Raw genomic sequence first — 47,709 nt, 5'->3', positions numbered from 1 at the left:
TAGCGTGTACATTTAAGTCTTTTTTGGCCTTGGCATCCATTATGGTGTGGCTTGCTTGAGTTTGAAGACACGCCCTAGTTGGATCTTTTTAAATTTGATTGGAGTTATCATGGCAGTATTTACACTCGGTATGGGGTTGTTTCATGGCATGAAGCAAATAGAAAACATCGTAAAACGAATATCTTTCAAGTGCTGTTGCATCATTTTCGGTATCGGCTTGATATTACTTTTTGCTCCTAAGACAGTGTCGGGTATCCAGGATATAGGTCCTTATCTCTCCCAAGATTACGAAACAGTAACAGGTAAACCGAACTACATAGGATCCATGGGCAAGAAATGGAGGGAACAAACCATCGAAATAAATCAAATGGAATTGATTAACACTCGGGATATCGCCTGGGAAAATCGAGATAAAACACTGGAAATAAAGTATCTGCCCAGAACCAAATATGTTATGAGTATTAGAGCAGTTGAGTAATCGATATATTTTCAAATATCTCTGAGTCTAATCTGAACGATCAATATCTTCTCCGATACAATAGTTCAAACTTCGTATATAATTAACAATGACATATGATGCTGTATGACTACATAACTATCGCGAGGTGCACTAGACTTATGCCAACCATCTACGACTTTACCGTAACCAGAACCAGTGGAGAGCGTTTCCCGCTCTATCAATATGAAGGAAAACCTGTGCTCATCGTAAACACGGCAAGCAAATGTAAATATACGCACCAGTTCGATGACATGCAGAAGCTGTATGACCAGTATAAGGATCAAGGACTTCAGATTATTGGTTTCCCGTGTAACCAGTTTGCAGAGCAAGAGCCTGGAAGCAGTTCGGAAGCGGAATCGTTTTGCCAGATTAACTATGGTGTGAAATTTCCGATGTTCTCCAAACTGGATGTGAATGGAGAAGCGGCGCACCCACTCTACGACTTTTTGAAAAGATCAGGGCCTTTTGCTGGCTTTGATGAAACAGATATACAGGCAAAACTATTGAAATTAATGGTGGCCGATAAAGCACCAGAATGGTTACATGGAGATGCAATCAAATGGAATTTCACGAAATTCCTGATTGATGCAGAGGGGCGTGTGGTTAGACGCTTCGAACCGATCGACTCCATCGACGAGATTCAAGAAAGTATTAAACAGCTTCTATAATTTCACTTTCATATATCCTATAGGGGCATGACCGGAGTCGTCTACCTCTCCCGAACAGGAGGTGCATGAATGTGCCGAGTATGATGCAATTTAGTGCTCCACTGGAGTATAGTTACCGTTCCACCAGTACGTTTAACCCGGGCAAGTCAGATGGATTCCATTCACATCCACACTATGAAATTTATTATTTTCATGCTGGAGAATGTACCTATATTATAGGAGACCGGGTATACAATCTGGAGCCGGGTGATCTGGTGCTGATGCATGGCTTGACTCTTCATCGACCGCATCCGAAACTTGGCAGTGCTTATGAGCGAAGTACACTGCATTTTGATCCGTCTGCCATTCGCAGCAGCCTGCATCCAGACCGCATGGTTGAGGTGCTGAAGCCATTTGAAGAACTTAGAAATTGCCGAGTCAATCTGACAGGAGAAACCCGCTCTGAATTCGAAGCGCTATTGCATGATCTTCATCGACTGTCTCAAAGTCAGACCAGTTACAGGCAGGAGCGCATGAATGTGCGACTGTGTGATCTGTTGTATTTTGTAGCAGAGATCTGCCAGGGCAATGTGGAAGAACACCTTCCTTCATCGGAGAGGGAGCGTCATGTGCAACATATTATCCGTTATGTGGATACGCATTATATGAAGGATATTGGTCTGGATGATTTGGCGCTGGAATTACATCTGTCCAAGCCATATCTGGCAGGTATGTTCAAGGAAATGACAGGACTGACGATATTCAAATACCTGTATGACCGTCGCATCAATCAGGCGAAGCTGTTGTTTCAATTCCAGCCGGAGATCACCGTGACAGAAGCAAGTCGATTGTCCGGTTTCAAACGCCTTTCGCATTTTAGCCGGATGTTCAAACAAAGTGTGGGATGTTCGCCTGATCTGTACCGTACCCAATTGCATCGCCAAACATAGAAGCCTTCTGTGAGCTGTCCAGCTTGTCTGGTTGGCTTTTTTGTTGATTTTCTTTCGGAAAATGCACATCAACTTGTTTAGAGGACAGGCAGAACAGGTAAAGAAAGGGTAATGAAACCAGAGGAGGCGATCATGAATGAAAGAGCGCACACCGGATCAGAATAACAGCGATACTCGTCAGGACCAATCTCGAGACAATCCCGAACAATATAAGACGGAGCATGAAAGTTTGCTTGACCGACATGAGGAAGAACAGACTGTAGATCCAATTCCGATGGAAGATCTGAATATGGAGGCTCAGGAAGAGAAGAATAAAGATCAGACGAAAAGCAACTCGTCTACCGAAGAGAAATACCGGGCGGATTATCGTAAAAAGACGGGCGAAAAATAATTTCAATTGCTGTTTTAGGCAAACTTGTTGAAATGTTTTCGGTGAATGTATATTTAGTGAAAATAAATTAGCTTGTTGACTAATGTATGTTACTATATTATAGTTACTATGTTGGCAATGAAAAACACCATTTTGGGAGGCGAATAAGAATGACTACTTTTTTTGATGCATTGAAAAACAGAAGATCTTATTATGGAATCAGCAAGGAATCTACAATTTCGGATGCTAAAATCCAGGAAATCGTAGAAGAAGCGGTGAAATATACACCAACTTCCTTTAACTCACAAACATCCCGTGCCGTTGTATTGCTGGGTGAACAACATGATAAATTGTGGAATCAAACAGAAGAAATTTTGCGTGAAGTGGTAGGTAATGAAGAAGCTTTCAAATCCACTGCTGAGAAAATGACTGGATTCCGCAGCGGATATGGTACGGTTCTCTTCTTCGAAGACAACAATGCGATCGCACAGCTTCAACAGAATTTTGCAGCTTATGCAGATAACTTCCCGATCTGGGCGAACCAATCCAACGGTATGTTGCAACTGGTAATCTGGACTGCTTTGGAACAAGAAGGTCTGGGTGCATCTTTGCAGCACTACAATCCGCTGATTGACGAGAAAGTGAAGCAAGAATGGAACATTCCTGAGAACTGGAGATTGATCGCTCAGATGCCATTTGGTAAACCAACGGCAGCACCAGGCGAGAAAGAGTTCCAACCGATCGAAGAGCGCGTAAAAGTACACAAATAAATCAATTTCATAATACCTTTAGCTGCTTCAATCAAGGCTAGATATAGATCAAAACGTTTCAATTTGTCTATATCTAGTTACATAAATTCATTTTAATGAGTTATGAAATTGATTCAAGTAAGCTTCGCATTTCCCAACATTTAACCACATACGGCCTCGCTTCAATTTGATACGATGATACTTGATCGTAATTCAATGAAGCGAGGCTTTTTAATGTGAATAATAGATTAAAAGACATAACGAACCAACGTCTATGGAAAATGGCTTTATGCGGGATATTAGTACTTGGATCGGTGGCTGGATATAGCAATATTGTTCAAGCTGCAACAGTCCAGAAACAGTTTCAGGATACGCGTACCAGTTATGCCAAGGATGCCATTACACATTTGGTGGACAAAGGCATTGCTGCCGGTACTTCAGAGACTACGTTTGAACCGAAGAAAGCCGTTACTCGTGCAGAATTTGCGACATTTGCGGTGAGATTGCTAGGTTTGAAGCCCGTTAAAAATAACATTAATCCTTATCAGGATATAAGCATGAATGCTTGGTATTACGGCAACGTTGCCGCCATGACGAATCTTTTTATTCTGGAGGGCAAGGGTCAGGGAACGTTCCAGCCTAACGCTTCCATTACGCGCGAAGAAGCGGCAGCCCTGCTAGTTCGAATGTTAAAACAACAACCCGTAGAGACATCACTCTTATCTTCAACCTATTTTGATGCAGATGATATCTCGGACTGGGCACGCCCTTATGTGCAGACGGTATACCAGCTTGGGCTGATGCGAGGAAGCGGAGGCGTGTTCCGACCGCATGACCAGGTAACGCGAGAAGAAGCAGCCGTTATGCTCGATGCCATTTTACAAAAGAAAACATGGTCTGAGCAGTTACAACGTGGGGATGAGCTGGGCGTTCAGTTGGGGTGGCAATATAACTCCACTACAGCTGAATTCAAGAAGCAAGTGGAACAATCTGAGGTCAATACGCTCGTCCCGCGCTGGTTTTTCTTGAACAGCAGTATGAAAGTAACAGATCACGCAGACCCGGCATTGATCTCCTGGGCATCTTCCACAGACAGGCAGCTATGGCCATTGCTTGGTAATCGTTCGGATTCGGCACTTACCCATCAGATGTTATCCAGTTCGGTCAACCGAGCTGCGGTGATCTCACAGGTAGCCTCCTATGTCAAAACCTATAAGCTGGACGGGATTAATGTGGACTTCGAGAATGTCGATCCTGCGGATCGTGAAGGGTTAACCGCATTTGTCACTTCCTTGACGGCTACGTTGCACGCACTGGGTGCAGTAGTGTCTGTGGATGTATCACCAGACCTTGGTACAGATTGGACGGATGCATTTGATTATGCCAAACTGGGTGCTGTATCGGATTACATGGTGCTGATGGGATACGAGGAACACTGGAACGGTGATCCGAAAGCAGGATCAGTGGCGTCTCTTCCATGGGTGGAAAAGGCATTGGATACTATGCTCTCCGAGGTGGTACGCGCCAAAACAATTTTGGCTCTTCCGCTATATACACGGGACTGGTCTTCAGTGAATCCGGCAGCTAGTTCTTGGGACATTACACTGGCAGAACAGGGAACGCGTGCGCATACCACGGGATCTGTAAGACGATGGGATGCAAGTCTGGTTCAATATATTATCGGGTACAACAGTAACGGTATGCCAAGATATATATGGGCAGAGGATAGTCGTTCGTTATCTGCCAAAGTGTTGTTGAGTGAGCAACGGCAAATTGCTGGACTGGCTTACTGGTATATGGGCGGCGAAACAGCCGATGTATGGAATGCTATATCGAATGCATCGCGATTTGAATCTTATAATTTTTAAGCAATCATAAATCTTATAGGCCCAAACTCACCGTGATTCCGACGGATGGTTTGGGTCTGTTTATTTTGGTATAAGATAAGCAATAAGAGGACGCGTTAAGTTTGACTGAACGGTTTAATGTATAGAAGGACAAAATATATGTTCAGGAGGAGAAGGAGCATGCGAGAGGTTGATTGCATAATCGTAGGTGGAGGGCTCGCAGGGCTTCAGGCAGCCATTCAGCTTGGGCGTTATTCGGCCCATCAGGTGTTGGTGATCGATGCGGGAGAGGGCAGATCGACGTTGTGTCGGACTTATCATAATATTCTCGGTTTCCCCGATGGGGTGTCTGGCGAAGAACTCCGTGCCCGAGGCAGGATTCAGGCAGAGCGGACAGGCATATCTTTTGAGAAAGACCGTATCGTAAAAGCGGGACGTCAGGGTGACAAGATTCAATTATTCGGTACTTCCGGATCTGAATATAGGAGCAAAACCGTACTACTGGCAACAGGGCTCTCGGATAGAGTTCCCGACATTCCGGGATTAACCCCTACGCTGGGGCGTACAGTCTACGTCTGCCCTGATTGCGACGGCTATGAGATTCAGGATCAACGTACAGTCCTGTTGGGATCTGGTGAAGCGGGTGCCAATATGGCGATGATTTTAATTCAGCGTACGAATGATCTGTTATATATCAATCATGAGCAGGCCCCTATATCTGCTGAGCTTCATCGCAGCATGAAAGAGGCGGGCGTTCGCTATCTGGAAGCGGCGGTCCAGGAAGTGCAGCAGATCGAGGACGGCCATATCACTGGTGTTCTTACCGAAGATGGACAGATTTTTGAGTCCGAACGAGGTTTCATCGCTTTTGGAGGCAATCGGGTACACTATGAATTGGCGGAGCAGCTTGGAGCTGTAATCGCAGATAATAAACATGTAGAAGCTGATCCGCGCAGCTTGCAGGCAGCGACGAATGTATGGATTGCCGGAGATCTGGGTTTACATGCAGAGCAAGCAACGGTTGCGATGGGTGAAGGTTCCATTGCCGCGATCTGGATTCATAAGGCGCTGCAGCAGATGACAAAGGATTCACTTTGAAATGCACCTCCTGATATGAGGTTGATTGTTCAATTTTGCATTACCAAAAAGTCCTCCCAAGCCATGCATGTGGCAGGAGGACTTTTTGAGCTATCTTTTGCTAGGTAGAAAAGAATCACGCTTATTTACTCGATGAATCCGTTGACTTGGAAGAAGACTTCTCGTCCTTTGAGTCATGGGAGAAATCCTTCCGGATGTTCTCCACGATGTCGCCAACTACGCCTTCAATCATATCCGTTGGCCCGGGATTCTGCTTGTCTGGGTGTATAACCGTGTTCACGCCTGGTTCAAGTTCATCATTTGTTTTCTCATGTTTGGTTTTGTCGCTCATGGGAAATCCCTCCTTGTTCCGTAATGTACAGGTGTTTCTTAACATAACCAAACACCATTACGTATATGTAAACGATTAACCGCTGGAGTTCATTTGAAACGTGATGCTCGAAGATCAGGACGTTTACAGGATAGAAATGGACTGATTAATCTTGGACAAGCAGTTTATATTATAGATAACCGGTTAATGTTACGCGTGTTGCATGAATCCAATGAACGACTACTTTCAAGGAGGTTATTCAGATGAATGAACAAAATCATGTCATCCATAAAGATGGCCAAGTTTCCACTGACAAGGTGGACAATGCAATCGAGAAGATTGCACCGGAAGAAAGAGAACAGATCTTACAGAACTTTGATGCATTCAAAGAATACCTGGGTAAGCGAATTGCGATGGGAGAATCCATTGGACTAAGCGAGGAGCAGATGGCCAAAATCGCCGAGAAAGTAGCAGATTATCTGGCAGATCGGGAAGAACCTCGTAATCGTGAAGAAAAACTGCTTCAGGAGCTGTGGAATGTCGGTAAGGAAGATGAACGCCACATGCTGGCTCATATGCTCGTTCGTTTGGCGCAAAGCTCCAAACCCAATCATTAAGAGGAGCAAGTAAAGAACCCCTGAATGGCGATGCCTTCAAGGGTTCTTTGCCGTTTACGAAGACGATAGACAGAAGAGATGACGCGCGTTGTAACTATTTTTAATCTGGCTGATACTTTTATAATCTCTGTTCCAAGTATGATAGGAAAAGAAAGAACGTTGGAATGGATAGTTCACATGAGCGTTTGAGAAGAAAGACTTCCGGTTAAGGAATAGTAACGTTCATATTAAGGAGAGATGTTACCTATGAAGAACGCGACAAAACAATGGAAACTACGAATGATCGGTGCAGTTGTTGCTTTACTTGGTATGATTGTGCTGACTACATATTTGCTTACCCCTGCGAATGCTCAAGGTAGTACGGACGCTCAACAACCTTCTGCGAAAGAAGCTCAGGTTGCAAACTCCGAGATGTTTACTGCCTACGTGGAAGGTTTGCACCAAGAGAATGGCAAGTTGTATATGACAGTGGACAAGATTGGCTGGTATCAAGGTGAAGAAGCCGATGCGGTTTTTGCACAGCGTAACCCGGAAGCCGGTATAGATGGTGCTCCAGATGGTTACTATATTGTTAATGACAGCAAAGAGCAGGAACAGGTTGAAGTTAGCGCCAATGCTGAAGTATTGATGCAGTTGTACGATCGGGATGGTACGATGCAGGGCGCAGACATTCAGTGGAATGAACCTGTGACATTATCCAAGTTCGAATCGTTGTATGAGAATACCCGTATTCTTGATCTGTCTGTATTCCCGTATCATCTGACGGTGCAGGACGGAAAAGTTACTAAAATTGTGCAACAATACATCCCATAAAAATGAGATGAAATTGATCAGTCAAGCATTCCTCCGGTTCTTTGGAACGGTGAGGGATGCTTTTTGGTTATGACAAATTCATGAAAGCGATTGTAATTAATGGTAGGTACATGTATCATTATTGGAATGGCGTTTTTACATAGTTCAGGAGGAGCCTCATGCTTAAAGACATGATTGCATTAACCAAACCCGGACTTCTAAGGCTGAATGTGTTTGCGGTGGCGGTAGGATTCTGGGTAGCTTCAAAATGGGATATCAACTGGTTATCTCTGTTCATGGTCGTGATTGGATCAACTTTGGTTATTGCTTCAGCTTGTGTGATTAACAATTATTGGGATCGTGAATTGGACCAAAAGATGGAGCGCACCAAAAAAAGGATGGATTACATCAACCATCTGAAGCCAGGGTTTGTACTTGGTTATGGTATTATCCTTGGTGTTGTGGGACTAGCAGTACTCTATCTCCTGGTGAATCCGTTATCAGGTTGGATGGCCCTGCTCGGATGGTTCGCTTATATCGTGATTTACACGATGTGGTTGAAACGCAGTTCGACGTGGAGCACGTCACTGGGTGGAATTGCAGGAGCGATGCCGCCTGTCATCGGTTATACAGCTGTAACGAATGAAATTGATGCAGGTGCCTGGTTGCTGTTCGCGCTTTTGTTCCTGTGGCAACCACCACACTTCTGGTCATTGGGGATTCGCCGGGTGGAGGAGTATCGCGCTGCCGGTTTCCCGTTGTTGCCTGTTGTTAAAGGGGTGAAACGCACCAAGCTTCAGATGATCCCTTATGTTTTTCTGCTGCTTCCTGCCGTATTTCTGTTGTATTACTACGACTATGTTGGTCTGGTATTCCTGATTGTATCCCTGATGGGTGGGCTCATCTGGTTCGTGCATACACTTAGCGGACTGAAGACACAGGATGATGAGAAATGGGCAAAAGTGAACTTTCTGATCTCGGTGAACTATCTCATGCTCGTATTTATTGTCATGGTCGCGAACACGGTATGGTCTAACTAAGGTGATGAACAGATCATTTTTAGAGAGAGATTTCACCTTAGCTAGCTGCCTTCACGGAATGAAAAAGCACACTATGGAATAGCGTTTGGACAACCTAGGTTGTTAAAACATATTCTCTGGGGTGCTTTTTTGGTATAATAAAACAATTGAATCATATATGTGGGAATTATAATGCAAGATGGGAAGTGACAGCATGAGTAATTTGGAACAGGCCGTGCGATGGAGAAAAGAAGGCAAGGTGCAGGAAGCGATTGAACTATTGCAAGAGATGACAGGGCAGGAACCCGAGAATGCGAATGTCTGGTATCAGCTGGCTTGGGCACATGATTCGCTTGGATTGGAGCGGGAGGCTGTCCCGCATTATGAGAAGGCACTAAGTCTTGGGCTTTCTGCTGAGGACAGAGCAGGCGCAATACTCGGGCTGGGCAGCACATATCGAACGCTTGGACAGTATGAGCAGGCAAAGGATTGGTTTGAAAAGGGGATGAAAGAATTCCCGGCGTACCGGGAATTTGAGGTATTCTATGCCATGGTGCTCTATAATCTGGGTGAACATGTAGAAGCGATGCAACGACTGCTCGTGCAACTCGCAGATACATCAAGTGACAAGAGAATAAACGACTATAACCGAGCGATACGTTTCTACGCAGATCAGCTGGATCGGGTGTGGGAATAGATCGAAGACACAGAAAAGGGAGATGGATGTATGAACTCCAATCAAGATCTGAAACAGGTAAATGAAAGATTGGATCAAATTGAGCGGAAATTGGATAACCTGGGAGGCAGCCAGCAGAACAAACGCTCACCTGGCGTGCGTTTCCTAATTGGTTTTGGCATCACGATTGCGGTTATATTTGTACTGATATTGACCCTCGGCGTTATCCAATTTGTGAGTGACGGATAGGAGAAATCGATCTTAACGACAGAGGTGTGAGTTCTCCAAATTTACATTGTCTGGCCGAGCCACTGTTGTACCTCTTCAATGAAACGCCGCGTAGCGGGCGATAGATTGCCTAAAGACGGACAGGCCATGCCAATCGTACGATAAGGATCTCCAGAGAGTGGCACCAGTGCGAGCGAATCGGTATGATTTTGAAGAACCATCTCCGGAAGCAGGCTGATGCCGAGGCCGTTACGGACCATCGCCATGATGGCCTGATCTTCTGCGACTTCATAGACGACATTGAGCTTGGCTGCATGCTGCCGGATCAGTCGTTCAATCTCGTTATCTCCGCCCCATTTGGGTAGAATAAAAGGTTGCTCCAGCAGAATATCAAACGATAATGACTCCTCTGAGGCGAGAGGATGATCCAGAGGCAGGATGCACATCATCCTGTCTTTTTGTAATGGAATGGTCTCAAATGGTGATGAATCGCCGAGGGACAGAAATCCGAGATCGATGGCACCTCCAGCCAGCCAGCCCTCAATCTCAGCATAATCGCCTTCCCACAGCTTGATCTCAATTCCGGGATGACGCAGACGAAACTGTTTCAGAATGCCTGGCAACCATTGCGTGGAGACACTGGCGAATGTACCAATACGCACAGTACCAATCTCGGCGCCGCGAATGAGGGAGATCTCCTGGTTCATCAGTTCCGTCCAGCGTAGAATCTCACGAGTATATCCTAGAATGCGTTCCCCTTCAGCGGTAACACGCACACCGGAGCGGCCGCGATGGAGCAGTGAAAAACCACATTCTGTCTCCAGACTGGCGATGGCATGGCTGACTGCGGATTGGGTGATATTCAATGCTTCTGCTGCTTTGGTGAGACTGCCATATTCCACAACGGTATTCAATATTTCGTATTTGATCAGTGACATGAATGGTCCCGTTCCTTCCCAGTTTTGATACATGAATTTATTTCATATAATCTATTATAAATATTCATTTTTATAATGCAAAGAGATCGTTTATACTTGCCAAGGCGAGTTAGTTTGACGCACGATCACAGAGATCAGAATACATAGAATGAAGGTTGAAGCAAGATGAATGGTGTACAGGTTAATCAAGGTCAGGCAACGAGAAGAGCGGACATACAGATGCTGCTCGCAACGGTCATATGGGGATCATCCTATCTGTTTATGAAATCGGGCCTAGAGTCCATGCAAGAATTGAATCTGGTCGCATTTCGTTTCGGAATTGCCTTTATAGCGGCAGGACTTCTTTTTCATCGGCGGTTGTTTAAGATGGACCGCAGAACACTTGTGGCAGGCGTCATTATGGGGACAGCTTTATTCGCTGCATTTGTATTCATCACCTACGGTGTGCAACGAACAACCACATCCCAAGCGGGATTCCTGATAAGTTTGGCCGTTATTTTTGTACCGATCCTGACGACGATCCAGCATCGTCGTATGCCGGATAAACGATTGACGCTCAGTATCCTGGTTGCAGTTACCGGGCTTGGCTTGCTGACGCTTCAACATGAGCTGAGTCTGCACACGGGAGATATTCTGTGCATTCTTGCAGCACTCGTGTATGCGATCTATATAATGATTGCTGGCAAGTACACACCGAAGCATGATCCGTTAACATTGGGAACGGTTCAATTAGGTGTTGCGGCGATGTGGGGAATTGCGGCTACATTTTTGCTGGAAACGCCACGTATGCCCGATACGGCTGAATCTTGGGCAGCAATTCTCGGGTTAGGTGTGTTGTGTAGCGGATTGGGATATATTTTGCAAACACTCGCGCAGCGTCATGCTTCTCCCACGAGAACGAGTCTGATCTTCTCACTCGAACCACTGTTTGCAGCAGCCTTTGCATTTACCTTTCAAGGGGAGTCGCTAACGTTGCAAGGATATGTCGGAGCAACGCTAATGTTAGTCGGTGTTCTGATCACAGAGATCAAACTTCCACAGCCTATCTTCTGGCGCAGAAAACGTCCGGCTTTACAGTCGGAACTCGGCGATCAGGGAGCACCAGGCGTATAAGTAAGGGACAAAGGTCCTTTCGTCATCTTCTATGGAAGGTGAGGAGAGGGGCTTTTTTTGTTATGTCGAACACCTTGTGTAACAGATAAATGACTACCTAACAAAAATAGAATAACATAACCTTGTTTTGTTGATTTTTGTTTTTTATGCTAAACTGAATGGAAAATAAGAAAAAACGGGTGAGTAGGATGGCCAAAAGAGTAACGATGCAGCAAATTGCAGATGCTGCGGGGGTATCCAAATTCGCAGTCTCTCGTGCGCTGACGGGCAAGCCTGGTGTGAGCGAGCATACACGCGAGATGATTGTCAGAACGGCGGGGCAGCTCGGGTATTTCAGAACCGAACCGAAGCGTTATCCGGGGGAGACACCGGCGTCTGCCGAGATGAAGCCAGTAGCGGAGCGACAAGGCACTATATTGATTTTGTTTCCTAACATTCGTTCTCAGAATCGATCATCCTTGTACTGGGGACCAGTGTTCGATGGCATTTCGGAGAGGCTGAATGAGAAGGGCATGGATATTTTAACGCTGACGGAACCCTCTTCAGATCGGATGTTCTCGGTCCTTAATCCGGAAGCGATTAGCGGAGTTATTACCGTGGGCACCATTTCAACATCAGTATTGCTGGAGATTTACAGGTTGCGCATTCCGCTTGTTATGGTGGATCATGAAGACCCCGCCATATACGCAGACTCGGTTTTTACGGACAATATAAAGTGTATGAAAGAACTTGTTCTCATACTCGTTGGAAAAGGGTACAGAAGATTCCAGTTTGCTGGGCAACTGCCTGATGCTGCAAGCTTTCGAGAGCGTTGGCTTGGATATCGTACGGTGCTGGAAGAGAAGCAGTTGGAGGTGGAGCAGCAAGCAGACTTACTCGGAGCAGAGTACGAGCAGATCCGGAAATCCATTGCTGAAATGAAGCCGGAGGACATCCCGGAAGTCATCGTATGTGCGAATGACCATACAGCTGTCATTGTTATTCAGGCACTACAAAGTCGAGGTATTCAGGTGCCTGAACGCTGTGCCGTAACAGGGTTTGACAATACGCAGACGGATGAGCCCATTCTCGCTTCGGTGCATATTAACAAAGAGAATCTGGGCACGAGAGCGGTAGATCAGCTGTTGTGGCGGATCAAACATCTGGATGAACCTTATGAACGCAAGCTGATATATTCGGAATTGATTATTCGAGATGAATATAACGCCAGTATACAGTAATGTGGTATGCACTTATTGGATCATTTTAACGACGACATACGAATAAATAAACTCAGGTGAGAGACATGGAGAGGTCAGAGCTTCATGTCTTTTTGCTATGCAGAAATCATTTAACAAATTAAATTACAAAACAGATTGACTACGAGAAGCATATCGTGTTAATTTTGTTTTGTAAGTTATTTATGTTTATGCTAACAAAACCTAACAAAATAATGTTTACCAACTCTAACAACAATGGAGGCTGTCATGAGCACAATACAATCACATGTTTTTCAGAATTGGACGTTCAAGGCTTGCGAAGATCAAGAGTGGATGCCGGCTCAGGTGCCAGGCTGTGTGCATACAGATTTGCTGAAACTGGGCAAGATTCCAGATCCTTTTTATGGAACGAACGAGAAGGAAGTACAATGGATTGATAAAATAGATTGGGAATATCAGACGGAATTTGACGTTGCCGAAACGTTGTTCTCCCAAGAACATCTGGAACTGGTGTTTGATGGTCTGGATACATATGCGGATGTGTATGTGAATGATGTGCATGTGTTATCAGCAGATAATATGTTCCGGGTATGGAAGGCGGATGTGAAGTCCGTATTAAAGGGGAGCGGGAACATTCTCCGAATACGTTTTCGGTCTCCAATTCAGGAAGACCTGCCGAAGCTGGAGAAGCTCGGATATGCATTACCTGCATCCAATGATCAGTCCGAAGTTGGCGGACTTGGCGATAAGAGAGTAAGTATCTTTGCCCGTAAAGCTCCATATCACTATGGCTGGGACTGGGGTCCGCGTTTTGTAACCAGTGGTATCTGGCGTGAAGCACGTCTTGAAGGTTGGACACAGGTGCGAATCAATGATGTGTACATCCAGCAAAATGAAGTAAGCGCTACCTTAGCTTCACTAACGGCTGTTGTGGAAGTCGAGACATCACAAGCGGTAGATACGGTCATTCGTATTGGGGCAGATGGTCAGAGATGGGAAAGATCCGTATCGCTACAGCCCGGAGCTCAGACGGTGGAGATTCCAATCTCCATGAATGAACCGAAACTGTGGTGGAGCCGTGGACTTGGTGATCCGCATCTGTACACCTTCCTTGCGGAAGTGCTTCAAGGTGAGCGAGCTGTGGCTGAATCTACAGTGAAGACTGGGCTTCGTTCCATTCGGCTAGTACGTGACAAAGATGAAGCGGGAGCATCCTTTTACTTTGAACTAAATGGTGTTGCGGTCTTTGCCAAAGGGGCTAATCACATTCCGAATGATAGCTTCATCACCGAAATTACACGTGAACGTTATCGACATGAGATTGTATCTGCTGCCGAGTCCAATATGAACATGCTTCGTGTGTGGGGCGGCGGGATCTATGAGCAAGATGACTTCTATGAACTGTGCGACGAATACGGTATCCTGGTATGGCAAGACTTCATGTTTGCATGCAGCATGTACCCGGGAGATGAAGCGTTCCTGAACAGTGTGAGACATGAAGCCATCGATAATGTGAAACGTCTGCGCAATCATCCAAGTATTGCACTCTGGTGTGGAAACAACGAGATTGATTCGGCTTGGGCTCACTATGTCGAGAATGGTGGCTGGGGTTGGAAGAAGGAATTTACTGCCGAGCAGCGTGAAAGCATCTGGGCCGATTACGAAGCCATCTTCCATGATCTGCTGCCAGAAGTGGTTGAAGCGTATGCTCCAGGTGTGGATTACTGGCCTTCGTCACCACTTGTATCACTGTCAGGGGATGAGAAGCAACATGCGCACCCGTCCACAGCCGAAGGCGATATTCACTACTGGGGCGTGTGGCACAATGTAGAACCGTTTGAAAACTATAACGTGCATGTGGGTCGTTTCATGAGTGAATACGGATTCCAGTCTTTCCCGGAGTACAAGTCAGTTCGCACTTACGCGGAAGAAGAGGATCTGGCTCTGGAATCGGAAGTGATGCTTGCGCATCAGAAGAATGGCGCAGGTAACCGTCTGATCAAACAGTACATGGATATGTACATGCATGAATCGAAGGATTTCCCATCGTTCCTGTATATGAGCCAAGTGCTTCAGGCGGAAGCGATGAAGACAGCGATTGAAGCGCACCGTCGCCGCAAACCATTCTGTATGGGCACGCTTTACTGGCAAATGAATGACTGCTGGCCGGTGGCTTCATGGGCCGGTATGGACTACCTTGGTCGTTGGAAAGCATTGCAGTATTATGCGAAACGCAGCTTCAGCGATGTGCTCGTATCCGTAGACGGAACCAAGGAAGATACAACAGATATTTATGTCATCTCCGATCAACTTGAGCCGGTGAAGGGTCAATTGCAGGTTCGACTGATTGGATTCGATGGCACGGTGTACCGTGAAGAAGAGCATGAAGTAAGATTGGCTTCCAACTCGGGTCAACAGGTGTTGTCACTCAGCCAGGCTGAATGGCTCGAAGGACATGATGCAGCATCTACGCTGCTGCGGATTGATCTGAAGCAGAATGGAGTAGCGGACATTGTGCAGGAGCATTATTTTGCACCATCCAAAGATCTCGCATTGCAGCCTTCACAAATTAAAGTAACTGAAGTTACTGAAAATGATGGCAAATATCTTCAACTGGAAAGTGATGTGCTTGCCAAACAAGTATGGATTTCCTCTGAAGCGGAAGGCGTATTCTCGGACAACTTCTTCGATCTCATTCCAGGCATTCCGGTGAAGGTGCAGTTCACTTCCAGAGATGGGCTGCAATCTGTCGATGCGGTTTCCAATACAGGACTTATTCAGGTTCGTTCCATGGTTGACTTTATCAAACTATAATAAGGGTTACCATTAGAACGGTTGAGATCTCTCTATGAGAGATTTCGACCGTTTTTATTTTGGAGTACCCAAACAAACTAACTACAAGTGAAGAGGACTTCAAAGATAGCTTCAACATTGCTATAATTGATAATCATTATCAATTATAAATGGGTTTTTAATCACAATGCCAGGGTATTGTACATGTTAAATTGCTTAGGAAAGGGAGTCTATATGGGAATTCAGAATGACATCAAGCTGTGGGATCAGGTTCAGGTTCGCGTGCTTGATGTCCGTCTTATATCATTGGCAACAAACGAGTTCATACGCAATTATGTGTTACCGACCAGTGCGTTTGTGTATGTTCAAGGCAGGGGGCAGGTCTGGCTGGATGAAGAGGTGTGGTCTACGAGCCAGTTCTTGCTGCTGCACGGGGGAAAAGGAACGCGCCTGACACTTGAAGCGACCGGTGCTTCGGAGGTACATCTGATTTTATACAAATCAACGTTACCCTCCAATGTGTTGGTAGAGTACCGAATGATGCTGAACCAGCGTAATCCGTTTGAAGAGTCCTGGGCGACAGCGCCGGATCATGCACTTGAGCTACGTGAGCTTGTGCTGAATATACATGAATGCTGGTCAGGGCAGGAGCAAGTGGGTAAAATTCAGGTCAAAGTGTACTTCTTTCAACTGGTACAGCTTGTATTGTTACAGCGGAATCGCATGCTTAACGAAGTTCAGCAGCCTTCGCTTACCGATCAGGTTTTGCGATACATCAAAGCTCATTACCGTGAATCGATCTCGCTTGATTCGCTTGCCGAGTCCTTGAGTTACAGTCCACAATATCTATCACGCAAATTCAAGGAACAGACGGGATGTACACCGACAGAATATGTGATTCGGTTACGAATGGGTGAGGCAAGGAGTCTACTTACATCCACGAAAGCTTCATTACAGGAGATTGCTGCGTATGTGGGTTATATGGACCCGTTCTATTTCAATCGTATATTCAAAAAAGAGACCGGCATCACACCGGGACAATATCGGATGAAGCAGCAGGCAAGCTCGAAATCAGTTTCGAAAAGTACATTAAATGCAACAAATGAATCCATTGTAACAGAGGAAGAGGAACGTTATCCTTTAATTGATGATGATAATCATTATCAATATACGGGAGATGAGGAAATCAACATGTTTAACCATTTCAAATCAGCGATCATGTCGCTTGCGCTTGTACTCACATTGAGTGCTTGTGGAACAGCCCAGCAGGGGGCAGAAACATCCGAAGTTGCGGCTGAACCCGAACAACCGGCAGTCGTGGAAACCCAAATGGTAAATACGACCTTTGGTGAGGTAGAAATTCCTGCACACCCGGAGCGAATTGCTGCCATAGATTATCTGGGAACGGTGCTTGCTCTTGGTGTCAAACCGATTGGTGGAGGCCAATTTCTAATGAACAGTCCTTATCTGGAAGGTCACATGGATGGTCTTGAAACGATAGGCGATTCCGTTGAACAATTGATGGAGCTGGAGCCGGATCTCATTATTACATTGAATCCGGACAAGGCCGCTTATGAGAAATACAGCAAGATTGCTCCAACCGTTTCGATCGCATCCATCACTTTCCCAGCACTGAAGGACGAAGTAAACTATTTCGGTAAAGTCCTTGGCAAAGAAGCGGAAGCAGAGAAGTGGCTGTCTGATTTCGATGAGGAGATTGCCAAAATCAAGCAGGAGGTGCAGAGTGTTGTTCCAGCTGACGCTACATTCTCCGTTATGCAGGAATATGATCGCCAAGTCTTCATTTTTGGTAATCAGTCGGGCCGGGGAGGGCGTAACATCTACGAATTGCTTGGATTGCAAGCACCAAAGAACATTCCAGCCGAGTTGATGCAGGGCGCCTATCATGAATTCTCCATAGAACTGCTCTCAAAATATGCCGGAGATTACATTGTGCTGACCAGTAACTCTCAGCTGAAAGAGCTTCAGGCAGATCCGATCTGGGGTTCATTGCCTGCTATCAAAAATGGAAAAGTGTACATATGGACGGAAGAGCAATCCTGGTTCCGTGACCCTATCGCCTTGTTGAAACAGACACAGGATCTGGCTGAATGGATTATTGGACTTAATACACTGTCTAAGTAAGAAACTTCAAAAAACCGTGCCGCCCAGTTTGCTGAGCAGCACGGTTTTCATATTTCTATGTAGGACTGAACAGTAGAAGGGGACTAGCTGTCTGTACGGAGAAGAAATAGTGGTGTGATTGCCGTATAAAAGATATCGGTTATTGTTTCTTTTGTTCGTTCTGAATTTCTTGCAGATCCTTCAGTTGCAGTGTGAGGTCATTCTCGGGGTTTGCGCTCACAATGACTTCTGACTGTGATTGTTGCTGACCTGGCTGGTTCGACTTGGCGGCAGGTTTGATTACGTAGAGACTTTGAACGGAGTTGAGCAAGCTGGCAGGGGTGTCTTCATACGTTTCCAGGAAAAGCACATAGTCTTTGGTAGGGATCAGCTTGAGGTTATCATCATTTATAATCTCGGTGTTGCCTAGTTGTCCGCCAAGTTGCTTCACTTCAATGTGTTCCCCGGCAGTGTAACCGCCCTTATAGGATTCAGCGACCTGAATCGTGTGGATCGTATAGATTTTATCAAAAGAAGACGGCTCTCCGCCCGGATCGGACGCTGGGTTTAACTCGTTCTCATTCGCAGCATCGGTAGCTTGTACGATATCGTTTAAAGCTTCCACACGAGTCTCAACCACACTGCCTTTCACAATGGTATTTGCTCTCTCGGACAGGTCGCCAATGCTGGTATAACTCGGGTAATCTTCAGAAGCAATGATGGTCAAGGGTGCATCGGACGGGGACGCGGTAGGTGTAACAGAAGAGCAACCAACAGCAGATAGAATGAAAATGGAAGAGAGAAGAAGCGTTAATACTCGTTTTTTGTTCATGGACAGGAATCCTCCTTGGATTTTGGAATGAGTTCGTAGCGGATTAGTACTTGGATCTTACGTTGTTTATATCAAAAGTTTGGGGTTGGGTCATGGAATTGCGGTTGCGGGAGTAAGACATAATGGAAGGACTGCTTGTTGTCGGGTTGTCACCGAGCCATACGGAGTGTCCGAGTTCATGGACGAATACGCTTTGAATGAAGTTGGATAAGTTGGTCGCGTCAGGAGTAATCGTGGATGCATTGAGTTCGATGCGGAAGCTTACAACTTGACTGCCGGATACGGAGGCGTAGTTGACACCATATGCTGTGTTATTGAAGTTTCCTGCGGTGATGGTGTTCGGAGAGTTACTTGTTTTGGTGAATTGAACTTTGGCACCTGCATTGTTCCAGTTGGCAAGGGAAGCGTCCATAGGGGTCTGCCAGGCGGAGGCGTAATTATACGTGCGAATGGGGATGGTGGTGCTGGGATAACCGTAGGTTAGAAAGGTTGCCGCATAGATGGTACTGCCGAACATGGCAATCGCCGAGAACAACATGATGCTCATCAAAAACTTCCTTTTCATACTTAAAACCTCCAATAAATGTATTTTTTATTCTCTATTATAGTAACAATTAATAGTTAGATTAAAATGAGTCCGAGGTCGTTGTTTTTGTCGTGAAAAACATGAAATATATCTTGATCCTAACCTAATGGTGTCAAAATAAGTCATTTTCTGTTCGATGTGCATGCATAATTTCCCTAAAGTTACAAACAATACATCCAACTTACACAGGGAAAGGTAGTGCTTGAGCATGTGCAACCGTTTTTCATTGGCAGCCGATCTGGATGAAGTCAGAGATCATTTCAAAGTTCAGCGAGTGATGTATTATTACAAAAACCGATACAATATCAGTCCAACCCAGCATACGCCGATTATTTTGCATCAGGATGGTGAGCGTGTATTGGATGAGTTCCGGTGGGGGTTCATTCCATTCTGGGGTCGTGATGCCGTTAACGCGAATCTCATGACCGTGCATGAGAATCCTTCCTATTACAAACTGGTAGAGACCAAGCGCTGCGTTATTCCGTGCAACGGATTGTATTACTGGCGGCAAGAGGGCAAGAAAAGTTATGCGGTTCGTGTTGTCATGCCGGATCGTGGCCTGTTTGGCATTGCTGGTTTATACGAAGTATGGAAAGACACACGAAAAGAGCCGCTTCGGACCTGCACGATGCTTATGACAGGGGCGAACATGGTTACCCGCGAGTTTGGTAGCAAAATGCCAGCCATTCTCTCCGAAGAAGAGATCAACACCTGGCTTGATCCTGCCAATACACGAGTGTCTCAGTTGCTTCCGCTGATCAAATCCTATAACAGTACAGAGATGAATCTGTATCCGGTAACACCAATGGTTGCTAATGACGAACACGACTGTTTCGAATGCGTGGAAGAGATGGATCAGAAGCTGGCCTACGTTCGGAGTTTCTGAAAATCTTTTGAGTAGAGTGAAGATGAGGGGGCCGAGAGTCTGAAGACACTCTGCTCTTTTTTTCCTTTCTGAAAATGAAGAGTTGCAATTGCGGTGAAACGTAACTATAATCATTACAGTAAGCGAACGCATATATTCATATATCTATTAAAAGAGATATTTATAATCAGGAGGGAACCACGAATGAATCCAAAGTTTAACCAGATGTTCGAACAAGTTTCACTACCGACTGGCATTACACTGAAAAACCGTATCGTGCTTGCTCCGATGACTCATATGTCCTCTAATGCAGATGGTACGATATCCGATGCTGAACTTGCTTATTATGCACGTCGCACCGGTGGTGCTGGCATGTCGATTACGGCTGTAGGGCATGTAACAGAGACTGGGATTGGTTTCCCGGCTCAGTTTGGCGTCTATGATGATCGCTTCATTCCCGGCCTGAAGAAACTGGCTGATACCATTAAACAACAGGGTTCTGTAGCCGTATTGCAAATTTTCCATGCGGGCCGTCTTACTCCTGAACAAGCCGTACCTGCGGGTCAAGTGGTTGCTCCTAGTGCAGTTGCGAGTGAGCGTCCGGGATCTCCTGAACCAAGAGAATTGACAGATACCGAGATTACTTCCATTATCAAAGACTTTGGTGAAGCGACACGTCGTGCAATCGAAGCCGGATTTGATGGTGTTGAGATTCACGGTGCGAACGGTTATCTGATCCAACAATTCTTCTCCCCGCATTCCAACCGACGTGAAGATCGTTGGGGCGGAAGTGCCGAGAAACGTCTGACATTCCCACTTGCTGTAGTGGACGAGATTCAGAAAGTTGTTGCCGAACATACGAAACTGCCGTTCATCATTGGTTATCGCTTCTCCCCGGAAGAACCGGAAACACCGGGACTCACGATGGAAGAAACGTACCTACTAGTGGATGCGCTGAAAGATAAAAACCTGGATTACCTTCATGTCTCTGTGAACGAGTTCTGGTCCAAACCAAGACGTGGCGAAGCAGATACGCGTTCAAGAATGGAATTCATTCTGGATCGTGTGAACGGCAAATTGCCTGTGATCGGTGTGGGTGCGATTCATACGGCTGCTGAGGCTGCTGAAGCGCTTCAAACAGGAGTACCATTGCTTGCAATTGGACGTGAGCTGATTATCGAACCGGATTGGGTTGAGAAAATCGAGAGTGGACGGGAAGAAGACATCGAAACGATTCTGACCAAATCGGATCAGGAGCGCTTGGTTATTCCTGACGGATTGTGGAATGCAATCATCCACACGCCGGGCTGGTTCCCTATGGCAGAAGATAAATAAGATACACTTCAGAACTGGAATGGAGGGGGCGAAAGCTCCCTCTTTTTGCACGTGGACCAAATTCTCCTTGTGATCGCACTGTGGTATGATGGAGGAACAGGATCAACTGGATAATCAACGGTTTGGAGTGAAGGAATATGCTCGTAGCTGAACGGTATGAGAAAATAGTGGAATGGGTGGATACGCAAGGCAGCATGCGTGTGACCGAACTTAGTGAGCGCTGCGGGGTGACGGAAGAGACGATTCGTCGTGATCTGGACAAGCTCGAACAGGCGGGCAGGCTCAGGCGGTCCCATGGCGGGGCGGTCAGCGTGAAATACAAGGAAGAGTTACAGTCGGAGATTCCGTATCCGGAACGGGCTGTAGCCCATGCAGAAGAAAAGCGCAGAATTGCAAGCGAAGCGGTAAAAATGGTGGAATCCGGCGACCGGATCGCCCTGGATGCAAGTACAACGGCGTGGTATATGGCGGCAGGATTGCCGAACATCCCACTGACGGTATTAACCAACTCGATTAAGGTCGCCGCAGAGCTGAGTAACAAGGAGCAGATTCGTGTGATTGCCACAGGTGGGCAACTGGCTTCGAAGTCACTGTCTTTTGTAGGACCGCTGGCGGAACGTTCGCTGGATGCTTACCATGTGGATAAAGTGTTTCTGTCTTGTAAAGGTGTGCATCTGACCAAAGGTATCAGTGAATCCAATGAATTGCAGGCCTTGGTGAAGCAAAAGATGATCCATATTGCGGATGAGGTCATTTTACTTGCAGATTCCAGCAAGTTTAACATCCAGGCGTTTACCAGAGTCGCTGAGATGAGCATTGTGGGGAAAGTGATTACAGATCAGGGTGTAGACGAAGAGCAGGTTAGCGCATTGATCGAACAAAATATTACGTGTATACGTGTGTAAATCAGAAAGGAATGAATGTCATGAAACATCCTTTTCATCTGAAAGCGGTATGGAATGGTGGACGTAACAGTGAGGGGACCATTGATGCAGGTGGATTAAAAACGGTCATATCGATTCCGCAGGAGATGGGCGGACCCGGTACAGGAACCAACCCGGACGAGATGCTGCTGGGTGCAGCCTCGACCTGTTACCTGATCACGCTGGCAGCGATGCTGGAGCGTTCGGATATTACGCCGGATGAGTTGACGCTGGAGTCAGAAGCAACGGTAGATGTTACAAATAACGTGTTTACGTACGAACGGATCGTACATAGACCCCGAATCGTGCTCAGCGCAGATGCCTCTGAGGCGGATCTGACCAAAGCCGAGCGCTTGGCGCACAAGGCTGAATCATCCTGTATGATCTCCCGAGCGGTGGCAGGTAATGTCGAGATGCAGACACAGCCAGTCATTGTTACCACTGGAGCTAACGCGGTGTGATATACTAAAGAATAGACGATTCAAGTCGTCATTTGTGCAAAATAAGGAGAAGTTCGGTATGACCACACAGAAGCGCAAGACTAACCGCTGGGTACGTTTAACACGTGCGATGAAGCTGAATTTTCTCAAATTGTTACGTGCTCCCGGAGGTGCCCATAAAGTATCCACCGGATTTGCCATAGGGTTCGGACTGGAACTGATCGTGATCTCGACCGCATCCCTGATATATCTCGTATTCTATCCCATTGTGCGACTGTCTGGAGGTTCGATGCCAGCAGCGATTGTTGGTAATGTGATCGGAAAACTTACGTTTTTGCCTATCATTCTGATGCCGATCGCGAAGCAGATTGGTTCCTGGATTCTACCTGCTCACAGCATGGGACAAGGACCGGTACACGAGAGTGCATTCATGGAACTGTTTCGTGGAAACTGGTCGGCCGTGAGTGAACTGTTACTTGGTGGATTGGATATCCTGGCAGGCATGTCTGTGTTCGGTGTCATTTTGGGTGTGATTTCGTACTTTGTCGTGAAATTCTTCTACGTCAGAGCACTCAACCGGCGTTATGAACGCCGGCTGGAGAAACGCCGACAAGCGGATCTAGCGTCGGTATCGCCTCCGGTATTAATCAGGAAGCCATCACAATCATAATCGGCAGCATCAACATGGATGCAGCGGTTGTCCACAGGATGCAACGGGATACAAACTGAGGAGAAGCATTGAACTGTTCAGCCAAAATAACGGCGTTCACTGCGGTCGGCATCGATGCGAGGATCAGCAGCACACTGAACAACGTACCCTCGACCTGAAGCGCGGTCAGAATCACCCAGGAGAGGATGGGCGCAGCTGCGAGACGGACCACAAGTCCGGTCCAGAAGGCTCGGCGTACATTGGGCAGCCAGGGCACTGTAGCACCTTTTGGTCTGAGCATCTGTGCTCCCAGAATGGCGAGAACGACAGGAGAGTAACCCGCGGCCATCATGGAGATGCCTCCATCGAGTGCGTCAGGCAGGCTCAGATTGGACGCACGTAGCATAATGGCGATGCCAGCAGCATAGATGGATGGCATGCGGAAAACGGACAGAATCGCATCTTTTACCGTGAATTGGGATCTTGCGGCAAAAAAGATACCTACTGTATTGACAATGATCATCTGTCCAATGACATAGACGGAAGCCTTGTCCAGTCCAAGTTGACCAAAGGCAAGCAGTACAAGCGGGAGCCCGTAATTCACGCAGTTCGTAAACGTGGAGACGAGGGTGAGACCCGCTTTTTCGCTTGCACCCAGACGGAAAACCCGGCTTAACAGCTCGGCGAGTGCCCACAGGGCAATCAGATTAATGATGGAGAACCAGAACGTGCTGGTGACGTCCGTCCAGGTAATCTCCGCATGCAGTAATGTATTGAAGATGAGCGCAGGGCTCAAAATATAAAGGGAAAAGGTCGAGAGTGACCGGGTATCCCAGTTCTTGAAGTGTTTTAACAGAATTCCTCCAATCACGGGAAGTGATATCGGCAGGAATACATGGTATAACGTGAGTAAAAATGAGTGAAGCAATGCAATTCAGTCCCTTCTGGATGAAAAACCTATCTTATCATAGCAGAAGATGCACCTCATATGAATGGATTTCAGTATGATCGTGTGCTTTCCACGCGTTGTTTAACCGATAATTTTACGGATGTGCAGCGACAGCGGATTGCTATTTTGATATGGCAGATTTATTATAGAAGAGGTGCAACAAGATTACATACACATAGAGGAGGAAACTGTAATGAGTGAATCAAAACGCTTGCTCGTACTTGCTGGCTCTTATGCCGAAACGGAAAATGAGGGCATTTATGCATATGAATTGAATGAGGATACAGGAAGCTTGTCCAAGCTTGACGGCATCGCTGGCGTGAAAAACCCAACGTTTGTCAACGTGGATGCTGAGGGTAACAAACTGTATGCGATTGGTGAAACAGCGTCAGCAGAAGGCAATAAAATGTCTGAAGCTGTAGCTCTGAGCATTGATCCTTCTACAGGAAAATTAACGTTGCTGAACCGGAATGACTCCATTTCAGCTCCACCATGTCATATCCAGCGCGATCCTTCCGGAAAATACTTGATCCTCTCCAGCTACCACGGTGGTCTGGTAGGTCTGCAAGCCTTGACGGATAACGGTGAAGTTGGAGCGCTTCTGGACGAGAAGAAACATGAAGGCCAAGGTGCGCATCCTGAACGTCAGGACAAGCCACATGTGCACTCCGCATTCTTCAGCCCGGATGGCAAATACATGCTGGTACAGGATCTGGGTGCGGATAAAATCGCGATCTATTCCATTGATGCAGACAAGAATGAACTTGTACTGCACAGTGAAACTAAAACACATGCGGGTGCAGGTCCACGTCACTTGGCGTTCCACCCGAATGGTCAATTCGCTTATGTGATCAACGAAGTGGATTCTTCGATTACTTCGTTCCAATATGATGCAGCAGCGGGTACGTTGACTGAATTGTCTACCGTATCCACATTGCCTGATGGATATGATGGCAAAGAGAATACAACAGCGGAAATCACAGTTTCCAATGATGGACGTTATGTATATGGTTCTAACCGAGGACATGACAGCATCGTTGTATTTGCAGTAGATGCAGACAAAGGTCACCTGACACTGGTTGAGCATGTATCTGCAGAAGGTGAGCACCCGCGTCACTTTGCGCTGACGCCTAACGGCAAACTGCTGATCGCAGCTAACCGCGATACCAACAACCTCGTGACATTCACGGTGGATCAGGAAAGCGGACGTCTGAAATACACAGGTCACAGCACAGGTGTATCCAAGCCGGTATGCGTGAAACCTGTATATCTGTGAATCAATTTCATAATACCTTTTAGTGAGTTATGAAATTGATTCGTGTAAAATGTTGAATTTTTAAAACCAGCTCTGCTGGGATTGGAAATGATAAGGACCCTGCCATGTGGCGGGGTCTTTTATATTGAAGACATAATGGGATGATTAGGTTTCTTTTCTGCTGTGAACGGGTTGGAATAGAGGATTAATCGCATTGTTTAATTCGGATAACAACGATTGATTATCAATAGTATCGTGCAAGTAACTACCCCACTTCAAAGTGCGTACTTCCTGAATGGATAGTCAGGGTCTACAATGAATGAGTAGCTAAAACAAACACTGCATGCATCTGAACAGACAAATTGGTGCAGGCTAAATATCTGATTATTATTTTTACAGGAACGACTCATACTTGAACAACAAAGGAGAAATAAATGATGAAATTGCAATTGGCACTCGACTTGGTAAACATCCCTGAAGGTATCGCACTGGTTAAAGAGGTTGAACAATATATTGATATCGTTGAGATTGGTACACCAATCGTTATTAATGAAGGTTTGCACGCGGTAAAAGCGATGAAAGAAGCATTCCCTAATCTCCAAGTTCTTGCAGACCTTAAAATCATGGACGCTGGTGGTTATGAAATCATGAAAGCAGCTGAAGCTGGTGCGGATCTGATCACTGTGCTTGGGGCAACCAATGACAGTACGATCAAAGGTGCAGTAGCAGAAGCGAAGAAACAAAACAAACAAGTTCTTGTGGACATGATCAACGTGCCTAACCTTGAACAACGTGCTCGTGAAATTGATGCGCTTGGCGTAGATTACATCTGTGTACACACAGGTTATGACCTGCAAGCTGAAGGGCAAAGCCCGTTCGAAGATCTGCAAACGATCAAAGCTGCTGTGAAAAATGCTAAAACGGCTGTCGCTGGTGGAATCAAGCTGGAAACATTGCCAGAAGTAATCAAAGCACAACCGGATCTGGTTATTGTAGGCGGCGGTATCACAGGACAAGCAGACAAAGCCGCAGTTGCAGCTGAAATGCAACGTCTCGTTAAACAAGGGTAAGCAGATGAGCAAAACACAGTACGCAGCTGACATCTTGAAGGAGCTGGAACGTACGCTTAGCCAGATCGATGATGCAGAGATGCAAGCGATGGCTGAACACATTCTGGCTGCAGAACAGATTTTTGTGGCTGGAGCAGGTCGGTCAGGTCTTATGGGAAAGGCTTTTGCCATGAGATTGATGCAGATGGGGCTTCGTGTATATGTGGTAGGTGAGACCGTTACACCTGGGATCAGTTCAAAGGACTTTCTCTTGTTATGCTCAGGCTCAGGAGAAACAGGCAGTCTCGTAGCGATGGCTCAGAAAGCTAGTTCGGCAGGTGCACCTGTCGGTCTGATTACAATCAAGCCAGAGTCCACGATTGGGCAATTGGCGACTACGGTCGTGCGTCTTCCAGCTTCAGCCAAAGAGGACACGGCAACTTCCGGAGCGGATGTAACCATTCAGCCGATGGGCTCGTTGTTCGAACAGGGACTGTTGATTGGCATGGATGCACTCATCCTCACGATGATGGAAATGAAGGGAATGACCGGAGCGGATATGTTTGGCCGCCACGCGAACCTGGAATAGAGTGAATAAATGAAAGACTGGAATCCTTTGATTGTGAAGGGTTCTGGTCTTTTTTGCGATACACAGTCATTCATGTCTATAGGTTTTATCCGTAATTTTCACTTAAACTTTGCATCCCGACCAGGCTGTAGTAGAATTAATAGAAAGCTGTATCGAATGAATGTACTTATTACATCATGCATGGAGCGGAAAGCTTACTTCGAGTGAAGTGTCCCGTGATATGCGTAATATACGCGATATAAGATTGAAGATGAGGGGGCTCGGAGCCATGGCGTCTGAAGTGAAGGAACGGATTAATCTGAAAGAAATCAACTGTGAGAAGGAATTGACCCTTGCGGTGATCGGTGGCAAATGGAAACTGATTATTTTGTGGCATTTGGGTCTGGAAGGCACCAAACGTTTCAGTGAGCTGAAACGCCTAATCCCTCATATCACCCAGAAGATGCTGACCAACCAGCTACGTGAGCTGGAGGAAGACAAGCTGATTGAGCGCAAGGTGTATGCAGAAGTCCCTCCTCGGGTGGAATATACGTTGACAGATCACGGTCAAAGCCTGATGCCCGTCCTGCACGCAATGTATAACTGGGGTAAAAATTACGGTGAAAATGTAATCTGGAAAGAAAGCTAAATAAGTAAGATCTATAATGAACCGCAGGGCAAATGGATTCTTCCATTACCCTGCGGTTTTTTATTTACTTTTAAATTTTGGTCAGATGAGCAAAAGTTTATACAAAACGTAGAGGACAGAAATAGCTTGAAGAAGCGAAGTTAAAAGCTTTCTGAAAGAAAGCTACATCGGAAGCATATACTGGCCTTTATCCTAGATACCCCTTTTCTATAGATGGAACTAAACATTCACACGAGAACGTAGAGGACAGAAAGAACCTGAAGAAGCGGAGCGTTCGCCTTTATCACCGGATTTTCACCTTTGAAAAAGGGAATCAAAAAATCCGGGGATAACAGCGATCGGAAGGTTGTTCTGTCATCGGAGTGGTAAGTGTGAATAATCTTTAGTCCAATCTATACTCCCCTGAACCATTTTAGTAGATGTCATGTATAGATGCGCGGAATATGATACGATGAGAGATATTGGAAAATGCAAGGAGGATGACAACTAAAGATGGAAAAAATACGTACACGTGCTGAGGTAAATCAGGAAACGACTTGGGATCTGAAAGACTTGTTTGTAACCGATGTAGAGTGGGAGCAGGAGCTTCGATCACTTCCTGAGGCTGCGGCTCAGATCGAAACGTTCAAAGGACGTCTAGGCGAAGGCGCTGAACAATTGCTGGCTTGTCTGGATGCTCGTGAAGCTTTGCAGGAGCGGATCGGCAAGACGGCTTCTTATGCCCGCTTGAAGCAATCAGAGGACAGCACCAATCCGGTGAATATTGAGAATTCAGCCAAGGCAGGAGATATCCTATCAAATCTGTCGTCGTCCTTGTCTTTTGTCAGTTCGGAGATCGTCGATCTGCCGGATGGAACTGTAGAGCGTTATATTCAAGAGCTTCCGGGATTGGAACCGTATGCGCGCAGTTTGGAGCGTTTGATTCGAGAAAAAGCACATCGGCTCACGCCGGAGACTGAGAAGGTACTCGCCTCTCTCGGAGAGGTACTGGATTCACCATACCGTATCTATCTGCGCGGTAAACTGGCAGACATGACGTTTGACGATGCTCTCGATGGAGAGGACAATAATCGTCCACTGTCCTGGTCATTCTATGAAAATAATTATGAGATGTCGTCTGATACGAAGCTGCGCCGTTCTGCATATGCTGCGTTCAGCTCGACATTGAATGAGTACAAAAATACGTTCGCAGAAGGTTATGCAACCGAAGTGAAGAAGCAGGTTGTTTTATCCAGACTGCGTGGTTACGACGATGTTACAGATATGCTTCTCAGCCCACAGCAAGTGAGCAAAGAGATGTACAATAATGTGCTCGATATTATCCAGCAGGAACTCGCACCTCATATGCGCAGACTGGCGGCTCTCAAGAAACGTGAGCTGGGTCTGGACAAGCTGATGTTCTGTGATCTGAAGGCCCCGCTTGATCCTGAATTTAGCCCTGCCATTACATATGATGAGGCGTGCACACTCATTCGTGAAGCACTTGCTGTGCTTGGGCCAGAGTATGGCGAGATCGTAGAGCGCGCATTCAGTGATCGTTGGGTGGATTACGCAGATAATGCAGGCAAATCCACAGGGGCATTTTGCTCCTCTATATATGGTTCGCACTCCTATATTCTAATTTCATGGGCGAACAATATGCGTGGGGCATTTACGCTTGCGCATGAAGTAGGACATGCAGGCCACTTTATGCTCGCGGGACGTTACCAAAAGCTCACGAATACACGGCCATCTCTTTATTTTATTGAGGCACCGTCGACCATGAATGAAATGCTGCTGGCAGATCATCTATTGAAGCGTTCCGATAATCCGAGAATGCGTCGTTGGGTCATTTTGCAACTGTTGAATACGTATTACCATAACTTCGTTACGCATCTGCTGGAAGGGGAATTACAGCGCAGGGTGTATGCACTCGCAACCAATGATGAGCCCATTACGGCGAAGACGTTAAGTCAGCTCAAAGGAGACATCCTCTCCGAATTCTGGGGACCTGATCTGGTTATTGATGAAGGGGCCAAGCTCACGTGGATGAGACAACCTCATTATTATATGGGACTATATCCGTATACCTATGCTGCAGGTTTGACGGCTTCCACAGCGGCTGCACAGCAGATTCGGGAAGAAGGACAGCCTGCGGTAGATCGCTGGCTTGATGCACTCAAAGCCGGTGGAAGTCTCACACCGCAGGAGTTAATGAAGCTCGCCGGTGTGGATATGTCCGGACCTGAGCCAATTCGTTCTGCAGTTGCGTATGTCGGCAGTCTGGTCGACGAACTTGAACGTCTGTATTCATGATCTGGTTCATATAGTATACGGACAAGGCAGAACGGGTTGTCTGCATGCACCGCCTTCCTTGCGTGGGGGCGGTGCATCTTATTTTGCATGGGGAAAGGAACGATGATGAATGGCGTTAACAAGCGTGTCCTCATCGATCGGCCGATTAAGCGTGGATGGTTTCGGTGTGTTTGATGACATGAATGGAGTACCAGGTTTTGAGGGCAATCAGGGTGGATTTTTTTCGGGATTCAATGAGTTTGCTGCAATGAATGCATTTGCTTCGATTTTTATTGGCGCCATTTTTCTCATCATTGCGGGAGTTATTGTTTTTGTTATTATTTCAGGAATACGCTCAGGGGCGTCAAATAACGCGGCAGCCTTGTTAACCCTGCATTCTACGGTGGTGGCCAAACGAACGGAAGTCTCAGGTGGAAGCGGGGATAGCAGTGCGACGACCCGGTATTATGCTACATTTGAATTCGACAATGGGGAGCGCACTGAACTAATTGTTGGCGGAAACCATTATGGCATGATGGTGGAAAATGATCGAGGGATGCTGACGTATCAGGGTACGCGGTTCAAGCATTTTGAGAGAGATGTACAGCCCCAGTCGGGGGTAAGCAAAGGTCAATTTTATACGTGAAAAAAGAACTGCGGCTCCTCCCAGCTGGGAGAGAGTCGTTTTTGGTATGCCCAAAAGAAAGAAAAACCGAAGGGTATTCAAACGCTTACAATGGTGATATACTCGTAAAATACAGTAAAACAGTATTAAACAAAAACAAACAAACAATAAATACAGAATAAAGTACAGGGTTACGGACTGAATCAAGGGATACCGTTTGGAAAATAGGATGGGTTCGAAAGGTTGGTGAAGCGCGGTGAGTGTGCTGGCTTATGATTTGGGCGCTGGGAGCGGGAGAGCACTACTGGGACATCTGAATGATCGAGGGATCGAAACAAGCGAAATTCATCGGTTCAAGAATGAACCGGTGAAGGTTGGCGAGCGGATGCACTGGGATATTCTACGATTGCATCATGAATTGTTGCAAGGGCTTACGCTTGTGAAGCAGCAAGGGGAACAGCCGGAGAGCCTGGGAATCGATTCTTGGGGCGTTGATTTTGGTCTGCTCGGTAATAATGGGGAGTTGTTGGGTAATCCGTATCATTATCGTGATACACAGTTCAACGGCATGATGGATCAGGTACGGCAAGAGCTGACCTCTCAGCGAATCTTTGAACGTACAGGGATTCAGTTTCTTAGCTTTAATACCCTGTATCAATTGGCAACGCTTCAACGTAGCGGTTCTCCGTTACTTCACGAAGCAGAGCGTTTTCTCATGATTCCGGATTTGCTTCGTTATTTCCTGACCGGAGAAGCGGTGAATGAGTTCACCAATGCAACGACAACGCAATTATACAATCCATCGGCTGGTCAATGGGATAGTGAGTTGTTGGCGAATATTCGTATTTCGGAAAAACTGTTCGGTGAAGCCGTACTGCCAGGCACCCGTGTTGGACAGTTACGCAGCAGTATCTGTAACGATCTGGGTCTTACCCCGACTCCCGTGATCGCGGTTGCAGAGCATGATACGGGTTCAGCCGTTGTGGCTGTTCCTGCAACGGAACGTTCATTTGCTTATCTGAGCTGTGGGACCTGGTCCCTGATGGGTACGGAGATAGATCATCCGGCAATTAGTGCCGAGAGTCTGGCTTTGAACTTCACGAATGAAGGCGGGGCGGGCGGAACATTCCGTCTGCTCAAGAACATCATGGGACTGTGGATTTTGCAGGAAAGTATGAGCGAGTGGGATCGTCAAGGGCAGGGAATTAGCTACGATGCGTTACTGGCGAAGGCGAAACATGCACCTCCATTTGCCAGTTTGTTTGATCCGGATGATGAACTGTTCATGCCAGCAGGAGATATGACGACCCGTATACGTCAGTATTGTCGTGATACAGGGCAAGTGGTTCCAGAGGATCAGGGAGCTATTGCCCGGGCAATTCTGGAGAGTCTGGCATTGAAGTATAGGAGAGTCTTGGAATGGACGGAACAATTGTCGGGACAGACGTTCAACGGATTGCATATGGTCGGTGGAGGCATCCAGAACCGCCTGTTATGTCAGTGGACAGCGAATTCCATTGGCAAGCCGGTATGGGCAGGTCCGGCAGAGGGAAGTGCCATCGGGAATATGGCTGTGCAATGGATGGCGAGCGGAGCTTTTAAGGATATCTGGGAAGCCCGTAAGGCCATCCGCGATTCATTTCCGGTAACTGTGTATGAGCCGCAGGACGGGTCAATCTGGGAAGATGCTTACGGCAGATTTCTGCGTGTGACGGCTCCATCTAATTCACAAGCGGGGAGTGAGGTGTAACATGCTGGCAGCCGAGCGGTATGACCGGATTGTGGAGATGGTGAATGTAAAAGGCAGTATGCGTGTATCTGAGCTTAGTGAGCGCTGTCGAGTGACGGAGGAAACCATCCGGCGGGATCTGGATCGGCTGGAACAGGCAGGTCGACTGCGTCGGTCTCACGGTGGTGCAGTGAGTGTGAAGGAAGATCAACCGGAGATCCCTTACCGGATCAGGGAGACAACCCATGCGGAAGAGAAAAAACGGATTGCACAAGCGGCTCTGGCAATGATTAATCCGGGTGATCGTATTCTGTTGGATGCGAGCACAACGGCAGGTTACATGGCAGCGAACATGCCGGATTTCCCGCTGACGGTCTTAACCAATTCCATTCAGGTAGCCACGGAACTGAGCAGTCGTGACAAGGTTGAGGTCATCTCAACGGGGGGCCAGCTGGCATCTCGCTCATTGTCTTTTGTCGGACCGCTCGCGGAGCGTTCTCTGGAGACGTATCATGTGGATAAATTGTTCTTGTCCTGTAAAGGTGTACATCTTGAAGGCGGCGGAATCAGTGAGTCCAATGAACTTCAAGCAAGGCTGAAGCAGAAGATGGTTGGCATAGCCGATCAGGTTATCTTACTTGCAGATGCCAGTAAATTTGGTGTTCGTGCCTTTGCCCGGGTATCCGGGTTAAATGCAGTCCATACGATCGTTACCGATCAGCCATTGGAGGCTGAACAGACAGATCGTTTGAGCGGATACGACATAGGGATTATTACGGTTTAAGCTTTTACTTAAATTAAAAAATCTGGGGATAACAGCGATCGGAAGGTTATACTGTCATCGGAGTGTTCATTGTAAATATTCTTAGTCAATTCATCTACTAATCAGTTAATAGGAGCGTGTAATTATGAAGGTCTCCTTATTCATTACCTGCCTCAGCGATGCCATCTATCCCCGAGTAGGGGAGGCCATGGTCAGACTGCTCGCCGCTCATGGCGTTCGGCTGGATTTCCCGCCGGTTCAGACCTGCTGCGGTCAGCCTTCCTACAATAGCGGGTACTGGGATGAGACTCGGGTAGCGGCCAAGACCATTCTTGAAGCGTTTGACGACAGTGATTTTGTAGTCTGTCCATCCGGATCGTGTACGTATATGATTCATCATTATCCCGAACTGTTCGCGGACGAACCGGTATGGTTGGAGAAGGCAAAACGATTGGAAGCCAAAGCTTATGAGTTTACTCAATTTCTCGTTCAGGTACTCGGGATAACCGATCTGGGCGCACATTTTCCGCACAAAGTAACCTATCATCCATCCTGCCACGGCAGCCGTCTGCTTGGTGTGAAGGATGAGCCGATGGCGCTGCTCTCTCAAGTAAAAGGTCTGGAATTGGTTCCGCTCCCATTTGCTGAGGATTGCTGCGGGTTCGGGGGTACGTTTGCTATTAAAATGTCCGATATTTCAGGAGCGATGGTGACGGAGAAGGTCGATCATGTCAAAGAGACACAAGCCGAAGTATTGGTGGGGCTGGACATGGCCTGTCTGATGAATATCGCAGGTAATCTGCGTTATCGGAATGAACCGGTGCGTGTGATGCATTTGGCGGAACTACTGTATGAGGGGGTGCGAACAGGATGAGCCAACCGGGAGTTATGGATACTACGGTCAAAGAACGTGCCGGACTGGCCTTGAATGATGATTTTCTGCGTAAAGCGGTCAAATTCACGACAGAACGATTGCGTAACGGGAAGAAGTCTGCCTCAGAAGAACATGGAAACTGGGATGAATGGCGGGAACGTGGCCGTCAGATTCGTTTGCACACGATTGCGTATCTTGATTATTATCTGAATGAATTTGTAAACAACGCCCGTGCGAATGGGGTTCATATTCATTTTGCAGATACATCGGTGGAAGCAGCGGCAATTGCGCTGGATATTGCGGCGCATAAGCAAGCTTCTACGGTGGTAAAGTCCAAATCAATGGTGTCGGAGGAAGTACATCTGAATCATGTGTTGGAGTCGGCGGGGATTGAAGCCATCGAGACCGATCTGGGTGAATACATCATTCAACTGGCAGGCGAAGCCCCTTCTCATATTGTCATTCCAGCTATCCATAAGAACCGCTATCAGATCGCAGAGTTGTTATCGAAGGAAGCGGGTGAAATTCTGGAGCCGGACACAACGGTACTTGCTGGATTTGTTCGCAAAAAGCTGCGCGAGAAATTCCTCGAAGCAGATATCGGCATGACCGGCTGCAATTTTGCGATTGCAGAGACGGGTTCCATGGTTTTGTTCGAAAATGAAGGCAATGCCCGTATGGTATCCACTGTTCCAAAAACGCAGATTACACTGATGGGCATGGAGCGGATCATCCCGTCGTGGACGGATCTGGAGGTCATGGCAACCTTGTTGCCACGCTCTGCAACAGGTCAGAAATTAACGATGTACATGTCAGGCATCACAGGTCCTCGCCGTACAGCGGATGCGGATGGGCCGGATGAAATGCACATTATTATCGTGGATAACGGTCGATCCCTTCAGCTCGGTGATCCCGAATTCCAAGAACTGCTGAATTGTATTCGCTGCGGTGCGTGTCTGAATGCTTGCCCGGTATATCGCCATATTGGAGGTCATGCCTACGGTGGAACATACAGTGGTCCGATTGGCGCGGTACTGACACCTGCACTCAATGGCAACATTGATGAATGGAATGATATTGCCGGTGCCTCTAGTCTTTGCGGAGCCTGCTATGAAGCATGTCCGGTCAAAATTCCATTGCATGATATGCTCGTATATCTACGTAGGCGTAAAGTGGAAGACGGCCATGGAAACAAAATGGAGAGCATGGGCATGAAGGGTTTTGCCGCTGTGGTTTCCAATTCCAAACGCTTCAGTGCGGCCATACGTCTGGGACAGATCGGGCAGAAGGCAATTGTACGTAACAACGGCATTTCTCTCAAGCTGGGTCCACTCAAAGGCTGGAACAATTATCGGGTTGCGCCAAGTCTCGCCAAGAAATCCTTCCGGCAGCAATGGAACAAGCTGGATCAGGAACTAAAGCAGGAGCAACCAGCTATGGATTCTTCCATTCGCAGTCGCATGGAGCAGATTATTCGTGAACGAGAGGAAGGGGAGGGCAAGCATGGTCACTGAACATCAGCAATGGCTCGCACAGTTGGAGAAGAAGTCTATTGAGAAACAGGAGCAGTTCATGAATGACATTGCTTCGAAATTGAGAAGACCAAGGCAACAACATGCGCCGATCCAACCCTTTCGGGGAGCACCCGACTTTTGGACTGAGCTGAAATGGGATGAAGAGAAGCGTATTCAAGCATTTACCGATAACTTTGTGAGTGTAGGCGCCCATATTGCCCGGGTTCAGAACATGGAAGAAGTGTCTCAATTTATTGCCAACAAATCTCATGAGCTGAGCGCGAAATATATCATTCGCCAAAATGAAGAGGCGCTAAAGGATCTCGGATTGGAAGAACAGTTACCGGATGTGCAGATCTCAGTCTGGAATAGTCAAGCGGATGAGAATTGGAGGGCGCGTGCAGCTGAGGCTGATATCGGTGTGGTCATGGCGGATTATGCAACAGCATACACTGGCTCGGTCACTGTGCTTTCTTCACCGGAAAAAGGTCGTTCGGTCAGTCTCTTGCCTACGGTACTCATCATCATTATTCCAGTAGATCGACTGTACACCAGACTGGGTGAGACGCTGGATCGATTTGACGAAGCGGGAAGAGAGAATCTTCCGGCAGGCATCCACTTTATTTCAGGGCCAAGCCGATCTTCCGATATTGAAAATGATTTAACCATTGGCGTACACGGACCAGGCATTGTATATGGTTTGATTATAGGTTAACAGTGTGTTGAACGTGATGGCCAATCATGATTTTCATAACTGTCCTAGATGCAGAATTCGTCTGCTGAGGGCAGTTTTTTGTTTATTTTTATAGTTAAAAACTATTAATATTATATTTGTTATATATTTCACCTATTAATAATGGAGGTGTATAATCCATTTCAAGAGCGAATTTATATGAGGTACGAAAGAGAAAGAGGAGGATGAGTAGACATGAGTATATTTTCTTACCAGGTTCCGTTCATGGACGGCCACGAGGGTGATTTTTCTGCTTTGAAAGGCAAAGTACTGCTTATTGCGAACACAGCAAGCCAGTGTAGCTACTCCCGCCAGTTCAGTGAACTTCAGCAAATGTATGAGAACTATCGTGATCAAGGGCTGGAAATTCTGGCATTCCCTTGCAACCAATTTAACGACAAAGAACCTGGCAGTAGCGCTGAGGTAGCCGAGTATTGCAGAAGTCAGTTTCAGATATCCTTTCCGATTTTGGAGAAGGTTGATGTCGTTGGGCAATCGGCGCATCCAGTGTTCCGTTATCTGATTGAAGAAGCGCCATTTCAAGGTTATGATCTGGACACGAAGGAAGGAAAGTGGATGGACACCTTTGTGAAGGAGAAGTATCCAGAGTTGTATCAAGGAGACGGGATCAAATGGAATTTCACCAAATTTCTGATTGACCGTAATGGGGACATCCATGGCCGTTATGAAACGACAGTAGCTCCGTTAGAGATGGAGTCGGCTATTCAGTTTCTGTTGAAGAAATCATAACAATAACTTAATCCCTGTCCTGAGGTCCTATGACTTTGGGACTGTTGAAGATTAGAACTGGAAATGTTAGGGTAAAAGAAGATAACCAATGCATACATTTTTTTTAATCAAAAATGACCAATATACCATTTCGGTCAGTTAGTTCTATCGTTGTTTTATCGTTATCTGGATGAAATATGAAAATGTGCAAAAAATAACTTGAATGTGTTGTTCTGAAGAGGAAGTGCAATCGAGTCTGTAGTCACGTCATTATTTTTTAGTTGTAGAACTCTTAACTTGGAAAGAAGGAGTGAGTGTCATGCCACCAATTTCAGTGCCTCAACCGAAAACATTTGGCCCACTGGGCAACTTGCCGCAATTGAACTTTGATGAGCCGGTGCAATCCCTGGTGAAGCTGGCTGAAGAATATGGACCGATCTTTCGTATGGAGTACCCTGGACGAAGCGAATTGTATATTTCCGGTCACGAGCTGGTCGCCGAGGTAACGGATGAATCCAAATTCGACAAACGGGTCTGGGCACCCCTTGCGAAGGTTCGTGCTTTTGCAGGAGATGGACTGTTTACGAGTTGGACCGAAGAACCGAATTGGAAAAAAGCCCATAACGTGCTGCTGCCAAGCTTCAGTCAACGTGCCATGCAGGGATACCACAACAAAATGATTGACCTGGCTGTGCAGCTGGTTCAGAAATGGTCGCGATTGAACCCGGATGAGACGGTTAACGTTCCGGATGATATGACACGGCTAACGCTCGATACGATTGGACTGTGTGGTTTCAACTATCGGTTTAACAGCTTCTATCGGGAAGAACCACACCCATTCATTACGAGTATGGTTCGTGCGTTGGATGAATCCATGAGTTCATTGCAGCGACTGCGTCTGCAAGACAAGCTGATGATCACCAAAAAGAAACAGTTTGAACAGGATATCCGTTCGATGTTCTCGTTGGTGGATCACATTATTGCCGAGCGCAAAGAGCAACCGCAGGAAGGGGCAGACGATCTATTGTCCCACATGCTCAGCGGTAAGGACCCGGAGACGGGAGAAACACTGGATGATGAGAACATCCGTTATCAGATTATTACCTTCCTGATTGCTGGACATGAGACCACAAGTGGACTGTTATCCTTCGCCGTCTATTATCTGATGAAGAATCCGGAGACGCTGGCTAAAGCTCAAGCTGAAGTGGATCAGATTCTGAAAGATCCAGTTCCAACGTACAACCAGGTTCGCAATCTGAAGTACGTTCGTATGGTTTTGAACGAAGCATTGCGATTATGGCCTACAGCTCCTGCATTTTCCCTGTATGCAAAAGAGGACACGATACTTGCAGGTCAATATCCTTTGCAAAAAGGCGACAGCGTCAGTGTACTTATTCCCAAGCTGCATCGCGACCGTGAAGCATGGGGAGACGATGTTGAGGAATTCCGTCCGGAACGATTTGAAGATCCGAGCAAAGTGCCGCATGATGCCTACAAACCTTTCGGTAATGGTCAACGGGCCTGCATTGGTCAGCAGTTTGCACTTCAGGAAGCAACGCTCGTACTGGGCATGGTGCTCAAGCATTTTGACTTCATAGATCATTCCGATTATCAGTTAAAGGTGAAAGAAACCCTGACGCTCAAACCGGATAACTTCACAATTCGTGTACGTGCTCGTGGGGGGCAGCCAGTCATGGCCGTTCCGGGTGTAGCGGTCGAAGAACCGACTCCGGTTGCCAAAAGAACAGAGCCGGATGCGGCGAATGCCCATCACACACCGATGCTTGTTCTATACGGTTCCAATCTGGGGACCGCGGAAGGTATTGCACGTGAAATTGCGGATACCGCCAGATATCAAGGTTTCCGCAGTGAGGTCGCTGCGCTGGATGATCGCGTTGGCAAACTGCCGAAAGATGGTGCCGTTATTATTGTCAGTGCATCCTATAATGGTCAGCCGCCAAGTAATGCCAAGATGTTTGTCGAGTGGATCGAACATGCGGATGCCAATGAATTCAAAGGTGTGCGTTTCGCCGTTCTTGGATGCGGTGACCACAACTGGGCCAGCACCTATCAGCGTATTCCGCGTTTAATAGATGAACAGTTATCTTCCAGAGGAGCAGAGCGATTATCGCCGCTGGGTGAGTCAGATGCAAGCGGCGATTTTGAGAAACAGGTGGGGGATTGGACAGAGCAATTATGGCCGGATCTCGCACGAATGATGGGACTGAAATTAAACACAAGCTCCAATAGCGAACGCAGCTCACTGTCTGTACAATTTGTCAGCGGACTCGCCGTAACCCCGCTTGCGGATACGTATGATGCACATGTGGCAGAAGTACTGGAGAACAGGGAGCTTCATGACGCGGGCAGTGAACGAAGCACACGTCACCTGGAGATCAAATTGCCTGAAGGCATAACCTACAAGGAAGGGGATCATCTGGGCATTCTGCCACAGAATCCACCGGAACTTGTGGAACGTGTACTTCGTCGATACGGGTTTACCGGTACGGAGCATTTGGTTCTGGATGCATCCGGTCGGAGTGCCGCGCATCTACCACTGCATCAACCGGTTAACCTGTATGATCTGCTCAGTCATAGCGTTGAGCTTCAGGAGGCGGCAACTCGTGCGCAACTGAGAGAAATGGCAGCATACACAGTATGTCCACCGCATAAGAAAGAGCTTGAAGCGCTGCTTGATGAATCCATGTATATGGATGAAGTGCGGAATAAACGGATATCCATGCTGGATTATCTGGTGAAATATGAGGCTTGTGAACTGCCGTTCGAGCGCTTCCTGGAATTACTGCCTTCATTAAAAGCCAGATATTATTCGATCTCCAGTTCACCGCGTGTTCAGCCCGATCAAGCGAGTATTACGGTGAGCGTAGTGCGAGCTCCGGCATGGAGTGGACAGGGAGAATACAAAGGCATTGCGTCCAACTATCTGGCTAACCTGAAGTCGGGTGATGAGATTGTCATGTTTACCCGGACACCGGAATCCGGGTTCCAATTGCCGGAAGATGCACAGGTTCCCGTCATCATGGTAGGTCCGGGTACAGGTGTTGCTCCATTCCGAGGTTTCTTGCAGGCAAGGCATGTATTGAAGGAACAAGGTCAAGAGGTTGGCGAAGCTCATCTGTATTTTGGATGCCGGAATCCCGAACATGATTATCTGTACAAAAATGAACTGGAAGCGGCCCAGCAAGAAGGGCTTGTAGAGCTTCACACGGCCTTCTCCCGAGTGGATGGGGAAGAAAAATGTTATGTACAGCATCTGATGAGAGACGATGCCCGTCATCTGATTCCTCTGCTTGAAGCGGGTGCGCATCTGTATATTTGTGGTGATGGTAGCAAAATGGCACCTGATGTAGAAGCTACTCTCCAGCAGGCATACACTGATATTCACGGCAAGTCCGCGAAGGAAGCAGAAGATTGGCTTAATCAGCTTCAGCAGGAAGGTCGTTATGCCAAGGACGTATGGACAGGCATCTGAACTAAACATGTGAAGGATCAGCTTGATCCGTAATTGGCTGAGCGGTGAGATACAGAAGCAGTTCTGTTCTCACCGCTTTTTGACATAAACTGATTCTTCAGCAGAAGAGTGGGCGCATGGGTTATAATTATATATTGGAAGGGAGCAACCGTATGCAGACATTCGGGAACCAGTATAAGGTTTGCGAAAAGAATCAGCTTTACTTCCGGCTACAAGGCCGTTTCAGGCTCTTTCTTCCGGCGGTTGGCCGATAGATCGACTCAACGCTGGAGAGAGGAAATAGAATACGGGAAGGGACTCTGCCTTTTCCCTGGAGTTCAAGATAATCCAGTCCCACGCCTACAAGTCTGATATTGTTAAATGCATTCCAGGAAGGGAACGTCGTACGGATTCCGACTCTGATGCCTCGCCGTGTTCGAGGAATATCGAATACCCGAATGGAATTCAGGCTGAGTGGAATGAATAATTGACGGTTTACTTTGATAAACTGCTTTGAATAGACACGACGAATACGTCCCGGTTCCAACCCGGAGAGTGGAGTATTCAGTTCGGCAAGGTGCCCCTGGAGTTCTGCCAGACGCTGCTGAAGTGTTTTTCCAGTATGGAGATGCTGCCAGCTCATAAGTATTCCTCCGTTCGCCATTTGTACCTAGTATATGAAGGAACGGGGTCGGAAGGTGTACGTTTGATAGCCCATGTTCTTTAAGGCTAACGGGGTTTCTTTTATAATAGAGGAGTGATTCACATGATCGTAGAAATGTATAAAGACCTCATTAAGGATGAGCGTGGCAATTATTATATGGCAGTGCAGATCGAGGACAATGAGCTTACGCTCGTTAATGCATTCGTCGAAGCGGCATTCACGCCTGAACTGATCTACAATGAAGAGTTTCGTACCAAGCATAAAGAGATGGAAGGCGGGTTTGTAGGCAAAATAGCGATGGACCTGCTTCGCCATGATGTGGTCATGGGTATGAAGCAAATCGACCGCAAACTGTTGAACCTGTCAGATGTGGAGCAGCAGTTCACGGTAAATTATATTGATACGATTGAATTTTATCGTCATCCGGCGTGGCAACGGAAGGTGTAGAAATAAAGAAATGCAAAAGCGCAAGTGCAGGGGCAGTGAGCCTCCGCAACTTGCGCTTTTTGCGTACAAACAATTAACGATACGTAGGATGGATGATGCCAATATCGCGCTCAGTTTTCAAATTTCCATCAGCATAACGCTGCATTTCATTTCCTTTGATCCGGATCGGTATGCACTCGCCTTGATAGAAAAGCTCCCCCTCGACGGTGCGAACGCTCATTCCAATAACGTCTTCCAGATGTCCGCTATGATCCGTCACCAGCCGGATCCCTGACGGGCCGTCCAGATGAACCTTGCCTTCCAGATATACCGTCATGCGATCAGAGGTGTTGACCAATTCATATCTTAATCCATGGACCTTCCGGCTATAAGCCGTGTTGCCAGATACGATCTCACCATGATCCATATCGATAGGAAGCAGACCGGTAAACCAGAGCTGATTCGATCCAACAGGCATAATTCCGCATAACCGCTCCACATAATCGAGAAGACAAAGGATAGTAGGTGAGTACGTCTCGGTAAAACCTTGTTCTCCGGTCCACGGGCTTAGTACCTGACCAAATCGCTTATCTTTGGATAGAGCGGACAAGATAGTCTGCATTACCCAAGTCAGTTCTACATATCGATGATGATACTCGAATGCGTGTGGTGCCCGAATCAGACTCAGGAAATTGGATGCCCCTCCCCAGCTGTTATAGGAGGAAAAGGGATCGAATCTGGGATCATCCATTGAAATCGATGTAAACGGGTATTTAGCGAAAAACTTGCTTGTATTCAACAGGTACCGACGTAGTAGGTTATCGAACAATTCACGGTCGCCCACCTCGCAGGCCATCACGCGAAGCAGTACATCGGATTTGACTTTGACCAATTCGTCATTACGGTCCCGATCATAGAAGAACATATCCTGTTCGTCGTAACAATAACGGAAGAGACTTTCCAGGCTGGATTCGGCTTTTGCTTTCCAATCCGTTCCCGATTCTCCAAGCTCCTCTGCCATACGGGACAGATATATGCGCTGACAATAGATATTGGCGGTCAGATCTGGTGCCAGAAACGGCAGAATCGGAGAATCCGGGTGATAGGCAGAAGCATCATTCATGTAAGGTGTATCCGGAACATGCCAGAATCGGGGAGATAAGTCATGTCCGGTGTCAAACGTACTGAAGGCTTCTACACAGCCGGTTCCTCGAGTATTACGGTTGCGTGCAATCCACTCATCGTAACGAACCATGGCCTTATACATCGTATTGAGGAAAGACGAGTGCTTGCCATGAAGCTGATAGTGGTTCCACACACTGCGTGCCAGTGGAGTGACCAACTGGATTTGCCGGAAAGAGGGTCCGTTTGCCGTGAGTTTATACGGAAGCAATCCATCATCTCTTTGCTGCTCGGCAAATGCGAGGTACGTTGTTTCGGACACGGAAGGCAGCAGGCGAGACAGCAGCTCCGCATTGATGGTACCTGTGCTCTCTAACCAACATCCCAGATAGATGCCACCTTCTTGTAAAATGGGATCGTTGTTTCCCATGGGCAGAATGCAAGCAAGCAATTTCTCTACTGCTGTATAATACGTAGCTTCCATTTGTCCGCCCGATGCCGCAAACCGGATACCCGACGCATGCCATTCCTGTAATAACTGCTGATCTTCCGGTTTAACTGGCTGAACTTGATCCATAATCGAGATGTTGCGTAGCCGATTCAGTATCTCTTCTGTCATATGTTCCTCCTCACAGCGTCTGCTTATTGATTCGATTCAAAGATACGAACGGTCCCGTTATAGAAGTCGGAGACAGCTTGCTCCACACTTTTTCGTCCAAATCCGATCTCCTGATTCGTCGTCTGAGCTAACTTGGAGAACTCTGCAAATCCAGGAGGGTTGTAGCTCACGTCAAAAGGTTCAGTCTTCGTAGCCTCGGAGACGAGGCTCGTGTAGTTATAGACAATTTCCTCCACAGGGCCTGCACCTTCCTGAAGAAGATTACGATTGGCTTCCGTAACAGGCACGCCGCGGTCATTACCGAGGATTTTGGCTGCTTCCGTATCATGAATCCAGAAATCCATTAACGTTGCCACTTCCTTCGGATGTTTGGTATTGGCATAACCTGATAATCCCTGACTGGATTCAAATACAACACCCGTTCCCTTAGGGCCACGTGGTACGGGGAGAAGGACTAACGGGTCTTCCGTCAAGCTCTGGAATGCAGCCAGCTGGTTGGATGGCAGGAGGGTCATGGCTGCTTTACCTGTGATCAACAGGGACTTACTGGTGTCATCATGCGGGTTGGATACCTGCAATTCCGGTGTAACTACACCGCCGGATGCCGAAGTCTTTTCCCAATACTGGAACCATTCCAGAATATCTTCCTTGGCGAATCCGAGTGTGCCGTTTTTCATGTCATACAGCTGTTTACCCCGTTGTTTTAGATAAATATCCATTCCGTCGACGGTAAAATTGTACGTTGCATAAAAGCCGTCTCCGAGCTTGTCGGACAACTCCTTGCTAATGGCGGCATAGTCCGCCCAGTCCCAATCCGAAGCTGGCAAAGGCACGCCGGCTTTCTCAAAGAGTGCCTGATTTACAACAATTCCCCGTGCGTTCGCACCGGCAGAGATATGTTGCAGCTTCCCGTCGAGACGTCCGTATTCGATCATGGTTTCATCCATACCGTCCAGATTCAGTTCGTTGCCTACATACGGGTCCAGATTAAGTAGGACATCTTTTTTGGCATAGTCCACGACATTTCCCCCAAGGAAAAAGATATCTGGTGCTGTGCCGGATGCCAACTGGGTATTCAACTTGTCAAAATATCCGGAGGAGGGTGCAAATTCACCTACAATTTTAATATCCGGATGTTTTGCCTGAAAGATCTTCAAGGCTTCATTCGTAATATCTGCCCGTTTCTGGTCACCCCACCACATGATGCGCAGTTCGACCTGTCCGCCCTCGGTAGTTCCATTATCATTACCATTGCTTGCATCATTAGCACCCGTGTGGTCTGTTCCGGAGCAAGCGGTTACGAATAACAAGAGTGAAGTGATCATACCGATCATGAAGCGTTTGAACATGGTAAATCCCCCTGTCTATGGATAATAAGAAACGTGTTGTTACTTCAGACCTGTGGTCGCAATGCCCTCAAGGAAATATCGTTGAAACAGTAAAAAGATGATGGTCACGGGAAGCAGTGACAGGGTGGACATGGCGAGCAAAGCGCCCCAATCGGATTGTCCTGATGGATCGAAGAGAGACCGAATGCCCAGCTGCACGGTGAACAGATCAATTTTGCTCAGATAGATCATCTGGCTGAAAAAATCATCCCAGCTCCACAGGAAGGTGAAGATCGCGGTTGTAATCAGTGCTGGAACGAGCAGTGGCACTACGATTCGGAAAAAGATCTGTGATTGCCCGCAACCGTCAATGGTTGCACTCTCGTCCAGCTCTCGCGGAATACCGCGTATGAATTGAACCATGAGCAAGATGAAGAAGGAATCCTGCGCGAGCCATTTGGGCAGAATCAGCGGGAAATACGTATTAATCCATTGAAGCTCATTGTAGAGAATGTACTGGGGCACCAGAGTAACATGGTAAGGCAACATAATTGTGACCAACATCATGCTGAACCACAGGCCTTTGAATCTGAACTTCAATCTGGAGAAGGCGAAGGCTGCAAGGGAACAGGAGATCACATTGCCCAGCACACTCATGACCGAGATCAGCACGGAGTTGCCGAAGAAACGGCCGAAGGAGATGCCCTGGAGACCTTTCCAGCCATTAATATAGTGCTCCAGCGTGAAGCTGGTTGGGAAAAGACTGCCACTGGTGAAGATGAGATGGTTCGGTTTAAACGAACTGAGAATCAACCATAGTACTGGATATAACATCAGCAGACCGAGGAGTATAATGGCGGCATGCCTCCCGGCCTGAACCAGTTGTCGTTTGATTGGCACATGCATTACCTCCCCTCCTGATTGTCCCCGTAGAACACCCAAAATCGGGATGTAACAAAGACGATTGCGGTGAATACCCCGATAATGACCAACATGATCCATGCCAGAGCCGAAGCATAACCCATATCAAAGAACGAGAAACCTTTCAGATACAGATACAAGGTATAGAACATCGTTGCATCGAGTGGACCCCCGCGGCCATCCCCGATCACATAAGCTGGTGTAAACGCCTGGAATGAATTGATCATGCTCATGATCAGGTTAAAAAAGATAACGGGGGAGAGCATGGGCAGGGTAATTCCAAAAAATTGACGTATCTTGCCCGCTCCATCGACATCGGAAGCTTCATATAAGTCTGCCGGGATCTGTTTCAGACCAGCAAGAAAGATGACCATGGCAGACCCGAATTGCCACACGGATAGCGTGATGATGGTATAGACCACATAATCCGGATGCGCAATCCAGGATGGTCCCGAGATACCAAACCAGCTTAAAAACTGATTGACCAATCCATTCCCCTCAAAAAGTTGCCGCCAGACGATTGCAATCGCGACGCTGCCACCCAAGAGGGAAGGGATGTAATATACGGTCCGGTAGATGCCGAGGGCTCGAATTCCCTTGTTCAGCGCCATTGCCACCAATAGGGCGAAGGCGAGCCTTAGTGGAACGGATAGAAAGACATAATAAAACGTCAGCCCAAGGGACCTGCGAAAGGTATCGTCCTCGGTAAAAATGTGAACATAGTTGCTAAGTCCGGTCCAAGTCGGTGATGACAGCAGGTTGAATTTGGTCATGGATAAGTATAGGGACGCAACCATCGGTCCCAGTGTCAGACAGAAGAGTCCGATCAGCCAGGGCAGAAGAAACAAGTAGGCTGTGGTATTGTGCTGACCGTATAAGGGCTTGGTCTGCTTTTTCATCATGTGCCTCCCTTCTGAATGGGTAAGAATAATGGTCACCAGTTATGAATCCGCTTACAACATACGGCGTTCTCTTGGTAACCACATCATACCGGGGAAGGGGATCAGCTTGAATCTCATTTCTTCGGATCATGACTATCGATTTTTTCGGAATGCAGCAAGCGATAATCTGAAGGACTCATGTTGAACATTCTTTTGAATTTCGAGCTGAAATAACTTGGCGAACTGAAGCCGGTCAGTTCTGTAATATCCCACACGGTTAATTGGGTTTCCTTCAGCAGTTGCAAGGCGTGTTTCATCCGAACGCCCGTCACATACTGAATAAAAGAGGTACCTGCCCCTTCCTTAAACAGTTCGGAGAAATAGGTAGGATAATAGTTAAATCGTTCAGCGAGCAACGTCAACGTTAGCTCCTGCATGTAGTTCTCCTCGATATATCGTTTGGCTAACTCTATAATCGTCCCATCCCCATCTTCTGAAGGAAGTTGTCTACTCAGGAAATCTTGAGCCCATTGCATTAATAAGCGTTCTGCTTGATCTGGCGTCTTGAGCCACAGTATCCATTCCGGGGTCATCGGAAAATCCATCAACAGTGAAATTTGAAAAATACCTCGTGTCATTCGGGATGGAGAGAGCTGGAATGCTTCGTGAAGTTCCTTGCGGATCAGGCTGCGGAAGGAGTCCAGTTCCCCTCGGATGAGGCAACGATGTAGCGTTCGGGTAGTTTCCTCAGGCAGTAATGGACTATAATCTGTTCCTGCCTGAGGATTCGGAGTGTTGCCAGCCCGTTCAGCTGAATTCCAAGCCAGAAGGGAATGGATGTAACCTTCTTTCCAATGCTCAAGTCCAGAACCAGAAAGTCCCACCCCAATCTTGAGTTTCATGGAAAAAACAGATGCCGTATGTCCCGTGAGCTGTTGGATGAATTCGTACTGCATACCGTCTTGT

46 protein-coding genes (1 of these 46 cut by a window edge) are annotated in these 47,709 nt (G+C 47.1%); 35 read left to right on the top strand and 11 right to left on the bottom strand.

The genetic code is table 11. The annotated features are described in order from the left end of the window. The first annotated feature begins 109 nt into the window (after positions 1 to 109). From HF638_RS25970 to HF638_RS25940, 7 genes are all read left to right on the top strand, one after another. The gene (locus HF638_RS25970; RefSeq protein WP_169482870.1) at positions 110 to 478 is read left to right on the top strand and encodes a hypothetical protein; all 369 of its coding nucleotides are present in this window, start codon (positions 110 to 112) and stop codon (positions 476 to 478) included. A 140-nt stretch (positions 479 to 618) separates the two neighbouring features. After that, positions 619 to 1,167, top strand: coding sequence for a glutathione peroxidase (locus tag HF638_RS25965; RefSeq protein WP_062833964.1), 549 nt, complete (start codon positions 619 to 621; stop codon positions 1,165 to 1,167). A gap of 80 nt (positions 1,168 to 1,247) precedes the next feature. Then, entirely contained in the window at positions 1,248 to 2,096 is an 849-nt protein-coding gene (locus HF638_RS25960; RefSeq protein WP_248278277.1) for an AraC family transcriptional regulator, read from the top strand. 136 nt (positions 2,097 to 2,232) lie between these two features. Further along, the gene (locus tag HF638_RS25955; RefSeq protein ID WP_169482868.1) at positions 2,233 to 2,487 is read left to right on the top strand and encodes a hypothetical protein; all 255 of its coding nucleotides are present in this window, start codon (positions 2,233 to 2,235) and stop codon (positions 2,485 to 2,487) included. Between the two features lie 149 nt (positions 2,488 to 2,636). Further along, complete coding sequence (locus HF638_RS25950) at positions 2,637 to 3,236, top strand: nitroreductase family protein (RefSeq protein WP_169482867.1); 600 nt, start codon at positions 2,637 to 2,639, stop codon at positions 3,234 to 3,236. Positions 3,237 to 3,451: 215 nt separating this feature from the next. After that, positions 3,452 to 5,083: an S-layer homology domain-containing protein gene (locus HF638_RS25945; RefSeq protein ID WP_348982155.1), complete on the top strand. Its 1,632-nt coding sequence runs from the start codon at positions 3,452 to 3,454 to the stop codon at positions 5,081 to 5,083. Positions 5,084 to 5,242: 159 nt separating this feature from the next. Beyond that, positions 5,243 to 6,160: an NAD(P)/FAD-dependent oxidoreductase gene (locus HF638_RS25940; RefSeq protein ID WP_169482866.1), complete on the top strand. Its 918-nt coding sequence runs from the start codon at positions 5,243 to 5,245 to the stop codon at positions 6,158 to 6,160. Positions 6,161 to 6,281: 121 nt separating this feature from the next. On the opposite strand, the gene HF638_RS25935 is transcribed toward HF638_RS25940, so the two are convergent. Further along, positions 6,282 to 6,491 carry a hypothetical protein gene (locus HF638_RS25935; RefSeq protein ID WP_169482865.1) on the bottom strand — a complete coding sequence of 70 codons (210 nt, stop codon included), beginning with the start codon at positions 6,489 to 6,491 and terminating at the stop codon, positions 6,282 to 6,284. 242 nt (positions 6,492 to 6,733) lie between these two features. Here HF638_RS25935 and HF638_RS25930 point away from each other — a divergent pair, with 242 nt between their 5' ends. From HF638_RS25930 to HF638_RS25910, 5 genes are all read left to right on the top strand, one after another. Beyond that, positions 6,734 to 7,087, top strand: coding sequence for a DUF3243 domain-containing protein (locus tag HF638_RS25930; protein WP_169482864.1), 354 nt, complete (start codon positions 6,734 to 6,736; stop codon positions 7,085 to 7,087). A 246-nt stretch (positions 7,088 to 7,333) separates the two neighbouring features. Next, the gene (locus HF638_RS25925; RefSeq protein ID WP_169482863.1) at positions 7,334 to 7,900 is read left to right on the top strand and encodes a hypothetical protein; all 567 of its coding nucleotides are present in this window, start codon (positions 7,334 to 7,336) and stop codon (positions 7,898 to 7,900) included. Positions 7,901 to 8,058: 158 nt separating this feature from the next. Next, positions 8,059 to 8,919, top strand: coding sequence for a heme o synthase (cyoE, locus tag HF638_RS25920; RefSeq protein WP_169482862.1), 861 nt, complete (start codon positions 8,059 to 8,061; stop codon positions 8,917 to 8,919). A 193-nt stretch (positions 8,920 to 9,112) separates the two neighbouring features. Then, complete coding sequence (locus tag HF638_RS25915) at positions 9,113 to 9,595, top strand: tetratricopeptide repeat protein (protein ID WP_169482861.1); 483 nt, start codon at positions 9,113 to 9,115, stop codon at positions 9,593 to 9,595. A gap of 30 nt (positions 9,596 to 9,625) precedes the next feature. Then, entirely contained in the window at positions 9,626 to 9,823 is a 198-nt protein-coding gene (locus HF638_RS25910; protein ID WP_169482860.1) for a hypothetical protein, read from the top strand. 41 nt (positions 9,824 to 9,864) lie between these two features. Here the strand turns inward: HF638_RS25910 and HF638_RS25905 are convergent, their stop codons facing one another. After that, positions 9,865 to 10,740, bottom strand: coding sequence for a LysR family transcriptional regulator (locus HF638_RS25905; protein ID WP_169482859.1), 876 nt, complete (start codon positions 10,738 to 10,740; stop codon positions 9,865 to 9,867). 165 nt (positions 10,741 to 10,905) lie between these two features. Between HF638_RS25905 and HF638_RS25900 the strand changes: the two genes are divergently transcribed. The 4 genes from HF638_RS25900 to HF638_RS25885 all read left to right on the top strand — a co-directional run bounded on the left by HF638_RS25900 (position 10,906) and on the right by HF638_RS25885 (position 17,990). After that, positions 10,906 to 11,853: a DMT family transporter gene (locus HF638_RS25900; RefSeq protein ID WP_169482858.1), complete on the top strand. Its 948-nt coding sequence runs from the start codon at positions 10,906 to 10,908 to the stop codon at positions 11,851 to 11,853. A 188-nt stretch (positions 11,854 to 12,041) separates the two neighbouring features. Further along, a complete protein-coding gene (locus HF638_RS25895; protein ID WP_169482857.1) occupies positions 12,042 to 13,073 on the top strand; it encodes a LacI family DNA-binding transcriptional regulator in 1,032 nt (343 codons plus the stop codon). 246 nt (positions 13,074 to 13,319) lie between these two features. Beyond that, positions 13,320 to 15,866 (top strand): beta-mannosidase, encoded by a 2,547-nt coding sequence (locus HF638_RS25890; protein WP_169482856.1) that lies wholly within the window; start codon positions 13,320 to 13,322, stop codon positions 15,864 to 15,866. A gap of 213 nt (positions 15,867 to 16,079) precedes the next feature. After that, on the top strand, positions 16,080 to 17,990 hold the full coding sequence (locus HF638_RS25885) for an AraC family transcriptional regulator (RefSeq protein WP_169482855.1): 1,911 nt from the start codon (positions 16,080 to 16,082) through the stop codon (positions 17,988 to 17,990). A gap of 139 nt (positions 17,991 to 18,129) precedes the next feature. Here HF638_RS25885 and HF638_RS25880 read toward each other — a convergent pair whose 3' ends face one another. Both HF638_RS25880 and HF638_RS25875 read right to left on the bottom strand, forming a co-directional pair. Next, complete coding sequence (locus HF638_RS25880) at positions 18,130 to 18,801, bottom strand: hypothetical protein (protein WP_169482854.1); 672 nt, start codon at positions 18,799 to 18,801, stop codon at positions 18,130 to 18,132. Between the two features lie 43 nt (positions 18,802 to 18,844). Further along, a complete protein-coding gene (locus HF638_RS25875) occupies positions 18,845 to 19,366 on the bottom strand; it encodes a zinc metalloprotease (RefSeq protein ID WP_169482853.1) in 522 nt (173 codons plus the stop codon). Between the two features lie 229 nt (positions 19,367 to 19,595). Between HF638_RS25875 and HF638_RS25870 the strand changes: the two genes are divergently transcribed. From HF638_RS25870 to HF638_RS25850, 5 genes are all read left to right on the top strand, one after another. Continuing rightward, the gene (locus HF638_RS25870; protein ID WP_169482852.1) at positions 19,596 to 20,273 is read left to right on the top strand and encodes an SOS response-associated peptidase; all 678 of its coding nucleotides are present in this window, start codon (positions 19,596 to 19,598) and stop codon (positions 20,271 to 20,273) included. 183 nt (positions 20,274 to 20,456) lie between these two features. Further along, positions 20,457 to 21,587, top strand: a complete 1,131-nt coding sequence (locus HF638_RS25865; RefSeq protein ID WP_169482851.1) for an NADH-dependent flavin oxidoreductase — start codon at positions 20,457 to 20,459, stop codon at positions 21,585 to 21,587. A 137-nt stretch (positions 21,588 to 21,724) separates the two neighbouring features. Beyond that, positions 21,725 to 22,492, top strand: coding sequence for a DeoR/GlpR family DNA-binding transcription regulator (locus tag HF638_RS25860; RefSeq protein ID WP_169482850.1), 768 nt, complete (start codon positions 21,725 to 21,727; stop codon positions 22,490 to 22,492). A 20-nt stretch (positions 22,493 to 22,512) separates the two neighbouring features. After that, the gene (locus tag HF638_RS25855) at positions 22,513 to 22,971 is read left to right on the top strand and encodes an OsmC family protein (RefSeq protein ID WP_062833984.1); all 459 of its coding nucleotides are present in this window, start codon (positions 22,513 to 22,515) and stop codon (positions 22,969 to 22,971) included. Positions 22,972 to 23,029: 58 nt separating this feature from the next. Next, the gene (locus HF638_RS25850) at positions 23,030 to 23,620 is read left to right on the top strand and encodes a DUF2062 domain-containing protein (protein ID WP_169482849.1); all 591 of its coding nucleotides are present in this window, start codon (positions 23,030 to 23,032) and stop codon (positions 23,618 to 23,620) included. On the opposite strand, the gene HF638_RS25845 is transcribed toward HF638_RS25850, so the two are convergent. After that, positions 23,598 to 24,527 carry an AEC family transporter gene (locus tag HF638_RS25845; RefSeq protein ID WP_169482848.1) on the bottom strand — a complete coding sequence of 310 codons (930 nt, stop codon included), beginning with the start codon at positions 24,525 to 24,527 and terminating at the stop codon, positions 23,598 to 23,600. The two genes, HF638_RS25850 and HF638_RS25845, sit on opposite strands and share 23 nt — an antisense overlap. A gap of 214 nt (positions 24,528 to 24,741) precedes the next feature. Here HF638_RS25845 and HF638_RS25840 point away from each other — a divergent pair, with 214 nt between their 5' ends. From HF638_RS25840 to HF638_RS25780, 13 genes are all read left to right on the top strand, one after another. Continuing rightward, positions 24,742 to 25,824: a lactonase family protein gene (locus tag HF638_RS25840; protein ID WP_169482847.1), complete on the top strand. Its 1,083-nt coding sequence runs from the start codon at positions 24,742 to 24,744 to the stop codon at positions 25,822 to 25,824. Positions 25,825 to 26,240: 416 nt separating this feature from the next. Further along, positions 26,241 to 26,873 (top strand): 3-hexulose-6-phosphate synthase, encoded by a 633-nt coding sequence (gene hxlA / locus HF638_RS25835; RefSeq protein ID WP_036670570.1) that lies wholly within the window; start codon positions 26,241 to 26,243, stop codon positions 26,871 to 26,873. Positions 26,874 to 26,877: 4 nt separating this feature from the next. Next, positions 26,878 to 27,441, top strand: coding sequence for a 6-phospho-3-hexuloisomerase (gene hxlB / locus HF638_RS25830; RefSeq protein WP_062833988.1), 564 nt, complete (start codon positions 26,878 to 26,880; stop codon positions 27,439 to 27,441). 268 nt (positions 27,442 to 27,709) lie between these two features. Continuing rightward, complete coding sequence (locus HF638_RS25825; RefSeq protein WP_036608849.1) at positions 27,710 to 28,069, top strand: winged helix-turn-helix transcriptional regulator; 360 nt, start codon at positions 27,710 to 27,712, stop codon at positions 28,067 to 28,069. A gap of 492 nt (positions 28,070 to 28,561) precedes the next feature. Further along, complete coding sequence (gene pepF, locus HF638_RS25820) at positions 28,562 to 30,364, top strand: oligoendopeptidase F (RefSeq protein ID WP_169482846.1); 1,803 nt, start codon at positions 28,562 to 28,564, stop codon at positions 30,362 to 30,364. A 109-nt stretch (positions 30,365 to 30,473) separates the two neighbouring features. Next, a complete protein-coding gene (locus tag HF638_RS25815) occupies positions 30,474 to 30,989 on the top strand; it encodes a DUF2500 domain-containing protein (protein ID WP_248278275.1) in 516 nt (171 codons plus the stop codon). Between the two features lie 235 nt (positions 30,990 to 31,224). Further along, the gene (locus HF638_RS25810; protein WP_169482845.1) at positions 31,225 to 32,718 is read left to right on the top strand and encodes an FGGY-family carbohydrate kinase; all 1,494 of its coding nucleotides are present in this window, start codon (positions 31,225 to 31,227) and stop codon (positions 32,716 to 32,718) included. A 1-nt stretch (position 32,719) separates the two neighbouring features. After that, positions 32,720 to 33,481, top strand: coding sequence for a DeoR/GlpR family DNA-binding transcription regulator (locus HF638_RS25805; protein WP_169482844.1), 762 nt, complete (start codon positions 32,720 to 32,722; stop codon positions 33,479 to 33,481). A gap of 124 nt (positions 33,482 to 33,605) precedes the next feature. Then, entirely contained in the window at positions 33,606 to 34,334 is a 729-nt protein-coding gene (locus HF638_RS25800; RefSeq protein ID WP_017688927.1) for a (Fe-S)-binding protein, read from the top strand. Further along, a complete protein-coding gene (locus HF638_RS25795) occupies positions 34,331 to 35,848 on the top strand; it encodes a LutB/LldF family L-lactate oxidation iron-sulfur protein (protein WP_169482843.1) in 1,518 nt (505 codons plus the stop codon). The genes HF638_RS25800 and HF638_RS25795 overlap by 4 nt, the downstream gene beginning before the upstream one ends. Further along, positions 35,838 to 36,563: a LutC/YkgG family protein gene (locus HF638_RS25790; RefSeq protein WP_169482842.1), complete on the top strand. Its 726-nt coding sequence runs from the start codon at positions 35,838 to 35,840 to the stop codon at positions 36,561 to 36,563. The genes HF638_RS25795 and HF638_RS25790 overlap by 11 nt, the downstream gene beginning before the upstream one ends. A 213-nt stretch (positions 36,564 to 36,776) precedes the next feature. Then, positions 36,777 to 37,331 carry a glutathione peroxidase gene (locus HF638_RS25785; protein ID WP_169482841.1) on the top strand — a complete coding sequence of 185 codons (555 nt, stop codon included), beginning with the start codon at positions 36,777 to 36,779 and terminating at the stop codon, positions 37,329 to 37,331. A gap of 298 nt (positions 37,332 to 37,629) precedes the next feature. Beyond that, entirely contained in the window at positions 37,630 to 40,803 is a 3,174-nt protein-coding gene (locus tag HF638_RS25780; protein WP_169482840.1) for a bifunctional cytochrome P450/NADPH--P450 reductase, read from the top strand. 199 nt (positions 40,804 to 41,002) lie between these two features. Here HF638_RS25780 and HF638_RS25775 read toward each other — a convergent pair whose 3' ends face one another. Then, entirely contained in the window at positions 41,003 to 41,425 is a 423-nt protein-coding gene (locus HF638_RS25775; protein ID WP_169482839.1) for a hypothetical protein, read from the bottom strand. 123 nt (positions 41,426 to 41,548) lie between these two features. Here HF638_RS25775 and HF638_RS25770 point away from each other — a divergent pair, with 123 nt between their 5' ends. Then, positions 41,549 to 41,893 (top strand): hypothetical protein, encoded by a 345-nt coding sequence (locus HF638_RS25770; RefSeq protein ID WP_169482838.1) that lies wholly within the window; start codon positions 41,549 to 41,551, stop codon positions 41,891 to 41,893. Positions 41,894 to 41,966: 73 nt separating this feature from the next. On the opposite strand, the gene HF638_RS25765 is transcribed toward HF638_RS25770, so the two are convergent. From HF638_RS25765 to HF638_RS25745, 5 genes are all read right to left on the bottom strand, one after another. Beyond that, positions 41,967 to 43,613 carry an MGH1-like glycoside hydrolase domain-containing protein gene (locus HF638_RS25765; RefSeq protein ID WP_169482837.1) on the bottom strand — a complete coding sequence of 549 codons (1,647 nt, stop codon included), beginning with the start codon at positions 43,611 to 43,613 and terminating at the stop codon, positions 41,967 to 41,969. A gap of 23 nt (positions 43,614 to 43,636) precedes the next feature. After that, positions 43,637 to 44,962 (bottom strand): ABC transporter substrate-binding protein, encoded by a 1,326-nt coding sequence (locus HF638_RS25760; protein ID WP_169482836.1) that lies wholly within the window; start codon positions 44,960 to 44,962, stop codon positions 43,637 to 43,639. Between the two features lie 39 nt (positions 44,963 to 45,001). After that, positions 45,002 to 45,847, bottom strand: a complete 846-nt coding sequence (locus tag HF638_RS25755; RefSeq protein ID WP_211175791.1) for a carbohydrate ABC transporter permease — start codon at positions 45,845 to 45,847, stop codon at positions 45,002 to 45,004. Then, positions 45,847 to 46,761 (bottom strand): carbohydrate ABC transporter permease, encoded by a 915-nt coding sequence (locus HF638_RS25750; protein ID WP_047842642.1) that lies wholly within the window; start codon positions 46,759 to 46,761, stop codon positions 45,847 to 45,849. The genes HF638_RS25755 and HF638_RS25750 overlap by 1 nt, the downstream gene beginning before the upstream one ends. A 116-nt stretch (positions 46,762 to 46,877) precedes the next feature. Further along, positions 46,878 to 47,709, bottom strand: the 3' portion of a protein-coding gene (locus tag HF638_RS25745; protein ID WP_169482834.1) for a response regulator transcription factor. Its footprint extends 725 nt past the window's final position; only the last 832 of its 1,557 coding nucleotides appear in the window; its start codon lies off the right edge, out of view; the stop codon is at positions 46,878 to 46,880.

Source organism: Paenibacillus sp. SZ31, from assembly GCF_012912005.1.
Lineage (GTDB): Bacteria > Bacillota > Bacilli > Paenibacillales > Paenibacillaceae > Paenibacillus.
The sequence above is the reverse complement of the archived record's forward strand: the minus strand, read 5'-3'. Positions and strand labels throughout refer to the sequence as shown.

Bases quoted from the DNA above. Each gene is read 5' to 3' on its own strand.
- HF638_RS25930 (WP_169482864.1), top strand. From the start codon at position 6,734: ATGAATGAACAAAATCATGTCATCCATAAAGATGGCCAAGTTTCCACT.
- HF638_RS25825 (WP_036608849.1), top strand. From the start codon at position 27,710: ATGGCGTCTGAAGTGAAGGAACGGATTAATCTGAAAGAAATCAACTGT.
- HF638_RS25750 (WP_047842642.1), bottom strand. From the start codon at position 46,761: ATGAAAAAGCAGACCAAGCCCTTATACGGTCAGCACAATACCACAGCC.
- HF638_RS25925 (WP_169482863.1), top strand. From the start codon at position 7,334: ATGAAGAACGCGACAAAACAATGGAAACTACGAATGATCGGTGCAGTT.
- hxlA (WP_036670570.1), top strand. From the start codon at position 26,241: ATGAAATTGCAATTGGCACTCGACTTGGTAAACATCCCTGAAGGTATC.
- HF638_RS25795 (WP_169482843.1), top strand. From the start codon at position 34,331: ATGAGCCAACCGGGAGTTATGGATACTACGGTCAAAGAACGTGCCGGA.
- HF638_RS25960 (WP_248278277.1), top strand. From the start codon at position 1,248: ATGATGCAATTTAGTGCTCCACTGGAGTATAGTTACCGTTCCACCAGT.
- HF638_RS25780 (WP_169482840.1), top strand. From the start codon at position 37,630: ATGCCACCAATTTCAGTGCCTCAACCGAAAACATTTGGCCCACTGGGC.
- HF638_RS25865 (WP_169482851.1), top strand. From the start codon at position 20,457: ATGAATCCAAAGTTTAACCAGATGTTCGAACAAGTTTCACTACCGACT.
- HF638_RS25900 (WP_169482858.1), top strand. From the start codon at position 10,906: ATGAATGGTGTACAGGTTAATCAAGGTCAGGCAACGAGAAGAGCGGAC.
- HF638_RS25910 (WP_169482860.1), top strand. From the start codon at position 9,626: ATGAACTCCAATCAAGATCTGAAACAGGTAAATGAAAGATTGGATCAA.
- HF638_RS25765 (WP_169482837.1), bottom strand. From the start codon at position 43,613: ATGACAGAAGAGATACTGAATCGGCTACGCAACATCTCGATTATGGAT.
- HF638_RS25860 (WP_169482850.1), top strand. From the start codon at position 21,725: ATGCTCGTAGCTGAACGGTATGAGAAAATAGTGGAATGGGTGGATACG.
- HF638_RS25800 (WP_017688927.1), top strand. From the start codon at position 33,606: ATGAAGGTCTCCTTATTCATTACCTGCCTCAGCGATGCCATCTATCCC.
- HF638_RS25805 (WP_169482844.1), top strand. From the start codon at position 32,720: ATGCTGGCAGCCGAGCGGTATGACCGGATTGTGGAGATGGTGAATGTA.
- hxlB (WP_062833988.1), top strand. From the start codon at position 26,878: ATGAGCAAAACACAGTACGCAGCTGACATCTTGAAGGAGCTGGAACGT.
- HF638_RS25770 (WP_169482838.1), top strand. From the start codon at position 41,549: ATGATCGTAGAAATGTATAAAGACCTCATTAAGGATGAGCGTGGCAAT.
- HF638_RS25840 (WP_169482847.1), top strand. From the start codon at position 24,742: ATGAGTGAATCAAAACGCTTGCTCGTACTTGCTGGCTCTTATGCCGAA.
- HF638_RS25915 (WP_169482861.1), top strand. From the start codon at position 9,113: ATGAGTAATTTGGAACAGGCCGTGCGATGGAGAAAAGAAGGCAAGGTG.
- HF638_RS25895 (WP_169482857.1), top strand. From the start codon at position 12,042: ATGGCCAAAAGAGTAACGATGCAGCAAATTGCAGATGCTGCGGGGGTA.
- cyoE (WP_169482862.1), top strand. From the start codon at position 8,059: ATGCTTAAAGACATGATTGCATTAACCAAACCCGGACTTCTAAGGCTG.
- HF638_RS25955 (WP_169482868.1), top strand. From the start codon at position 2,233: ATGAAAGAGCGCACACCGGATCAGAATAACAGCGATACTCGTCAGGAC.
- HF638_RS25785 (WP_169482841.1), top strand. From the start codon at position 36,777: ATGAGTATATTTTCTTACCAGGTTCCGTTCATGGACGGCCACGAGGGT.
- HF638_RS25850 (WP_169482849.1), top strand. From the start codon at position 23,030: ATGACCACACAGAAGCGCAAGACTAACCGCTGGGTACGTTTAACACGT.
- HF638_RS25875 (WP_169482853.1), bottom strand. From the start codon at position 19,366: ATGAAAAGGAAGTTTTTGATGAGCATCATGTTGTTCTCGGCGATTGCC.
- HF638_RS25885 (WP_169482855.1), top strand. From the start codon at position 16,080: ATGGGAATTCAGAATGACATCAAGCTGTGGGATCAGGTTCAGGTTCGC.
- HF638_RS25815 (WP_248278275.1), top strand. From the start codon at position 30,474: ATGGCGTTAACAAGCGTGTCCTCATCGATCGGCCGATTAAGCGTGGAT.
- HF638_RS25950 (WP_169482867.1), top strand. From the start codon at position 2,637: ATGACTACTTTTTTTGATGCATTGAAAAACAGAAGATCTTATTATGGA.
- HF638_RS25905 (WP_169482859.1), bottom strand. From the start codon at position 10,740: ATGTCACTGATCAAATACGAAATATTGAATACCGTTGTGGAATATGGC.
- HF638_RS25870 (WP_169482852.1), top strand. From the start codon at position 19,596: ATGTGCAACCGTTTTTCATTGGCAGCCGATCTGGATGAAGTCAGAGAT.
- HF638_RS25890 (WP_169482856.1), top strand. From the start codon at position 13,320: ATGAGCACAATACAATCACATGTTTTTCAGAATTGGACGTTCAAGGCT.
- HF638_RS25775 (WP_169482839.1), bottom strand. From the start codon at position 41,425: ATGAGCTGGCAGCATCTCCATACTGGAAAAACACTTCAGCAGCGTCTG.
- HF638_RS25935 (WP_169482865.1), bottom strand. From the start codon at position 6,491: ATGAGCGACAAAACCAAACATGAGAAAACAAATGATGAACTTGAACCA.
- HF638_RS25760 (WP_169482836.1), bottom strand. From the start codon at position 44,962: ATGTTCAAACGCTTCATGATCGGTATGATCACTTCACTCTTGTTATTC.
- pepF (WP_169482846.1), top strand. From the start codon at position 28,562: ATGGAAAAAATACGTACACGTGCTGAGGTAAATCAGGAAACGACTTGG.
- HF638_RS25965 (WP_062833964.1), top strand. From the start codon at position 619: ATGCCAACCATCTACGACTTTACCGTAACCAGAACCAGTGGAGAGCGT.
- HF638_RS25755 (WP_211175791.1), bottom strand. From the start codon at position 45,847: ATGCATGTGCCAATCAAACGACAACTGGTTCAGGCCGGGAGGCATGCC.
- HF638_RS25790 (WP_169482842.1), top strand. From the start codon at position 35,838: ATGGTCACTGAACATCAGCAATGGCTCGCACAGTTGGAGAAGAAGTCT.
- HF638_RS25880 (WP_169482854.1), bottom strand. From the start codon at position 18,801: ATGAACAAAAAACGAGTATTAACGCTTCTTCTCTCTTCCATTTTCATT.
- HF638_RS25855 (WP_062833984.1), top strand. From the start codon at position 22,513: ATGAAACATCCTTTTCATCTGAAAGCGGTATGGAATGGTGGACGTAAC.
- HF638_RS25970 (WP_169482870.1), top strand. From the start codon at position 110: ATGGCAGTATTTACACTCGGTATGGGGTTGTTTCATGGCATGAAGCAA.
- HF638_RS25940 (WP_169482866.1), top strand. From the start codon at position 5,243: ATGCGAGAGGTTGATTGCATAATCGTAGGTGGAGGGCTCGCAGGGCTT.